The organism is Pseudoalteromonas sp. CuT4-3 (assembly GCF_035666335.1).
Classification (GTDB): domain Bacteria; phylum Pseudomonadota; class Gammaproteobacteria; order Enterobacterales; family Alteromonadaceae; genus Pseudoalteromonas; species Pseudoalteromonas atlantica.
In genome coordinates, this window is sequence record NZ_CP142030.1 from 1,130,214 (window position 1) to 1,187,884 (window position 57,671).

The window sequence follows — 57,671 nt, forward strand, 5'->3', positions numbered from 1 at the left end:
GGCGTACACGTTATTGTGATTGATGGCTCGCCTGTAGGTTTAGATTTGCCATCAAGCGTAGAGCTGGTTGTTGAAGAAACAGACCCTTCAATCAAAGGCGCTTCTGCCAGTGCACGCTCTAAGCCTGCACGCCTGAGCACGGGTTTAACCATTTCGGTGCCTGAGCATATATCTACGGGCGACCGTATCCGTATTAATACGGTTGAGCACAAATTTATGGGCCGCGCTGAAAAGTAACCCAAGCTATACAATAAAGCTGGCGCTATGCCGGCTTTTTTTATGGCTAAATTTTTAAACTAGGGAATAGTAATCTGCATCAATACTTAATTTATATGCGCTGATAGCTAAAATGGCGACTCATTGGCTTATCAAGCCTGCTGCTTTAAAAGTGTGTTATTTGCCGTTAAAATGCCACGGCTAGCGCATTTTAATCCCAGATTCTAACAGGGTTGAGCGATAATCATCGTCTAGCCCTGCCATTTTCTTTTTTCTCGCCATACTGGCTGTTTTAGTTGTATCTTGTTTAAATAACGCCATGGCTATTTTTCTCATTACGTTAAAAACAAGGGGTCCTTGCTTCTTACGGATTCTTGATTCATCTTCCCTAAAGTTCATATCCAACATCCAATGCATACTTTCAACCTGCCAGTGGCTTCGTACCGCATTAAGAGCTTGCTCCGCACCTAACGCTAACGAACTAATATACCAACGCGTTTCTATCGTGTCTGTACCTGATGATTTATCGTGAACCTCAGCGGTTACTTGAATAACACTCTTTAAGCCAGACCATTGGTAGATTTTATCTAACCAGCTTTTATCAATAAGCAATTGCTGACAAACCCTTGTTTCAATGCGCCCATGCCCTGAGCTTATTTCGGTATGTTTATCATAGTTGCTATTGGTCAATCCTTCGCGCTCACTCTTGTGCCACCAAGCTTCTAATTCACTCTGCATACCTGAATGGTTACCTTTGAGCGCTAGGATATAATCAGCTTTTTGTTTAATTATTTGTTTCGCTATTTCTTGCTGGCAGCCCATAGCATCAAGTGTAATGATGCTATTTTCAATATCTAGCATGGTGAGTAACTCAGGTATGGCTGTGATTTCATTTGTTTTGCTATCAACGGCTGTTTGCCCTAAAACTAACTGGTGTTGGCAGCTCCATGCACTGACGGTATGTAAAGCACTTTTTCTATCTTTGGTTGTAAATGAACGACGTGCAGTTTTTCCATCCATAGCAATAATATCAGCACCCGTGGTTTCAATAAGTGAAGATATCCAAGATTGAAATGCATGCTCTATTTCATCTGATTTTAACCGACAAATGACACGGGCTATGGTGTCGTGTCTTGGAATACCCGCGTTGAAAGCGCCATATCTTTTTAACCAATCAAGTTTTAGATGCCCAAAGTCTTCAATATCCTCCCATCCTTGTGCACCGGAGATTACTGCACTAATGGCTAAAAGGAGAATATCGATAAGCTCATGCTTTTTACAGCGTTCAATGCGAGGATCGGTAATTGAATTAAAGTGTTTCAGAAAAGTAGCGCTCATATTTTACGTGACCAAGGTGATTATTATGCCTTGATCTGATCACTACATATTCTATAAGTTCAATTTATAATGATCTTGCCGTGGTTAAAATGCGCAGCGTTGTTTTGAGCTCAGTTGGGGTGATGTTTGCTTTTCGTTTTTATTAATGCTCTATGTGCTTTGGCCATTTACATTCAAGCGCTTAAAAAAGGTATGCCAATTAAACGGTGGATTTTATTAGGGGCACTAATCGGCCCTGGCGCATGGTGCTTATTTGGTTTGCATTACAGGCGTGCTTTTATACGCAACGTAGGAGCTGGTGCGTGTATATGGCGCCCGTAACATTACCTTATTTGCGCTAAATGTTTATTAGCACTAATAAGGCTTGGCGTAGAGTTGCTTTGTTGCTGTTTTAAAAAGGCCGTAAATTCATCTTTTGAAAGCGGTTTTGAATAGAAGTAGCCCTGTACGGTTTCACAATTTAGCGTTTTAAGTATGTCAATTTGGCTTGCTTGCTCCACACCTTCAGCAACCACATGTAAGTCGAGGTTTTGCGCAATCGTCACGATAGAGTCAACCATGTTGCGGCCACGTTCGGTTTTCATGTCATCAATAAATGCTTTATCTACTTTTAAGGTATTCAGCGGAAATTGTTTTAAGTACGCTAAAGATGAATAACCTGTACCAAAATCGTCCATGGCTAAATGAATACCACGCGCACTTAGCGATCGCATAATTGCAATGGCTTCTTGTGGGTCGTCCATTACCGTGCCTTCGGTAATTTCCAGCTCTAAAAAGTAAGAAGGTAGCTCGTTTTTTTGTAATATCACGTCAATACGGGTCGTTAAATCTGGCAAGCTAAACTGCTTAGCCGATAAGTTAACTGCAACGCGGCCGCTAAATAGCCCATCGTCTAGCCATTGTTTTACATCGCAACACGCTTTGTTTAAAACCACTTCACCAATTTCTATTATTTGCCCGGTTTCCTCTGCAATAGGAATAAAAACACCGGGGCTAATAACGCCTTTTTTAGGGGTTATAAAGCGCACTAATGCTTCCATTCCGGTAAGTTTACCAGTGCGAATATTCATTTTTGGTTGGTAATACACTTCAAAATGGTTTTCTTTTAGACCAAAGCGCATTAGGTTTTCTATTTGTAAGCGTTTAACCGCTTGGCGGTTCATGGTGTCGTTAAAAAACAGGTAACTATTACCTTTCTTTTTAGCATGATACATTGCGGTATCAGCGTTTTTTAATAGTAGCTCTGGCGTACTGCCATCTTCAGGGAATAACACTATGCCTACGCTTGAGGTAATAGCGAGCTCGTGGCCTGCCATTTTAAATGGGGTCGCAATTGCAGCTAAAAATTGCTTTGCCATGCGAGTAATAACATGAATATCATTAGTATCTGCCATAACTAAGGCAAATTCATCACCCCCTAGGCGGTAAAAAACATCATTCTCTCGAGTTAATTTATTTAATCGCATAGCCAGTTTTGCTAATAGGCTGTCGCCTAGCTGGTGGCCTAATGAATCATTAATCTTTTTAAAGTTATCTAAATCAAATACCAAAAGGGCATGGTGGGTATTTTGTTTTACTAGCTTTTGTAGGTCGGTAAAAAATAAATTTCTGTTAGGTAAGCTGGTCGTACGGTCTCTATTTGATAAATTATGCAGTTGCGATTGTGCATTTTTACGTTCGGTTAAATCTGAATAAACCACTACATAGTTTGTTATTTGGTGTTGTTCGTTTTTTATCTCATCAATAGAAATCTCTATTGGCAGTAACACTCGCTCACTATTGCGCAGTTTTACCTCTTGTTGAATTCGCTCCCGCTCTCGCACTATATTTTTAATGTTTTCTGTGTAGCTTTTATCGTAACCAGGTAAATTAAAAGGCTTTTTGAGATATTGCTCTCTAACGCCACCAAAAAGCGTTAAAAAGCTGGGGTTAATATCAACTAAGTTAAAGTTTTTATCATATATAGCAAGTGCATCAGTGAGTGATTCTACACACTTAGCAAATAAATTGAGACGCTCTTGTGTTGATTTTAACACTGAAATATCGCGCACTGTGCCGGTCATTCTCAGTGGCGCTAAGTTGGCATCTTTTTCTATTATTTTTCCGCGGTCTAATACCCAGTGCCAGTGGCCAAAGGTGTCTTTAATACGGTAAGTGGTTTCAAAAAAAGCAGACTTTTGAGCAAAGTGTTTTTTTAATAAATGCTCTACTGAGGCAATATCGTGTGGGTGGATCAAGCTTTTGTTTGGCGGAAAACCCATTAACGTTGTTGAATCCATCATGTATTTATCGTTAATACGAATAACTTCGCCAGTTTTTATATTCCAATCCCAAAGCGTATCGCCACTGCCTTCAACCGTGCTTTTTAAGCGCTTTTCCGAGAGGCTGTGCTGTAACCGAGAGCGCTTTAATTTATAAATTACAAATAATAGGTATGGCAAAGCCAGCGCAAGTAGGGCACTGGCAATAATTAAAACGGTGTTGGTATTTATATTAAAGGCGTGTTCAAAGGCAACCGCTGCGGGTGCTAGGCTTAGCAGCAACCAGTAAAAACCACATTTTATTGTTGTTATTTTTATCATTTGTTTTATTACTACTAATTAACAAATGATAATTTAAATCATGCCACTTGCAGAGTCAAAGAGATTGCGAGCAAAGCGGCATTTTTTGCGATTTATTTACTTTTGCGCTACTTAATAACTCATACCTTGGCCTATCTTTTGAAAAAGTAGCTATGGCATAGCTTTTCATTTCTTCTAGGCTGAGGGCGTGCAGTGCCTCTAGCAGGCGTTTTTGCATATGAAAGTCATGATCTTTATTGCCTATTGCAAGCCAAAAGCGCTGTGAACGTAACCGTAAGTTTTTATCTTTTTCAGCAATATGAGTTGTCAAACCTTGTTTATGCTGCTGCCATGTTGTTTCATCTAGGGAGTCTAGGTTAGCAATAAACTGGCTTACAAAATGATTATGCCTGTGCAGCAGGGTCTGAGCTTCAAATTTTGGTGATTGAATATAAAAAGCAATACCGGCGCGGGTGTTAAATGGTGCATAGCCAGAGCCAACTAAGTAACCTAGCTGTTGTGTGGTTCTCAGCTCGTTAAAATAGTCTTGGTTAATTATATGATTAAGTGCCATTAATTTAACTTTTTCATCCACTTCTGCACTTTGTGCTTGGTAGTAAATGACCATAGCGTTATCACTGCATGGCAGTTCAAGTTCGCAGCGAGTCACTTGGTCTATCTCGTACAGCGGGCGTGTTAAATCTTCAATAGCCGTGGCATTTTTTAAATGCTCAGCCACTTTTTTATGAAATACTTTCGCGTCTGTTTGTTGCCAATTACCGTGTAAAAACGACTCAACATGTAAGGCTTTAAAAAAATCGGCTCTAAATTCGTTAAATTGCTGAAAACATGTATTTTTAAGTGCAGTGGCTAACTCGTCGGGTTGTGGGTTCCATGGCATTATTTTGGCACCTAACACGCTAAATAATTCACTCACCGGTTTATTTTGGTTGCTGTTACGCCAGTGCCTTACCAGTTGCTTTTTGTATTCGGCAAAGCGGCGTGCGCAAATATCAACATTAAACAGCGCATCAAGTAATTGTTCCACCAACTCTAGCTGACTAGTCGATAGCCCAGCTGTGTGCAACGTAAGCCCGCCTTGGTGAGAGGTTAAATGATAACTTAAACCTGCCAATTCTGCGGGGTAAAATTGCTCGCCAACACTGTCCATAAATAAGTCACTAAAAAGGCGCGTTAATGCCATGTGCTTTACATCTTTTACTGCAAAGTGCGAGTCCATTGCTAAATAAAAATGACCTTTGGCCACTCTAAAGGTGTTGTCTTGTTTAAACCAAAAGTCAAACCCTGGCTCTTTAACTAACAGTAAAGGCTTGGTTTGTGGTTTTTCGACTTCGTATAACACCACTTCTTTTGTTAAATAGGGGTTTGCTGTGGGCAGCAGCATAGTGCTCAGCGGTTTATTTATATGCGCAAGTGACTCCAGCCAATGCGGCGAAATTGGCTCAACTTTGTAAGGGGTGTTGTACCACGCGGTGGTGTGCTCTGCCTCTACGCCTGGATGAATAAGTACTAAGCGCATATTATGCGGGGTAAGCCATTGCATCGCCATTTCGTGAGTGGCTTTATTAAAGCCCTCCATTAAGTAATCGCCTTGCACATAGTTAGCTTCGTCGTAGTGTTGCATATTAATGCTTAGGTTACTTACCCAATCAATTAAGCGCGATTTTTCTTGGTTATCAAACGCAATTTGTAACAGGTTTTTTTTATCTTGATACAGGCGCGGTAGTTTGTCGGTGTTATCGTTGATTAGACAAATATACTCAAACACAATTTCTATTATGTCTTCAAAGTATTCAATGCCTTCATCGGTAAGCGCCATGCTAATGTTAAAATCTTTAAAGTTACTGCCATTTATACCGCCGCCGGCAGAAAGTGCGTTAATCCACCCTTGTTCTTTTAAAATAGAGTACAACGAGCCTGCGCCTTCGTAGCCTAGTAAGTGGGCTATAAAGCTGACGGTTTTGTGGCGATAAAAGTCATCGATATTTGGCATAGCAAAACTAATAATGAGTTTTTGCATGTGCTTGTGTGGTTCAATGTGCAGTACTTTGCCAATATCTTGCGCGCGATATAATGGCTCCTCAATAGGGGCTTTAAGCGCACCTTTATGGCCATTAATGCCACTAAAATAACGATGTGTCCACTGCGCGAGTGTATCAAGCGGTTCGTTGGCACAAATTACCAGTGTCATCCACTGCGCTTGATAGTGCTTATTAAAAAAATTTCTTAACTCGTCACTTATGCAGCGCTCTCTATCGGCGAGGGTATGTAAATTACCCACCGAAAATTTAGCAAAGGGGTGAGCTGGGTTTACGGTTTCTTTATGAGCTTGATAAATACGACGCCCATCATCTTTTATTTTTAATTTAAACTCAGCCTCTATGGCATTACGTTCTTTTTCGGTTTCCGCTGGGTTTAATAATGGGGCAATAAAAAAACGGCTAAATTGCGCAAGGGCTTTTTCAATGGCTTGGTTATTAATATCAAAGTAATAGCACGTGTGCTCAGTGCCGGTCCAGGCGTTGGTGTTCCCGCCCGATTGAGACACAAAATTATTAAAGCTTCCAGAATCAGGGTATTGGTCGGTACCTAAAAAAAGCATATGCTCTAAAAAGTGTGCAAGGCCTTGCCTGTCAAGGGGGTCATCAAAATGGCCAGCGTTAACCGCCATAGAAGCAGCGGCTTTAGTTGAATCTTTATCTTGCACTAATAATACTTTTAGCCCATTGTCGAGTGTAATGGCGCGGTATGCTCTGTTATCATTGCGGCTGATATTCAAATGATGCTCCTGAAACTAGACGTTTACTTGTTAACAACAGATGATAGCTTCAGGACAGCGAAAAAATAGCGAAAAGATTTACCTGAATATCATGAGAGAATTATTCTTTGGAATAATAGTTAATATAGCGGACAAATGGGCAAACTGGCTACTGTTTTATATTCATTAATCGGTTGATTTTTTATGAAAACAATCTTAATTATGCGCCACGGCGAAGCGACACCGATGCAAGCTAACGACGCAGCAAGAAACCTAACACCGAAAGGCCATGCAGAAGCAGAAAAAATGGGCTTATGGCTACACAAACACTTTTCTGTTGATGCGTTATTGGTAAGTCCTTACTCGCGCGCGCAGCAAACGGCTAAAGAAGTTGAAAAAAACAATGTATTTAAATTTAGTGAAACCTGTAGCGACATAATCCCCGAGGGAAAGCCACAAATAGCAGCTGATTATTTAGAAACACTTATTGCTATGCATCCTCAGTGTAATACTTGGTTAGTGGTCGCCCATATGCCTATTGTGAGCTATATAGTTGATCAGCTCAGCCCGGGTAATATGCCTATTTTTAACACCGCAGCAGTTGCTGTAATTCAGTATGACGAAACATCACAGCGCAGTGAATATGTAAATATTAACGCGCCTGCCAACATATAGAGAAAAGAGATAACAATGAGTATAGAACGCCTTGAAACGGGTGCGCGCATGAGCCGTATAGTTAAACATAATGGAACCGTTTATTTATGCGGACAAGTATGCAGCGATGCAGAGCAAAACATTACAGAGCAAACGCAAACTATGCTCGACAAAGTAGAGGCCTTACTTGAGCAGGCGGGGAGTTCTAAAAAGCATATGCTAAGCGCAACTATTTACGTTAAGAGCATGGAATATTTTGCCGATATGAATGCTGTATGGGATGCATGGGTGCCAGAAGGTTATGCACCAGCACGCGCCTGTGTTGAAGCTAAAATGGCGCGCGATGCGCTATTAGTAGAAATTTCGGTAGTGGCCGCACTTAAATAAGCGATTTTATAAAAGCACTGCAAGCCAAAATGAAAAGCTTACAACACTAAGCACCGTTGAAAGCACCACTGCACCGGCGAGCGTAACTTGATGCGTATTTAATTGGCTTGCAATTAAATACGCATTAACGCCAACAGGCGAGGCGCTTAGCAATACCAGTACGTTACGAATTTGCGTATCTAGTACAAACACCCACGTAGCTGCTACACACACAGCAGCAGGCAAAATCAGTATTTTTAACAGTGAAGAAATAAGGGCCGGCTGCCAATTTGCTGCCACCTTATAAAACACCAAATTAGCGCCTAACACAAATAAAGCACATGCAATAGCAGGGCTGGCGAGTAGCTCTAAGGCATTGGCTAAATTCGCAAATAATGTAATTCCCGACACATTTAAAAGTAATCCACAGCCAATACTTAACACAATAGGGTTAAGGACCATGTTTTTAGCAAATTTTGCCCACGAGAAGTCAGCTGTGTTTCCTTTCGCGCCTATTAAATAAGTTAACGCAAAAAGCAGCGTGCTATGAAATGTGATGATCATAAAGGCGATAGCAATCATGTCTTTGCCAAGTGAAGCAATAACAATGGGTATACCCACTAACACCATATTTGAATAACTACCGGCAAGACCAAACACACTATGCTGTTGATAATTTCCAGCATTGGCTTGTTTAGTTAAATAGTACCTATCAATAAGTATGCCCAAAGAAAATACCGCTAATACAGGAATATAAAAGCTTAAAAATGCTTCAAAGCTAATACTTTGATGCAAATTTATTTGCGACATATTGAGCATTAAAAAGGCGGGTAAGCTCACATAAAAAGTAAATTTACTTAAGCCGTCAATATGTTGCTGATTAAAAAACTTAAAATAACAACAGGTGTAGCCCAGTGCGACAATAAAAATTAAGGGAAAAATAATCGAAAAAATTTGCACGTATTCTTCCTTTAATTAGCGTCTAAACTCATCGCTTTGTGGTAAATCAATTAAAATCAGCACGGCACCGCGCCCGCCGTATTCTAGCGGTGCTTGATGCATGGCAATTACATCGGGGTGCTGTACCAAATACTGCGGTACTTTGTGTTTTAAAACACGCTCGCCAATGCCATGCACTATGCACGCGCAGTAATAATGCTGTTTTTTGCACTCGTGGATGAGTCCCGCGAGTTCATCTTTTGCACGTTCTTTATTAAGCCCGTGCAGGTCGAGTGTTAAATCGGGCGCAAAGTCGCCGCGTCGTAACTGTTTTGCTAAAAAAGAGTCGTGGCCATTTTGCACGTAATTAATGGTGCTATTTGTGTCTATATCGGGAATATATTCGTCAGAGAAGAAAAATTCAGACTCAACCTGCTTTTTTTGCTGGGCAAATTGCTTCGCTTGTGACACCTTAGGTTTTGTATCAAACCTATGGGTATCTTGTTTAAACACCTCAGCGCCTGTAATTGTTTGGCGAAAAAGGTCAATGTCGTCATTGCTTAGGGACGATTGTGATGAGATGTCTTTTTTCATAAATTTTACCTAAACAAAAAAACGTAAAAACGCAGCGCAAAAGGCGGTACAATATAAAGGTGAGGGGCAATTGTAATTTGCTCAGCACAGTTAGGCAATGCAATCGTCGCAAAGACTCAAAACAGTCAGTTAGCTAAAACAGGTAAAAAATATGAGTGATTTACAAATAGAAGAAGCAACACTTGATGAAGCTGTTGCAGAACTGTCAACGTTACATGACTGGTTACGCTGGACTACAAGCCAATTTGCAAGTAGTGGAATATTTTTTGGACATGGCACAGATAACGCGTGGGATGAAGCTGTTAGCTTATTACTTCCTGCACTAAGTTTACCTATTGATGCCCCCAAAGAGTTAATGCATGCGCGGTTAACAAGCACAGAAAAAAACCGCCTAGCAGGGTTAATCGCAGAGCGTATAAACGACTGCACGCCGGTTCCTTATTTAACAAACATTGCTTGGTTTGCGGGCATGCCATTTTATGTTGATGAGCGTGTGCTTATTCCGCGCTCGCCGTTTGCAGAACTTATTGCTAATAAGTTTTCACCGTGGCTTGAGCAGCCGCAAAGCGTTAACCGTATTTTAGATTTATGCACAGGCTCTGCTTGTATTGCTATTGCGCTTGCGCAGGCGTTTGAAACGGCACAAGTAGATGCGGTTGATATTTCGTATGAAGCGCTTGAAGTAGCAGATATAAACATAAACGACTATATGCTAAGTGACCGCGTACTGCCTATTCAGTCAGATGTATTTAGTGGAGTGCCAGGGCAAAAGTATGACCTAATAGTAGCCAATCCTCCGTATGTTGATGCTGAGGACATGGCTGATTTACCACGAGAATTTCATCATGAGCCTGAGCTTGGTTTAGCATCTGGGCATGATGGCTTAGACGTTACCCGTACTATTTTAGAGCATGCTAGCAATCATCTAACTGATAACGGTTTGTTATTTGTAGAAGTTGGTAACTCTATGGTACATATGGATGCTTTATATCCGGGCGCACCATTTGAGTGGGTTGAGTTTGAGCAAGGCGGCTTAGGTGTATTTGTTATAAGCAAAGCGCAGCTTGATACGTATTTTGCAAAATAAATTTTAGGCCGAGCGTATGCTCGGCAACTTTTGTAGTCATTAGGAATGAGGAAAGTTAATGGCAGGTAATAGCATAGGGCAGTTGTTTAAAGTGTCCACCTTTGGTGAGAGCCACGGCGTTGCCCTAGGCGGTGTTGTAGATGGTACTCCCGCAGGCCTTGAGATCACAGACGCTGACTTACAAATTGATTTAGACCGTCGTAAACCTGGGCAAAGCCGCTATACAACGCAGCGCCGAGAAGACGATCAGATAAAAATTCTTTCAGGCGTTTTTGAAGGTAAAACCACAGGCACAAGCATTGGTTTACTTATCGAAAATACCGATCAACGCTCAAAAGACTACGGTAAAATTAAAGATGTGTTTCGCCCAGGTCATGGCGATTACACTTACTGGCACAAATACGGCCTGCGCGATTATCGCGGCGGTGGTCGCTCTTCTGCGCGTGAAACCGCAATTCGTGTAGCGGCAGGCGCAATTGCTAAAAAATACTTAAAGCAGTTTCATGGTATTGAAGTAAAAGCATGTTTAAGCCAACTTGGGCCAATAAAAGCCGAAAGCTACGACTGGGATGAAGTTGAAAACAACTTATTCTTTTTCCCTGATGCAAGTAAGCTAGAAGCGCTTGATGAGTACATGCGAGACCTTAAAAAGCAAGGTGACTCAGTGGGCGCTAAAGTAAAAGTAGTGGCTAGCAACGTACCGGTAGGATTAGGCGAGCCTGTATTTGATAGGCTAGATGCTGAAATTGCGCATTCACTAATGAGCATTAATGCCGTTAAAGGTGTAGAAATTGGCGATGGCTTTGATGTGGTAGAGCAAAAAGGCTCCGAGCATCGTGATGAATTAACCCCAGAAGGCTTTACCTCAAACCACGCGGGTGGCGTACTTGCTGGTATTTCTACAGGGCAAGATATTATTGCCTCTATTGCGCTTAAGCCTACATCAAGTATCACTATTCCAGGTAAAAGCATTAATACTGAAAACGAAGCAGTAGAGATGATCACCAAAGGGCGCCACGATCCGTGCGTTGGTATTCGTGCAATTCCTATTGCTGAGGCAATGATGGCTATTACATTAATGGACCATTTACTGCGCCAGCGCGGGCAAAACCCACATGTTAACCACGAACATGGACCAATTAACGGCTCTGTTTAACCGTTAATATTTAAAAAAGCGCGGAGTACCGCGTTTTTTTGTGCCTGTAATTTGCTTTTAAGCCTTTCAGGGGTTGTTCAAGTTTGCGCTATATACTGTTTTAAGGAGGAGAGTAATTATGAGCGATAATAAGCACGATAACACACACCTTGAAACTCAAGCTGCTATAGCAAGGCTAGAGCGCTTTAGTAAGCTTACAGACAGCAGCATTGGCATCCCTTTTACTAAATTTAACATAGGGCTAGAGGCTGTGATTGGTTTAATACCCGTTATAGGTGATGCCGCAGGGCTTATTTTATCAAGCTATGTACTGGTAGAGGCGCAGCGTTTGGGCGTAAGTAAACGCATAAAAACGAAGATGATCATTAATATGCTGATTGATTTTGTAGGCGGCTTAGTGCCATTTTTTGGCGATATATTTGATGCTTTTTTTAAAGCCAACACCCGCAACACCCGTTTATTAAAAAAACATTTAAATGCGCAGTTAGCTAATTGATAGTAATACTGTTTTTTTAGGGGTTTTAAATTTAGCATTAAGAATAAAAAACAAAGTGTTGTTGGTTGTTTAATCACCTAGTAAGGTAGGGAAGCCTATTCACTTTGGTATATACAAAATGCAATTATTTATCGGTAATAAAAACTATTCTAGCTGGTCATTACGCGCATGGTATTTAATGAGTACATTTGATGTCCCGTTTGACGAAACCCAGCTTGTGCTCGACACCAGTGACTTTTACGACGAACTAAAACAACACTTCCACGTTCAAAAAGTGCCGGCGTTAATTGATGGTGATTTGCAAGTGTGGGACTCGCTCGCAATTTGTGAATATATTAACGATGCCCATTTATCGGGAGCAGGGTGGCCTAAATATATTACTCAGCGAGCTACAGCGCGCGCATTAAGCGCTGAAATGCATGCCGGCTTTATGGCACTGAGAAACGAAATGCCGATGAATATAAGAGCCACACGTAAAGTAACGCTTTCAAGTGCTGCACTAAAAGATATTCAACGTATTGATGAGATATTTTCCCAGCAGCAAGATGTGTTTCCTAATGAATGGTTTTTTGGCGACTTTAGTATAGCCGATGCGATGTACGCCCCCATTGTACTTCGTTTAAAAACGTACCAGATTACCTTATCCCCAGCGGCGCAGCAGTATTGTGATTTTGTGATGCGTTGCCCTGTTTTGCAAAAGTGGATAACCCAAGCACTTACAGAAACCGATATAGTGCAGTGCGATGAGGCGGGAGTAGAGGTATAACTCGCTCATCACTTTTACTTTAAAGGTAAAAGCCCGTACAATTCGTCTCGTTTTTAGTGCGCTAATTTTGCGCTGTAACCGAGACGAATTAATCAGTTTTTATGCATCATATAGCCGATCTTATATCTATTTTCGATAGTGTTTTTTATCAAAGCCATAACACTCGCTTAGTAAAAGGCGATGATGAGCCTGTTTATCTACCTGCCAATAATACCCATGGTTTTAATCAAATTGTATTTGCACACGGCTTTTACGCCAGTGCCCTACATGAAATAGCGCATTGGTTAGTGGCTGGCAATAAACGCAGAGAGCTTGAAGATTATGGGTATTGGTACTGCCCAGATGGGCGAGATAAACACCAGCAAGCTGAATTTGAAAACGTAGAAATAAAGCCACAAGCCATAGAGTGGCTGCTCAGCACCGCTGCTGGCTTTGATTTTAATGTGTCGGTAGATAACTTGAACGGCGAGCAAACTTGCCGGTTTGACTTTCAGGCGCGAGTACACCAGCAAGTATTAATGTTATTAGAGCAGGGAGTTAACGCACGAACTTATGCATTATTAAAAGCGTTAAGTGATTTTTATAAAACACCGTGGCCGTTAACCGCTCAGCAATTTAATTGGCATCACCCTCAGGAGTTACAAAATGCAGTTTAAGTTAGGCTTAATTATTAACCCTGTTGCAGGACTTGGTGGCAGCGTTGCTTTAAAAGGCAGTGATGGCGAAAACACTGCTGCAAAAGCAATTGAGCTGGGTGCGCAAGCCAAAGCTAACAGCCGCACACAGGCAGCCCTAGAAGTGCTTGTACCCTATAAAGAGCAGTTAACAATTTATACTGTAAATGGCGATATGGGCGAAAAAGCAGCACGCGCACTAGGCTTTAATGTTGAGGTAATTTATACCGCCAATACCGTAACAAGCGCCGATGATACAGAGGCTAGCGCAAAGCTACTTAAAAATTTAGGCGTAGATTTAGTCCTTTTTGCTGGTGGCGATGGTACTGCGCGCAATATTTGTCATGCCATAGAAGATACCGTACCAGTGCTGGGTATACCTGCTGGCTGTAAAATTCACTCTGGCGTATATGCAATTACACCTAAAGCAGCAGGGCGCGTAGTAGAAATGCTAGTAAAAGGCGAGCTAGTTACACTTGCAGATGCCGATGTAATGGATATTGATGAAGAGGCGTTTAGGCAAGGCACCGTAAAAGCTAAGCGCTACGGTGAAATGCAAATACCAAGCGAAGTACGTTATGTACAAGCGGTTAAAAATGGTGGTAAAGAAACAGATGAATTAGTACTTGCCGACATTGCAGCGCATGTGGTGAGCGAAATGGATGAAAACACCTATTACATCATGGGTAGTGGCTCAACTGTTGAAGCAATAATGCAAGAAATGGGGCTAGATAATACTTTATTAGGTGTAGATTTAATTAAAGATCAAACCCTAGTTGCGCAAGACTTAACTGCTAAACAGCTACTTGAGTACACGCATGGGCAAGCTACTCAATTAGTTATTACATTAATAGGCGGGCAAGGCCATATTTTTGGTCGAGGGAATCAGCAGCTAAGCCCTGAGCTTATTCGCACTATTGGCAAAGAAAACATTATTGTGGTGGCAACTAAAACCAAATTACACGCGTTGAACGGGCGTCCACTTATTTGTGACACCGGCGACAGCGCTTTAGATGATGAATTAACAGGTTACACTAAAGTAACCACCGGCTATAACGACCATATTATGTATGCTGTCGGTTATGAAAACCAGGAGAAGTAACACAATGAGTTTAGTGAATTATATTGATGCTGCGCAGCAATACTTTGATGATTTAGTAATTAAAGCAACAGATGATGAGCTGTTCGCTGGTGGTTACTTGCGCGGACATTACGACCTTGCAGTAGGCTATGCAGAAGTAGAAGAGCTGACAATTTCTATTGATGAGCTCAACGAAACCGTGGAGCAAAGCTTAGTTAAAGCATACCGCAATGGCGAGCTAAACGAAGAAGATAAAACCTTGGTTGTTAGGCTTTGGGAAGAAGTGAAAGCCCTCGCTTAACCAATGTTTAGTTCACAATTATAAAAACGCGGCGACGATAACGAAGCCGCGTTTTTTTATGCTCTATTTGTGCCCATAATAGATTTATTAGTTAATTTACTGTTACAAATTAATAGTATATTGTTACTTAAACCTATTTTGGGAGCTTTAAATGAACAATAATAATCAAGCTGCGGTACCTACTGGGTTAATCGCGCGTTTTTTAAACTTTGTGGAGCGAGTTGGTAACAAACTTCCCGATCCAGCGATTATTTTCTTATTCGCTATGTTACTTATTTGGTTGTGCTCGTGGTTACTGTCGGGGGTGAGCTTTGACGCGTTAGACCCACGGACAGGCCAAGCCATTGTTGTAAATAACCTATTAGAGGGCGACTCACTCGCCTCATTTTTATCTTCTATGGTAAAAACCTTTACAGGCTTTGCACCGCTAGGGGTGGTACTGGTTGCCATGTTAGGTGTGGGAGTGGCTGAGCACTCAGGTTATATCAATACAGGCCTTAAGCTAATGCTTAAAGTTACCCCAAGGCAACTGCTAACCCCTTCAGTCATTTTGGTAGCTATTGTAAGCCATACAGCAACCGATGCTGGCTACGTATTAGTGATCCCATTAGCGGGTGTTATTTTCTTTGCCGCAGGGCGACACCCATTAGCGGGTATTGCAGCCGCATTTGCTGGTGTGAGTGGTGGATTTGGCGCTAACTTTATTCCATCAGGAATAGACCCATTACTGCAAAGCTTTACCCAAAGTGCGGCGCAAATTATTAACCCCGATATGTCGATTAACCCCCTTAATAACTGGGCGTTCACTTCTGCCTCGAGTTTATTTATTGTGTTATTAGGCTGGTATATCACTGACAAAATAATAGAGCCTCGGTTAAAAAACACAGCACTTAATGAAGACACCCAAAACTTACCCGCGTTTGATGAAGCTAAAAGTGATGAAAAACGCGCTTTTTTTATAGCCAGTAGCGTAATGATTGCAGGACTTGCTTTACTTGCGTTTGTATCCGCTCCTGCCGATTCAGCAATGCGCAGTGCCGATGGCTCACTGACTAATTTTAGATCGCCCCTGATGCAATCTATCGTGCCTTTAATCTTTTTATTATTTTGGATACCCGGTGCCGTGTATGGTTTTACCGTTGGTACCTTTAAAACCTCAAAAGATATGATAGATGCGATGAGTACCGCGATGAGTGGCATGGCCTATTACATTGTAATGGCGTTCTTTTGTGCGTTGTTTATTGCTGCGTTTTCTAAGTCTAACTTAGGGGCATTAATGGCCATTGAAGGGGCGCAGCTTTTAAAAGCAATGGAGTTACCCAGCGCCGTAACGGTTGTGGGTATTATATTTTTAACCGGCTTTGTAAACTTGTTCGTTGGCTCAAGCTCAGCAAAATGGGCATTACTGGGACCTATTTTTGTACCAATGTTAATGCAGCTAGGTATATCACCCGATTTAACCCAAGCGGCTTACAGAATCGGAGACTCTAGCTCAAACATTATTACCCCACTTATGCCGTATTTCCCATTGGTTGTGGTGTACTGCCAAAAGTACGTAAAAGATACTGGTATAGGCACGCTCATCGCGCTTATGATCCCTTACTCAATCGCGTTTATGATTGGCTGGAGTATTTTCTTGCTAGGGTATTGGGCACTCGGTATTCCGTTAGGGTTAGATGCTAGTTACGTTTATCCGGCAGTTGCACCGTAATAGAGTATAAATGAGAAGTGCTCATATCAGCCTTACCGCGGAAGTGGTAGGGCTTTTTTGAATATTAAATTAAGAATAATTTATTAAATCGGATTAAATAATGGCTTTTGACTTGAATGTGTACTGAAGGACTTAAAGTATATGAATAACAATAAACAGATTACTAGTGTGTTCACATATTCATATTTTTGGATAGCCATAACTATACCGCTTAGCTTATCTTTTTTACTGATGGGTTTTATTTTTATAAACGATGGATTATCAATTGAATGGCCGAGTAAAGAAACATTATCTGTTTTCTTAGAGTATATGAATGTTCCTTTATGGATTTTAGGTTCAGCTTTACCTCTTGCTACTTTAGCAACCGCTAACTTTCGAGCATTACAGTTTCAATCTAATTTGAATTACCAGGAAAGAACAATAGAAAGGCAAGAATTTGAGCATAAAATAGATCTCTATCATAAAGAGTTAACTCTATTTAAAGAAAAATTTTCTGCAGTTATATTCAATGGTAACTTTAAATGCATTCGACCTGAAGATGCCACACTAATTTTTACTCGTTTTTATCCAAAACCAGCAAAAAAGAAGATCCATATTTCGAGATAGATATTAAAAAAATAGAGTATATATATGAATTTATGAAACTATTCGAAGCTAAGGTTTTTGAATTAGGGAAAATAGCAAACACCAAACGAAATAAGCAGGAGTTTATAAACTTATTGTTTCCAGAGTTTTCGGAAGAGCAAAAAATAGAACAAGAAAATTCTATAAATATATACACCTTAAAAATTATATATCTTTTAGGGATTATGGACGCGACTATATTACAAGTATGTAGTGCTATAGGTACTCGCCACTTTTCAATTCAAAAAGAACCTATTACTTTAATTATAAAATTAATTATAGATATTTACGCATTACAAACTAGCTTTCTTGACGATGGAGAATCTAAATATAGTTTTTATTTCTCTCAAAAAAGACAAAATGCCTTAGTCGATATTTTAAATTTATGGATAAAATATAGTTCAATTTCTAATGTTAATAAAGATGAATATACCGCTGAAGATTTTCGACATGAATGCTTTATAACTGAAATATTGAGAAGCCAGCGCGAATGAAGTTAATAATAATTACAACATATAAAATTTGAGTGGCTTTCCATAGAGGGTTACTTGTAGTGGAGGTAAAATTATACTGACTTTTATTCGAGTCCAAGATGCAATTAAAAGCTTAGGTACATACTGAAAACTGATAGCTAAATACTAAACACAAAAAAACCTTGGCACTTTCGTGGCAAGGTTTTTTATAACGTAAGCTATAAAGCTTAGTTAGATGTGAAGCTCACAGGGCGACGTTCTTTACGAGGACCGCCACGCTTATCACCGCGTTGGTTGTCTTTGTTAAAGCTACGCTTTTTATCACCACTTGGGCGCTCAGCGCGTTCACCACGAGGCTCAGCTGGGCCTTGATCTTGTGTTAGTGTCATACCCATTGGGCGTTTACAAATAAACACTTTTTGGAAGTGATCAAGTACATCTTTAGGCATGTTTTGCGGTAATTGTACCGTACTGTGACTGTCGTGTAGACGAATGTCACCAATAAACTTGCTTGAGATATCAGCTTCGTTAGCAATCGCGCCAACAATGTTTTTAACCTGTACACCGTGCTCACGACCCACTTCGATACGGTAAGTATCCATAGGGCCTGCATCGCGGCTGTTACGCTCGCGAGGTTTACGCTCAGGGCGGTCACCACGTTCGTTACGACGACGGTCATTACGATCGCCACGCTCGTTACGTGTATTACGCTCGTTGCGAGGTTGAATTTTAACTTCTTCAACTTTAATTGGCGACTGTTGCTGTGCTAAACACAGTAATGCACCCGCTAGGTCTTCTAAAGATAAGTCTAGTTTTTGTGCCATGCTAGCAGCAACTTCATTGAAGAACGTAATGTCTTTGTTTTCAAGAGCAAGCGTAAGCTTTTCTTTTAAAGCATTAATACGTTTTTCTTCAACTACTTTAGCTGTAGGTAGCTCAACCTGTGCAATTTCAGACTTAGTATGACGAATGATATTTTTAAGTAAATAACGTTCGTTATGCTTAACAAATAAAATTGCTTTACCAGTACGACCAGCACGACCTGTTCGGCCGATACGGTGAACGTAGGCTTCTGAGTCTTGTGGAATATCGTAGTTGATAACTAAGCTTAAACGGTCTACATCAAGACCACGTGCTGCTACGTCTGTTGCAATAACAACGTTTAGCATACCGCTTTTTAAGCGATCTACCGTGCGTTCACGTGCTTGCTGGTTCATGTCACCATTAAGTGGCGCAGCAGAGAAACCTTCGCGCTCTAGTAACTCAGCAAGTTGCACAGTGTCGTTACGTGTACGTACGAAAACAATAGCACCTTCGTATTGCTCTGCTTCTAAGAAACGAACAATGGCTTTGTTTTTGTGTACGTGTGCATTCCAAAACACTTGCTCAACAGATGATACAGTTGAGTTACGCGCAGATATATGAACCTGTTCAGGGTTATTCATATATTTGCTGCTGATGTTTTGAATTTGCTTAGGCATGGTCGCAGAGAAAAGACATGTTTGCTTTTCGCGCGGTGTTTTTTCCATGATGTTTTCAACATCATCGATAAAGCCCATACGTAACATTTCATCGGCTTCATCAAGTACAAGTGCTTGTAAAGCATCAAACTTGATAGTGCCACGGTTTATGTGATCGATTAATCGACCCGGAGTAGCAACAATAATTTGTGCGCCACGACGAAGTGCGCTTAATTGAATGCTGTAGCTTTGGCCACCGTACAGTGCTAATACTTCAACACCACGAGTACCTTTTGCATATTGTTCAAATGCCTCAGCAACTTGGATCGCAAGCTCACGTGTTGGTGTGAGTACAAGGATCTGTGGCTGTTTCACAGACGGGTCAATATTGTTTAGTAACGGCAGTGCAAATGCTGCAGTTTTACCTGTACCCGTTTGTGCTAGTCCCAGTACGTCCTTTCTTTCTAGCAATAACGGTATACATTGAGCTTGGATTTCAGATGGTGTCTTGTAACCCAACTCTTCAACTGCCTTTAAAATTGCAGGAGAAAGATTTAGAGATTCAAACGTGACTGGTTCTGACATTAATACGCCTCAACGAATTTAAAGAGGCGCGCATTGTATAGGAAATACGAGGCAATTGCTTGTATAAATTACAACTAATTTGTATGTGGTTGATGTTGGTCGAAATTTAACCAGTTTAAATATTTGATTTTTTAAACTGGTTAACAAGCTATATACAAAGCGTTATTTATATAGGCCTAGATTTTCTTTTGCGTAAGCTTCAAATTCAGTAAATCCACCAATGTGAGTTTGATCTACAAAAATTTGTGGCACAGTTGGGCATGGTTTTCCTGCAGACTTTTCTAAATCCGCTTTGCTAATGCCTTCTTTGATAATATCGATGTAACGAAACTTAAAATCATCACGCTCATTTGATAGTTGCTCGGCAACATCTTTAGCACGTACACAAAATGGGCAGCCTTCGCGGCCAAAAATTACTGTAAGCATAATACTCTCCTCAATTTAGTTGGGTTCATATTAAACGATTAATTAATAATTTAAAGCGCAAAAAATCGATTGGTTAATTCTGTTTTACTGTTAACTCACTTAATTACTCATTTGCCATGCATTTTGAATTGCAATTTGCAAAAGCGCATTTATGCAAAGGATGTGTAATTTTTAAATCTAATGAATTCATCGTATTAGTAAAGACGCTGCAAGTGGCATGTAAATTGATATTTAACTACAGAGCCATTCTTATTAGGAACGATGATGAGTAATAACAGCCATGTTTTAGAAATTATTCAAGGGGTAATTGCGCGCTTTTGCAAAGCAGACAACACAAATGTGGCAATTACACTCATCAACAAATTACAGTGTAATTATATTTGTTTACAGGTGTCTCCTGAGCAAATGATTATCCAGTGTGAAGCGTTTATTTTACCTTCGCTAAAAGCCATTTTGTGCTAACAGTAGAGGCCAATTTACAGGGTATTAATTTAAATTACTGGGTAGATTCGAATCCTGAAATGCACACCATTGATATACACGGTTTACTTGCAACCCGTGAGCCAATTTCATCGGTAGATACAAACAAAGAGCTTATTAGCGCAGCTAATAGTAAAGTCGACTTAGAGCAAAGTATTCATTACCTAGTTAATTTAAGTGCGCAAAACTATGGTTTAAAACTCGCCGACAGCAACCATACCAACGCTTTAAAAATTGAAGATTCGCGTCACCTATCTGCAGAGCAACTTGCGAGTAACGTTTTAAATAATGGGGCGTCTCAGAGTATAAAAATTTGCGCATTTAATGCGCTCAGTGAGCTGCAAAGCCATCACGCTATTTCTCAACCTGTATTGGCGTGGCCGTTTTTTGATACTGACTTAGTAAATGCGGTTAATAATTTAAATACCCACAGCAAATTATCTGTATTGGTTGCTGATGACAGCTTGCCAAGCCAAGTTGCGACCAAAGTCATGCTTGAAATGCTTGGCTGCGCAGTAACCTGTGCAGAAAATGGCTCAAGTGCCTTACTTATTGCCCAGCAAGAACCTTTCGATTTACTGCTGTTAGATGAGCGTATGCCAGGTATGTTTGGCAGTGATGTAGCTCAGCAGCTTATTAAACAAAACACCCCAAACGACAACACGCCAAAAGTTATTTTAACGGGCATTACTGAGGAGCAACAAATTGCTCAGTTGTTCGAAAAAGGGGTGACGCACTATCTTCAAAAACCGGTAACAAAAGCTGTATTAGAAGAGTTTATTAAGCCTTGGCAAGCTGCCTAAAGGCCCGTTTAGGAGGACGTTATGAACGATTTATCAAAAACAGCTTTGCTGCTCATTGGTTTTCAAAATGATTACTTTTCGCCTGATGGCATTTTATACCAAGTGGTTGAAGAGTCATCAAGAGTAACCGGTGTGGTAAATAACACGTTAGCGCTGCTTGACAAATACATAGATAAATTTGCATTAGTGCTCAGTACGCCTATTCACTTTACACAAGATTATAGCGAGCTTAAAAACCCAATTGGTATATTAAAAGTGATTGCCGAAGTAGGGGCTTTTAAAGCCGACTCTTATGGTGCTCAAGGCATTAAAGAGTTTGATAAATATGGCAAACGTATTATGCAAATACCCGGTAAACGCGGGTTAAATGCGTTTACTCATACAGAGCTTGCAAATGTGCTTAATAAAAATGGCATCACTAACATTGTTTTAGCAGGCACGGTGACCTCTATTTGCATTGACTCTACGGCGCGCTCTGCGGTAGAGCTTGGCTTTAATGTGACGGTACTTAATGACTGTACATCAAGCAGAACGCCGTTTGAGCAATCATTTTACTGTGAAGAGGTTTTTCCGCTTTATGCCAAGGTGTGCAGCCATACAGAATTAGTAAATGAATGAGGCGCATATGGAAGAAAAAGACGAGCTACAAGTACAAGTTCATTACGCGCTAATAGAGCAGCTTTCTGCAAATACCCGCAGGCAAACTAAGTTACTTGCCTTACTTGATGAATGTGTATTTGAATGTGATAAACATTTAGTGTTTAGCTACGTGAACGAAGCATGGCTTAATAAGTTGGGTTTTACGCCGGCCATGCTCATAGGTAAAAAAATCACATCGCTGTTAGAGACCAAAGACTCGTTAAAGCTGTCAGCGTATATTGAGTCTATTTTTGAAGGCGTTTTTAGTGCCAGTATAGAGCTGCAAGTAAAAAATAATGACGGCCTTACTAACTGGTTTGAAATGCGCTTGGCCTGCGACGATAGCGGCGGGTTTATTGGCTCGTTACACGACATTCAACGACATAAAGACTACCAATACTTACTCACCCAGCAACAAGAGTACGCTAAGCGACTTTCTTTAGTGGCAAGCCACACCAATAATTTAGTTATAATTACCGACCGATTTGGCAAAATAGAATGGGTTAATAAAAGCTTTGAAACGCTTACTAGTTATAAATGTGAAGAAGTCATCGGGCTTAGCCCTGGCAAACTGTTGCAAGGGCCTAAAACAAGCCTAGAGTCGCGCCAGTTAATGGCTAAAGCGATTAAAAATGCCGAGCCTTTTCAAATAGAAACCGTTAATTATGATAAAAATAAAAACGAATACTGGGTTGCTATTGATGCCACCCCCGTAAAAGATGATGACGGTAATGTTAAGCATTTTATAGCCATAGAAACCAACATTACCCAGCGTGTAAAAGCTGAACAAGCCATGGCTGAAATAGAATATAACTACCACTCTGTGGTCGATAACATCCCTGATATTGTATTGAGGTTAGATGCGCAGGGCGGTTTATTGTTTATGAACAAAGCATGGCAAAATTTTTTCCAAATAGACATAAATAAACACCTTGGCTTACCCATTGCTAATTTTGTAATGGGTGAGGATGTGGAAAAGCTAAACACAGCTCTTACAGGCTACAGTAGTGGCAACCGAGAAGTTAAACGTTTGGATATTAGGTTAACCAACGCGCTTAATGAGCCAAATTGGGTTGAAATGACCCTCACACCAATTACCTCATTTAATGGCACACACTTAACGTCTATAGCGGCGACCGTGGTTGATATTCAAGAACGTGTGATAGCTGAACAAATACTCTTAGATGCTAAGCACCAGGCTGAATCGTTGGCTGAGTCTAAAAGTCGCTTTATGGCCAATATAAGCCATGAAATACGCACACCTTTAAATGCAGTGATTGGCTGTGCAGATATCTTACACGACACGGGTCTCACAACAGATCAAAAACGTTACACCCAAATGATTAAAACAAGTTCAGATGCATTATTGAGTATTTTAGATGACGTGCTGACCTACTCACGCTTTGAAGCGCAAGCAATCTCAATAGATAATCAGCCATTTAGCCTCGATATTTGCTTAGAAGAGGCTATTGATATTGTAAGTGAAAGCGCCGTGCAAAAAGGCCTCGAACTTATTTTTGATCTGCACCCTGATGTTCCTGCGCAGGTGGTGGGCGATCATGGTCGTATAAGGCAAATTGCAATAAATTTACTCTCAAATGCCATTAAGTTTACTCAAAAGGGTTCACTTATAGTGACAGCACAGTGTGTTGAGTTTGAAAATAATAAATTTACGTTGCAGCTTAGCTTTAAAGATACAGGAATAGGGATTGCGCAAAACAAGCTCGAGAGTATGTTTAAGCCGTTTATACAATCGGATAACTCTATCACTCGGGAATATGGCGGCAGTGGCTTAGGTTTAGCCATATGTAAGCAAATATGTGATGCTGCAGGGGGCAGCATTACTGTTAACTCGCAGTTTGGTAAAGGGAGTGAGTTTATTGTGAATTACCCTTTATTAATAGATACAAGCGAGCAGGTGCAAAGAGAAGGCTTTTCTGCCAGAGCCAAAAAGCCCTATGTGTGTGTGATAAGTAAAAACTTGTCACTAAACAAGGCGGTAGAGCATATGCTTACTCGCCATTCGATAGATTTTTCACGCCTTGAAAACATCGAAAAGCTAGACAGTATCAATACGCCCGACGCTATTGTTACCACTAATAAAGCCGATTTAGACGCAGCGCAACAATTTTTAAAAAGTTACAAGAGCCTAAATAAACCGTGTTTATTACTCATAGACCTACTGGGTAAAAACCAAAAAACAGAGGCGCCGAGCTCTGGTATGTTGATGTTTAATGGGCCTTTTAAGCCTTCGCATTTGCCCAGAGCGATTGCTGCGCTTGAGGAAGAGCTTTTTCATCTTGATATTATTTTTACTAATAAAAAAGAAACCACACTAAACACAGCCACTATTAATGCTCAGCCATTTAAAGGTACGCACGTACTCGTGGTTGAAGACAATAAAAATAACCAAATTGTGATTCAGCAATTTTTAGAGCAGCAAGGGTGCTTAGTTAAAATAGCCAGTAATGGGCAAGAGGCGATTGAAAAAGTTAAAACGCAAACAATAGATTTAATATTTATGGATATTCAAATGCCAATTTTAGACGGTATTTCTGCCACTAAAAAAATCAGAGAGTTAGCTATTGTCACCCCTATTATAGCGTTAACAGCGAATGCGATTCATGGCGATAAAGAGCGTTTTATTAAAGCAGGAATGAATGACTATTTAGCTAAACCAATTATTAGCGAAAAACTCAATTTGCTCTTAAATCAATACTTACCAAAACTTAATGACGCTAAACACTCTAAGTTAGAGCGCATTAACGAAATTTGGTCGTTATTAAAGTAACAAGCAATGCAACCGTGCTTTTAGGTTAATAGTTACTGGTGGCCTTAAGGTATTTATGATTAAAGTTTTTAGTTGTTAAGTAAACAAACATAAATAGTGGGTTTAGCAAAAATTTAACCTCAAAAGGTTAAAATTGACTGTTTTCTCAAAAAAAGCGATGGCATTGAGTAATGCATAGTCAATTACTTTTACTGCCTAAAAAGCCTTAATGTATTAAGCAAAACTGTAAATAATGCTGAAATACTAATCCTTTTTAATTGATTGGGTTGTGTAGGTTGGTTCTTAATAATTATTTTTAAATTGGTTTGCATTTTGCAAATCAAAATGAAATTGAATCTCATAATGCAAATATCCGCTCAGCTATTTTTTATTATCCCTATCAAAGTAATTAATTTACCCATTGATTTATAAATACTTAAATTTTTTATCATCATTAAATTTATTATGGCATGGCTTTCGCAATATAAACACCAAGTAGAGCGAAGTTATCATTGATATAAATTTGCTAAGTAGTGTAGTGGTCAACTAATTTTGACCACAGTTTTAGAATCTTGATATCTAACCTCAGATTCATTCGGCGCTAAACCGGCATTATAATGATGCGGCCTAACGTTGTTGTAATATCCGTTGATATAATCACTCACGCTATATTTAGCATCTATAAAATTTCCATATCCAACCTTTGGCATCCATTCCTTCTTAAAGCTTCTAAAAAATCGCTCCATTGGTGCATTATCCCAACAGTTTCCACGCCTACTCATACTTTGTTTGATTTTATAGCGCCATAAACGTTGACGATATTTTAAACTTGTATAATGACTACCTTGGTCTGAATGAAACATCAGTCCTGTCGGTTTTCCTCTGCTTTCATACGCGAGTTCAAGTGCTTTTAGCGTTAAATTAGTATCTGGCGACAACGACATGGCCCAGCCAACTACTTTACGTGCAAATAAATCAATAACAACGGCTAAATAAGCCCAGCGATTACCTACCCAAATATACGTCACATCACCGCACCATACGGTATCTGGCTCAACAACATCAAATTGTCTATCAAGCAGGTTTGGAATTTCAAGGTGTTCATTACCGCCGCGTTTATATGAATGTTGAGGTACTTGGCAGCTTTCAAGCTTTAATTTAACCATTAGCTTAGCAGCACGATAACGACTCAATTCAAAATCATTGTTCGTTGCTATTGCCGCGATTGTCCGCGCCCCAGCTGAGCCGCCGCTCATTGCATGTATTGCTCTAACTTCAGCTTCTAGCCTTATTTGCTCTGGTGTAGGCGTTGTATCCCGTATAGCCCAATATTTGTAGCTGCTACGATGCACATTGAATACGTTACACAGCACACTAATTGGGTAACGCTCTCGTTGGTTTAGTTTCTCAATTAACGAGAATTGTTCAGGGAGTCGGACATCAAGAGAGCGGTAGCCTTTTTTAATATATCCTTTTCTAATTCGATGCGTTGAATTTGCTTTTTAAGTTCGCGGATTTCAATTTGTTCGGGCGTCATTGGCGAAGCAGATGGTGTCTGGCCACTCCGCTCTTGCTTTAATTGAGTAACCCACTTACTAACGGTTGATTTACCCACCCCCATCGCTTTGGCTGCTTCTTCTTGAGTATAACTTTGGTCAACTACAAGCTGAGCTGTTTCTAATTTTATTGCTGAAGAATACGTTGCGCGTTTTAATTTCGTCATTTTTTCACCCAAATTTGTATGCTTATCAGCATAACATTTCTTTCTTAATGGGTGGCCAAATTAACTATGCCACTACAGTTATTTGAGTCAGAGTTTTTTGGCCATGTAAAAGGGGCCTTTAGCGGAGCGCTAAGTGACAGGAAAGGGGCTGTAGAAGTTGCAAACGGTGGTACTTTATTTTTAGATGAGCTGTGTGAAATGGAGCTCAACCTACAGGCTAAGTTATTGCGTTTTTTACAAACGGGTGCGTTTAATCGGGTAGGTAGTAGCGAGATTTTACACAGTAATGTAAGGCTAGTGTGTGCAACAAATAGAAGCCCTGTAGTCGAAGTTGCCGAAGGGCGTTTTAGAGAAGATTTATACTATAGGCTTAATGTTATTCCTGTAAAGTTACCTCCGCTACGCGAGCAAGCTGGCGATATAATGTTGCTTGCAAAGCATATTTTAAAGCAAAAAAGTGAAAGTAACGCTAAGTTATTCCATCGCTTTTCAAAAGAAGTTGAAAACCTTTTTTGTAACTACGATTGGCCAGGTAATATCCGTGAGCTGCAAAATGTTATCGAAAATATCGTTGTTATCAACGAGGGTGACGTAGTTGAGTTAGATATGTTGCCAAGCTCATTTGGTGTTAATTCTGCTATTCCAATCAAAAATACCAGCTCGTCTCAATCTGCGGAGCAAATACAAACTAACTCGCTTATGGGCGTACACGACATAGAGCCCCTTTGGCAGGTTGAAAAAAGGGCAATAGAGTCGGCAATAGCCGTATGCGATGATAACATTCCACTTGCTGCGGCCTATTTAGGCGTAAGCGCCTCGACTATTTACAGAAAAATAAAAGGTTGGAGTTAGCTTTACGTTTCTTGCTCACATCTTCTTGGTGTTTATACTGTGCTAATGCTACTTAAAAAGAGCAAGGTGCCTGTTTTATCTAATATTTTATTATTCTGCTTACAGCTTATAATTCTCCTAATCACATTAAAGAAGGCTACTTAATAAAAGCGAGTCGCCTGTCATTTCGTTCTCAGTTACATTTTCATGGTTGAAATAAACAAAGATACCCTAAGCTCTATTACTACACCCTAAGTTTAATAGTAAAAGGAGATCACAATGAGTAACGTTAATTTACAGCCAGCGAGTGTAATGCAGCCTTTAGTGGTAAGCGATTTAGATAACAATGACGTGAATTTAGTTGACCGCGTAAGCGACAAACCTTGGAAAATGATAGTGGTGTACAGAGGCCAGCATTGCCCTAAATGTACCGAGCAACTCAACGAGCTTGCAACAATGCATGACGATTTTGCCAGCGCAGGTGTAGAAGTTGTAGCAGTAAGTGGCGATAGCGAAGAGCAGCTTAAAAAGCATCTTGAAAAAATAGACGTAAATTTCCCTCTTTATTACAATTTAACCATTGAGCAAATGACTGATTTAGGCTTATACATTAGTGAACCGCGCAGTGATGCTGAAACAGATCACCCATTTTCTGAGCCTTGTATTATTGTTTTAAACGAAGACAACCAAGTACAGATGCTTGATAAATCAAATAGTCCATTTGTTCGCCCAAGCCTTAAGCAGGTGCTAGGCGGTATTAAATTTTCACGCGAAAACGACTACCCAATTCGCGGTACTTTTATTAAGTAAAGTGTATTGAGTAATTTGATGAATATACGAAAAGGGCACTTTTTTGTGCCCTTTTTTATTTTTTTCACTTTTTTTAATTTAATTACTTGAAAACTATTTTACTGCCCATAAATAGTTTAGTGAGGACGCCTGATGGGTCCCAAAAAAGACAGAAGTTATTGAAATTTATATTATTAATTTAATTGTGTTGTACTTGTTCAAAGGAAAAGTAACAACATTATATCGCTTAAATATGAGGATATTATTATGCGTACAGTAGACTTATCACCACTTTATCGTTCATTCATCGGCTTTGATCATTTAGCATCTTTAATGGATGCGGCAGCTCGCACAGACAAGCAGCCTAGCTTTCCTCCTTATAATATCGAAGCACTAGATAAAGACAAATACAGAATCACTATGGCCGTTGCTGGTTTTAGTGAAAATGAACTGACCATTGAGTCAGAGAACAACACTTTAAAAGTTGCAGGCACTAAACCAAACAAAGATGAAAATGAAGAGCGCAAGTTTATTCATCAAGGTATTGCGGAACGTAACTTTGAGCGTAAGTTTCAACTAGGGGATCATGTAAAAGTACTCGGTGCCGATTTGGCCAACGGTCTGCTTAGCATTGATCTGGAGCGCGAAATCCCAGAAGCACTTAAACCTCGTAAAATTGAAATTGGCGGTGGAAACCTAATCGAAGGTAAATAATCGCTAATAAACATTTTCCCTGATTGTAGCCGCCTCAACTGAGGCGGCTTTTTCGTTTTTATAACTCGTTTATATGCGTTAAATAATAATTTGCTTGGGCTAAGGTCTGCTGTTGAAGTTGAGGTGTTTGTTTATCCCAGTTTCTATAAACCATGCCAATGCGTGGGTTTTTTTCAAGTAATGCGCGGTGTTTATCCATAAATTGCCAATATAAGCTGTTGTAAGGACACGCCTTCTCACCTATTTTTTGCTTAACATCATAATGACAGTTTTTGCAGTAATCGCTCATTTTATTGATGTAATTACCACTGGCTGCATAGGGTTTAGTGGCGATAATAGCATCATCTGCAAATTGGCTCATGCCACGGGTGTTAGGCATTTCAACCCATTCAATGGCATCAATATAAACCCCTAAATACCACTGGTCGACTTCATTAGGGTCGATGCCTGTTAATAAGCAAAAATTACCAATGATCATTAATCTTTGAATATGATGAGCGTATGCGGTGTCTAAGCTCTGCGTTAATGCATGGCTTAAACAGTTCATTTTTACATTACCCTGCCAAAAGTACCCTGGTAACGACTGGTTGGCCTGTAATTGGTTTTTTTGTGCATAGTCGGGCATGTTTGTCCAATATATACAGCGAACATATTCACGCCAACCTAAAATTTGCCTAACAAAGCCCTCTACTTGGGAAATCGAAATTGTGTCGGGATGAGCATTAAATTCGTCAATTACACGCCTAATAACGTACAGCGGGTGGATTAACTTGGCGTTTAAAGCAAATGATAAACGGCTATGGTACAAGCTGGCGTTATTTGTAACTTGGTCGGTCATTGCATCTTGAAACTGGCCGAAATTTTTTAGCAGGTGGGTACAAAAATATTCTAAACACGTTTTAGCTTGTTTGCGAGTGAGCGGCCACGGCAGCTGCTGAGGATTTATTTCACCAAAGTAATTTACGTTATGTTTTTTAAGTCTGCGAATGATAGAGCTTACATCGTTATTAAATAATTTTGGCGGGGGGATAGCGTTTAAATCTGCTTTTTTAAATTTGTTTCTGTTATTACTATCAAAGTTCCATTGACCTCCTTGCGGGCTACTCCCATCCATAAGAATAGTGTATTGCTTACGCATAGCGCGATAAAAGTGCTCCATAGTCACATGTTTGTTTTTTTCAAACCGCTCGTTAATACGCTCGAATGGCAGCATAAAATGCTCGGTGTCATAGGCTTTAACAAGAAGATCAGACTCTTTTTTAAATTTACTTAGCTGTGCTTTGAGGCGAAATTCATCAGGGTATTGATAATGTATTTCACTGCAACGATACTGTTTGGCTATGCGCGTGAGTAAATCAGGCAAGGTTTTGTCTTGGTGGGTATCATCAAGGGTGAGGTGCAGTGTGCTGTAATCCGCGCTTTGTAAAGCTGTAGCAAAACGCTCCATCGCATAAAAAAAAGCACATAACTTTTGCACATGGTGCTTAACGTAATTGGTTTCTTGTTTTAACTCGGCAATTAAATAAAGCGTATCAGGCTCTTTTTCTTTAAACCACGAATGCGAAGCATTAAGTTGATCACCTAAAATTAGGCGCAACACTTTATAATGAGCCATAAACCACCTAAATTTAGTTGTACGTAAAAAGCGACAACGTGGATCTAGGTAGTTTGCTCATACGTGCATAAAAGCTAAAGCTTGTATTACTTAAAGCTTACTTGTGCGAAGTTGAGTGATTTTTTGCTCAAGCGAAATAACATTTGTTTTGTTAAACAAGGTTGTATTAGCAAAACTTTCAAAATAACGAAGCGCTTTTTGCCAAGCAAATTGTGTTTGTGCGGTGAATAAACGCCCTAAGTGCTCGTTTAAGGTATCGTAAAAGGCATCGCACAGTAGCGATATTTCTTTTGGCGTAACGCCCATCTTTTTTAAGTATTGCAAGTGAAAGGTTAAAAATGGGGCAACAGAAGATGGGTTATCTAAATGCCTAACTATACGTTCTAAAACACAATATAAAATATAACTTTTTTCGTTAAAATAAGCGGCACTTGGATACTGCATTGTTATATTTGACTCTTCAAGCTTTGCATGAAAGCGCGCGGTAAACGCATGAAAGTTTGGCTTAACTATATGCAAACTTTTAATTAACTGTGGCTGATAAGTATTCATTAGCAATCTCATTAAATTTTGTAATTTTTATTTTTATCCACATCGGTGAGCTTTTAGTATAGTGCGTTGCTCAAATATCGCACGTAATCTAAACGTAAAAAGCACAAAATTGTATCAGTTTTATAAATTTTAGATATTTTATTTATGAATATCCGGCTTTTTACGTACATATTAGTGGCGTTACGATTACCATTTTAACGTCTGCATAATCATAGTACATACTGGTGAAGCTTAAAATGGGGGTTCACTGATTTTATCAAACTTATTAGTTATTATGGTTGCTAATTACCCCGTATATCCTTATAATAGCCGCCATTGTTTAGCGGTTGATTAACCACTAACAGCGATATTGAATTTTAGGTTTAATATCTATTGGCGCGGGATGGAGCAGCCTGGTAGTTGGCGCGGGATGGAGCAGCCTGGTAGCTCGTCGGGCTCATAACCCGAAGGTCGTCGGTTCAAATCCGGCTCCCGCAACCAATTTTTATAGTAGGTATATCCTTACTAATTCTATATCGCGCATTCTAAGTAATGCGCGTTTTGCGTTTAAGCTAATGTAGTTTAATTTGGTCAGTGTAATGACCCGCAGCCAAGCTTGGCCTGAGGCCACACAGTTTTATGCTTTATTGGTGTGACGCCCCGCTTGGTTCGGGGCGTTGTTGTATCTGCACCATTGATTTATGGCTTTGTCATTAAATCAAAACTTAAACTCAGTATTTTAGGGCTATAAGCCCTTTTTTTGTTTGTATGGAGGATTTTCGTGACAAAACTTGAGCAAGATTTATTAACCATGCTTACGCCTGCAGTAGAAATGTTAGGCTTTGAATTACATGGTCTTGAGTTTGTACAAGCAGGCCGCCATTCTACCTTAAGGGTTTATATTGACCATGAGGATGGAATATCTGTTGATAATTGTGCGGATGCGAGTCGCCAAATTAGTGCGATTTTAGACGTCGAAGACCCAATTACAAACGAATATGATTTGGAAGTATCGTCTCCTGGTGTTGATCGTCCATTATTCAAACAAGATCACTACGAGAAGGCGCAAGGAGAGGAAGTACGCGTGCGTACTAAGCTTCCACAAGACGGTCGCCGTAATTTTAAAGGCGACTTAGTAGCAGTTAGCAGTGATATGATCACACTTAAAAGCGATGGCGAAGAGCACTTAATCATGCTTAGCAATATCGAACGTGCGAACATCATCGCAAAGTTTTAATTCGAGTGCGAAGGAATAGGGCAAGCGAGGCATTACCCATGGCAAAAGAGATATTATTGGTTGCTGAAGCCGTTTCCAATGAGAAAGCGGTTCCAAAAGAAAAGATTTTTGAAGCGTTAGAGTTCGCTCTAGCAACAGCGACAAAGAAAAAACACGATGGCGAAATTGAAGTACGTGTATCAATTGACCGTAAAACCGGTGATTACGACACGTTCCGTCGTTGGCAGATTGCAGAAGTTCAAGAAGATGGTTCTTTAGAAAACCCTTACAGCGAAATCACATTAGAAGCAGCTCAAGTTGAAGAACCTGACTTGCAACTGGGTGATTATGTTGAAGAACAGATTGAATCTATCAAATTCGACCGCATAACTACACAAATGGCAAAGCAAGTTATCGTACAAAAAGTACGTGAAGCTGAGCGTGCTTTAGTTGTAGAAGCTTATAAAGATCAAGAAGGCGAGCTAGTAACAGGTGTCGTTAAAAAAGCAACACGTGATGCAATCGTACTTGATTTAGGTAACAACGCAGAAGCGGTTATTTACCGTGACGATATGCTGCCACGTGAAAACTTCCGTCCAGGTGACCGTATCCGTGGTCTTCTTTACGAAGTTAAACCTGAAGCACGCGGCGCACAGTTATTTGTAACGCGTTCAAAACCAGAAATGCTGATGGAATTATTCCGCATTGAGGTGCCAGAGATTGGCGAAGAAATGATTGAGCTTCGTGCTGCAGCACGCGATCCGGGTTCACGCGCTAAAATCGCCGTTAAATCTAACGACAAGCGTATTGACCCAGTAGGTGCGTGTGTTGGTATGCGTGGTGCACGTGTTCAAGCTGTATCATCAGAACTTGGTGGCGAGCGTGTTGATATCGTACTTTACGATGACAACCCAGCGCAGTTTGTTATTAACGCAATGGCACCGGCTGAAGTAGCTTCAATCGTAATGGATGAAGACACTCATTCAATGGATATCGCTGTAGAAGCTGATAACCTAGCACAAGCAATTGGCCGCAATGGTCAAAATGTTCGTTTAGCAAGCCAATTAACTGGCTGGGAACTAAACGTAATGACTGTTGAAGACATGCGCGCTAAAAACGAAGCAGAGTCAGATAAGTTAATTAACTTATTTACTGAAAACTTAGATATTGATGATGAATTTGCATCATTACTTATCAACGAAGGTTTCTCAACACTTGAAGAAGTAGCGTATGTGCCGGCTTCTGAGTTTTTAGAAATCGACGGCCTAGATGAAGAAACGGTTGATTTACTGCGCTCACGTGCAAAAGATGCATTAACCACTAAAGCGCTTAAAACGGAAGAAAGCTTAGAAGGTGTAGAGCCTGCTGAAGACTTACTTGCGCTTGAAGGCTTAGAGCGTCATCTAGCATTTGTTATGGCAAGCAAGGGTGTAATTACACTTGAAGACTTAGCTGAGCAAGGTATTGATGAATTGGTAGATATTACAGAGCTAACACCTGAAAAAGCAGGTGAGCTAATTATGGCTGCACGTAATATTTGTTGGTTCGCAGACGAGTAATTTATTAACGGAGGTATTACACACTATGGCAGAAGTAAATGTTGAAAAACTAGCCGGCGATATAGGTACAACTGTTGATAAATTGCTTCAGCAATTTTCACAAGCGGGTATCACTAAAAAAGCAGGTGATAATGTAACTGAAGCTGAAAAAGCACAGTTACTTGATCACTTAAGCAAATCGCACGGTGGTACTGGTTCAGATGGCCCAGCACGTATGACTTTACAACGTAAGAGCAAAAGCACATTAAGTGTAACGGGCTCTACGGGTAAGGCAAAAGCTGTTCAAGTTGAAGTTCGCAAAACACGTACTTACGTGAAAAAGAGCGCAATGGAGCAAGAGCAAGAACAGCAACGTCTAGCCGCTGAAGAAAAAGCGCGTATCGAAGAGCAGCAAAAAGCTGCACAAGAAGCCGCTGAATTAAAAGCGAAACAAGAGGCAGAACGTAAAGCAAAAGAAGACGCTGATCGTAAAGCCAAAGAAGAAGCTAAACGCAAAGCAGATGCAGAGCGTAAAGCTAAACAACAGCAGATGACCCCAGAGCAAAGTGCTAAGTCTGAGAAAGATCGCATCGAAGCTGAGCGTCTGCAGAAAGAAGCAGAAGAGGCCGCATTGAAGAAAGCTGAAGAAGAAGCGAAACGTCAAGCAGAAGAGGCAAGAAAGCTAGCTGAAGAAAATGAAGCTCGCTGGAAAAAAGAAGAAGAAGAACGTAAGAAACGCGAAGAAACCGCGGATCACCATCTTACGACTTCTACTTATGCACGTGAGGCAGAAGATGTTGCCGATGCACGTGATGAGCAAGGTTCACGCCGCGCGAAGAAAAAGAAAAAAGCCCCAGCAAAAGATAAATTTGCAGGCGCTAAAGGCCGTAAAGGCAAGCTAAAAGCACCTACATCATTGCAACATGGTTTCCAAAAACCAACTGCAGATGTTAAAAATGAAGTGCGTATTAGCGAAACAATTACAGTAGCTGAGCTTGCATCACGCATGGCTGTTAAAGGCGCTGAAGTTGTTAAAACAATGATGAAAATGGGTGACATGGTTACCATTAACCAAGTGATTGACCAAGAAACAGCACAACTTGTTGCTGAAGAAATGGGTCACAAAGTTATCATCGTTAAAGAAAACGAATTAGAGCAAACAGTACTAAATGACCGTCATGAAGATGGTAAGTCTGAGCCGCGTGCGCCAGTAGTAACTGTAATGGGTCACGTTGACCATGGTAAAACATCAACGCTTGATTACATTCGTTCAGCTAAAGTTGCATCAGGCGAAGCCGGTGGTATTACACAGCACATTGGTGCATACCACGTTGAAACTAACGGCAACATGATCACTTTCTTAGATACACCAGGTCACGCCGCGTTTACATCAATGCGTGCACGTGGTGCTAAAGCGACAGATATCGTAATCCTAGTGGTTGCAGCTGACGATGGTGTAATGCCACAAACTAAAGAAGCGGTACAGCATGCTCGCGCAGCTGGCGTTCCTTTAATCATTGCTGTAAACAAAATGGATAAAGAAGGCGCAGATCCAGATCGCGTTAAAAACGAGCTAGCTCAGCTAGACGTTATTCCTGAAGATTGGGGCGGCGATACGCAGTACGTTCATATCTCAGCTAAAACAGGCTTAGGTATTGATGACTTACTTGAAGCTGTTCTTATGCAATCTGAGCTTTTAGAGCTTCGTGCTCCATCAGAAGGCATGGCAGCAGGTGTTGTAATTGAATCTCGTCTTGATAAAGGACGTGGTCCGGTTGCTTCTATCTTAGTTCAATCAGGTACCCTTAACCAAGGTGATATCGTACTGTGTGGTCTTGAATACGGCCGTGTTCGTGCAATGAAAGACGAAAACGGTAAAGACATTAAATCAGCGGGTCCTTCTATTCCTGTTGAGATTTTAGGTCTATCTGGTATTCCGGCTGCAGGTGATGAAGCGACTGTTGTTAAAGATGAGCGTAAAGCGCGTGAAGTTGCTTTATACCGTCAAGGTAAATTCCGCGACGTTAAATTGGCTCGTCAGCAAAAAGCGAAGCTTGAAAACATGTTTACTAACATGGCTGAAGGCGATGTATCAGAAGTTAACGTGGTACTTAAAGCAGACGTTCAAGGTTCAATCGAAGCAATTTCAGACTCACTAACTAAGCTTTCTACTGATGAAGTAAAAGTGAAGATTGTTGGTTCTGGCGTAGGTGGTATCACCGAAACTGATGCAACACTTGCTGCTGCATCTAACGCAATCGTAGTTGGCTTCAACGTTCGTGCTGATGCATCTGCACGTAAAGTGATTGATACTGAAAACTTAGACCTTCGCTACTACAGCGTAATCTACGCGCTAATCGAAGAAGTTAAGCAAGCCATGTCTGGTATGCTTGCTCCTGAGTTTAAGCAAGAGATTATTGGTCTTGCTGAAGTGCGTGACGTGTTTAAGTCTCCAAAAATTGGCGCAATTGCTGGTTGTATGGTTACTGAAGGTACTATTAAACGCAGCGCACCTATTCGTGTACTACGTGATAACGTGGTTATTTACGAAGGTGAGCTTGAGTCACTACGTCGCTTTAAAGATGACGTTCAAGATGTTCGTAACGGCATGGAATGTGGTATCGGCGTTAAGAACTACAACGATGTTCGCGTTGGTGACCAAATCGAAGTATTCGAAACAGTTGAAGTACAACGTACACTTTAATTGCTCGTAAACTAAGATTGTAAATGGGGGCTTTGCCCCCATTTCTGTATCCATTATTTAATTAACTTATTATTTTAATTCAGTAAGTTATGATTTTAGGAAAACAATCATGAGAGAATTTTCTCGCACTGATCGTGTTGCTCAGCAAATTCAAAAAGAAATTGCTGTAATTTTACAACGCGAAATTAAAGATCCGCGCTTAGGCATGGTGACAGTGTCTGCGGTAGAAGTATCGCGCGATTTATCTTACGCAAAAGTTTTTATTACGGTGTTTAATACCGAAGATGAAAACAAAGCAAAAGAAAGCGCAAAAATACTTAACGAAGCAACGGGCTATATCCGCTCGTTACTGGGTAAGCGTATTCGTGCTCGTATAATGCCTGAGCTTAAATTTGTAGTAGATAACTCACTAATGGAAGGGATGCGTATCTCTAACTTAGTGGACTCGGTTATTCGCGAAGATAACGCTAAACATGTTGATGATGAAACTGATAGCGAAGAAGGCACTAAAGACTAATGGCAAGACGCAGTAAAGGCCGTCCGATTGATGGTATTTTGTTGTTAAACAAACCTCAAGGCATTTCATCGAACAAAGCCCTACAGCAAGCTAAAGGTATTTATTTTGCCCAAAAAGCTGGCCATACCGGTGCGCTAGACCCACTGGCCACTGGCATGTTACCTATTTGCTTTGGTGAAGCGACCAAGTTTACCCAATTTTTGCTCGATACAGATAAAACCTATGTGGTAAGAGCAAAGCTAGGTGAGCGTACAACTACCTCTGATTCAGATGGCGAAGTGGTTGAAACCCGTGATGTAAACGTTACCACTGAACAGTTAGCTGCAGAAATTGAAAAGTTTTTAGGCGAGTCAGATCAGTATCCATCAATGTACTCAGCGCTTAAATATGAAGGTAAGCCTTTATATAAATACGCGCGTGAAGGCATTGAAGTACCGCGTAAATGCCGAAAAATAAACGTGTTTAGCTTAACGCTTGATGAGTTTGACGAAGCAAATAACGAAGTACAAATGACCGCCCATGTATCTAAAGGGACGTACATTCGTACCATTGTTGATGATTTAGGCGAAAACCTAGGCTGTGGCGCACATGTTATTATGCTGCATCGCTCAGCGGTTGGCCATTACCCTAAAGATAAAATGGTATCGCTTGGGCACCTTGAAACCTTATTAGCCAAGGCTAAAGAAGAAGAGGTGGCCCCTTCTACATACCTTGATGAATTACTATTGCCAATGGATAGTGCATTGGTTGATTTACCCGTTGTAGAAATTAGCAAAGAGCAGGGCGTTTCGTTTAGCCATGGCCAAGCAGTCGTACTAGGCACTGATTTACCCGAAGGGGCAATTAAAGTTCTTGCTGATGGTGTGTTTATTGGCACCGGTGAGCGCAACCCTGACGGGCATTTAAAATCAAAGCGTGGCTTGTCTAATCAGCAACCCGAGTAAACTTTAACTTGTAGTTATTCTCATAGTTGGTAGAATACGCCCGCTTAATCGTTTTGGCTGAATTAGTGATCGGCTAAAGCACCTATTAAATTTAACTTTTGGAGTTATTATGTCACTAAGCAATCAAGAAAAAATCGATATCATTGCTAAATTTGCACGTGCTGAAGGCGACACTGGTTCACCTGAAGTACAAGTAGCTTTACTTACTTTTGATATCAACAAGCTTCAAGGTCACTTTGCTGACCACAAGCATGACTTCCACTCACGTCGTGGTCTGCTTCGTAAAGTAAGTACTCGCCGTAAATTGCTTGATTACCTTAAAGGTAAAGATATCTCGCGTTATACTGCGTTAATCCAAGAGCTTGGCCTACGTCGCTAAGAACTTGATTACGAGAAAAGGAGCTTTATAGCTCCTTTTTTTGTGCCTAAATTTAACGCTTCACACTCCATCGTTAACTTAACCTCCCTTTAATATAAATAACACCAACCTTGTGCTAGCACTTAACAATTAAGGTTAGGCAACGCTTGCAACCACTGCGTTAAAATTATCTTTAAGAACAATTTAATAGCGAATTATTCACCTAGCTATCTAAAGGTTTTTCATAGCTAAAAATTACACGCTTAATTAAACGCTTTGCGATAAAACAATTAAAAAATAATGTGGCAAAAGCGATTACGTTTTATCTTTGGGTAGGCTCGCAATTTTACGTCGCTTTGGTATATACTATGCGCGTAGATAAATAGGTTATCTGCAGTCATTAAAAATTTTGCCAATTGTAGTACTTAATTGATTTCCAACTGAATACAATTATGTACTGTAATTGGCCCTTTTAATGACACTTATTAATGAAATATAAAAACATTTAAGGAATATTTTAAGTGCAAGCAATTATTAAAGAATTTCAACTAGGTCAACACACAGTTACCCTAGAAACAGGTGCAATCGCACGTCAAGCAGACGGCGCAGTATTAGCAAGCATCGGCGACACGTCAGTATTAGTTACTGTAGTTGGTAAGCGTGAAGCTCAACCTGGTCAAGACTTTTTCCCACTAACAGTTAACTACCAAGAGCGTATGTACGCTGCTGGTCGTATCCCTGGTGGTTTCTTAAAGCGTGAAGGTCGTCCTAACGATGGCGAAACACTTATTGCACGTCTTATTGACCGTCCAATTCGTCCACTTTTCCCAAATGGTTTCGTAAACGAAGTACAAGTTATTGCAACCGTTGTATCTGTAAACCCTGAAATCCAACCAGATATGGTTGCGATGATTGGTACATCAGCAGCACTTGCTATCTCTGGTATCCCATTTAGCGGCCCAATTGGTGCGTCACGCGTTGGTTACATCAACGGTGAGTATGTACTTAACCCAACACTAAAAGAGCTTGAAGAAAGCCAACTTGATTTAGTAGTTGCAGGTACTGATAACGCAGTACTAATGGTTGAATCAGAAGCTGACGTATTAGCTGAAGACGTAATGCTAGGTGCGGTTGTATACGGCCATGAGCAATCTCAAGCTATTATCAACGCAATTAACGAATTTAAAGCAGAAGCGGGCAAGCCTACATGGGATTGGTCTGCACCTGAGAAAAACGTATCGCTTGAAGAAAAAGTAGCTGAACTTGCTGCTGATAAAGTAGGTGAAGCTTACCGTATTACCGATAAAGTAGCGCGTAAAGAAGCATTAACTGCAGCAAAAGACGCTGTAATTGAAGCGCTTACAAGCGAGCTTGCTGAAGATGAAACACTTGATAAGCAAGAAGTAGGTAAAGTATTTGGTTCTTTAGAGAAGAAAATTGTACGTGGCCGCATCACTGCTGGTGAAAAACGTATCGATGGTCGCGAACCAGACATGATCCGTGCATTAGACGTAATGACAGGCGTATTACCACGTACTCACGGTTCTGCAATCTTTACTCGTGGTGAAACTCAAGCATTAGTTACAGCTACACTTGGTACAGAACGTGATTCACAGTTAATCGATGATTTAACGGGTACTCACAAAAACCACTTTATGCTTAACTACAACTTCCCTCCATTCTGTGTAGGTGAAACTGGTTTTGTAGGTTCTCCTAAGCGTCGTGAAATTGGTCACGGTAACCTAGCTAAGCGTGGTATTTCTGCTGTAATGCCTACACTTACTGAGTTCCCTTATTCAATTCGTGTTGTATCTGAAATCACTGAATCTAACGGTTCGTCTTCAATGGCATCTGTTTGTGGTACGTCACTAGCTCTTATGAACGCGGGTGTACCAATTAAAGCGTCTGTTGCGGGTATCGCGATGGGTCTTGTGAAAGAAGATGAGAAGTTTGTTGTTCTTTCAGATATCTTAGGTGATGAAGATCACTTAGGTGACATGGACTTTAAAGTAGCAGGTACTACTAACGGTATCACTGCACTACAAATGGATATCAAGATTGAAGGTATCACACAAGAAATCATGCAAATTGCGCTTAAACAAGCAAAAGCTGCACGTTTACACATTTTAGGTGTGATGGATGAAGCGATTTCTGCTCCTTCTGAAGAATTATCAATGTTTGCTCCTCGCATCTACACTATGCAAATTCCTGCTAAGAAGATTGCTGAAGTAATTGGTAAAGGTGGCGCTACAATCCGTCAACTTACTGAAGAGACAGGCACAACAATTGAAATTGAAGACGACGGTACAATTAAGATTGCTGCAACAGACGGTGAAAGCGCGCAAAACGCAATTACACGTATTGAGCAATTAACAGCAGAACTAGAAGTAGGTACTATCTACACTGGTAAAGTTGTACGTATTGTTGACTTTGGTGCGTTTGTAAACATTCTTCCTGGTAAAGATGGCCTAGTGCATATTTCTCAAATCAGCACAGAGCGTGTTAACAACGTAACTGACCACTTAAGTGAAGGTCAAGAAGTTAAAGTTAAAGTACTAGAAGTAGACCGCCAAGGCCGTGTACGTCTAAGCATTAAAGAAGCAATGGAATCAGCAGCACCTGCAGCTGATGAGTCGAAAGACGCATAATTGCTAAACTTTAACCCGTTAATATACGCGGGATAATAAAAAAGGGGCTGTTTAGCCCCTTTTTTTATGCTTTAATGAAACCTTATTAGACAAGGTCTGTCTTATTTTTATTGCGATATATCTTGGTATTAAGGATTTTAATGATACTCAAACATTTAGCTTTGGCATCTTTTGCTATTTTGTCTTTAAGCGCTTGCCAAACCACGACTGAATCAAAACCTACGCCGATTGTTAATGTGCCTTTTACTGCACCCCTTGCATCTGACTTTAGAAGTGAAATTGCGATTGCACGTTACTCTGAGCTATTAAATCGAGCCGATTTAAGTACCGAGCAACAAGCTAAGCTTTATTATGACCGTGGGGTATTATTTGATAGCTTAGGAATGACCACTTTATCGCGCATTGATTTTAACCGCGCTATAAAACTAAAGCCTGATTTAGCTGAGGTGTATAACTTTTTAGGTATTCAGCACACTTTAATGCAGCAATACGAAAAAGCGTATGAGTTTTTTGACTCAGCCCTTGAGCTTAATGAAGAGCATGAATACGCTTATTTAAACCGTGGCATTGCACTGTATTATGGTGAAAGAGCAAACCTAGCGCAAAGTGACTTTGATGAGTTTTTAGCACGTTCACCAAACGATCCTTATCGTGTGTTATGGCTTTACCTTGCACAATCACAAGAGGATAAACAACAAGCATTAGCGGCTCTTAAAACAAATGCTGCAGCCCTTGATGAATCGCAATGGGCGTATCAGTTAATTTCGCTTTATACCGGCGATATGAGTGAGCATACGTTTTTATCGGGTATTAGCGAGGGCGTTAAGACAGAGCAAGAATACGCACAGCGCTTGTGCGAGGCGTACTTTTATTTAGCCAAAATGCACCAAGCAGCCGGGGAGCAGTTTTTAGCTGCTGATTACTTTAGGTTGGCATTATCCACGAATGTGCATGAGTTTATTGAATACAAATATGCACGTTTAGAGCTTGAGCTTATGGCTGGTGCAGACGCTAGTTAAATACCCGTGTTATCTGATTGGTTTGCTATTTAGCCTGTTTATTGCAGGCTCTAGCAACCAGTTAAGCAGCATTAGCTTTTGGCATGTACTTCACGCTCAGGCTAATCCGCTGCAAAGTTATTGGCAATTTCCCCGTTACTTTTCAAATAATATTGCGCATCTTCCCGAGCTGACATTAGGCTTTTTAGCGCGTAAAAATATCCCATCAGCCCAGTACAATTATTCTTTAAAACTGATTAATGCAAGCAAAAACGAACAAGCAAAGTTATTTTGGCTACAAAGTATTGAGCATGTTGGGCATAACAAGCGCCAACAACTCGCGCATGCTCTTTTAAAGCAAGGTCGCTGGAATGACCTTCAACTATTGTTAACCCAAAACTTACTGCCTAAAGGCGCGGCATTTAACCATTTAGCGCTGCACAAAGGGAGTGACTATGAGCAAGTTTTGCCTTCCTTTTTACATCAACTTGGTTTTGCAGCGTTAAATACACGCCCGCCGATTAACAATAGCTGTAGTTACAATGTGCTGCTATTAGGTGTAAATAGAGAAGCCTTGTTTAAGTTATCAAGTTTTGCCGCGCAGTATAATAAAAAACCTGAGCCGCAAAGCGGGGCGTATTGTTTAAGTAAACCGGTTTACGCTGGGGGCGCAATTGACTGTGCTAACACCTCGGGCATGGCTAATTGCCTATGGCAAAACGCGCACTTAAAAGCGCAGTCTACTAACGGCTATGACTACACTGTAATTATGGGTACGAGCGGCAGCGCCAATGTAACAGGTAAAAAAATGCAGCTAAGTACCCAAGCAAACTATAATGTATTTTTGCATGAGCTAATGCACTTTAGTGGTTTTGAAGATGAATATACGCTGCCTATTTCTAAACAGCGCTGGTTGTGTAAACGCCAAGGATACGTAGCCCCAAATTTATATATTTCGCAAGGTGAGGCTGCGCCAAATGGATGGCACAAAAGCTTAAGTTGCCAGCAAGGCGGCGTGGCATATAAGCCAACTAAGCAATGGTCAATTATGCAGTATCAACAACTAGGTTTATCAAAGCGGTACAGGGCTTTGTGGGTTGATCAAATCAATGCTGCTAAAACCGCTCAGCTTGATTAAATTTAAATCGATTAGGCTTGCTATCTATAGACAAAATGGCCGTTTATAAGTATAACTGTACGTATTAATGTCGTTTAAAAACAGACAGTAAAAGCATCTTTTCGTGATGTATAAAACGTAAGGATAAACTTATGATTATAAAAGGCCCTACATTATGACTTTGCTCTGGATACCTTTGTTATCCTTAATTGGCAGTGTTATTTCTTCATGCACCGGCAAACTATCCCGTACGCAAGCTGCAGCTGTCACTGTACTTGCCCCTTTAGCAGCATTAGGTATTACGCTATACCACACCCCCGCTATTTTAGCAGGTGAAACGATTCGTTATGCTGTAACGTGGATCCCCGCTGTTGGACTGGACTTATCATTTCGTCTTGATGGCTTGAGCTTACTGTTTATGTTTATGATTTTAGGCATAGGCATACTGGTAATTACCTACGCACGTTATTATCTGAGTAAAAACGACTCCTTAGCTAAGCTGTATAGTTACTTATTGTTGTTTATGACCGCAATGCTGGGCATTGTTATGTCTAACAATGTTATTCAGCTTTGGCTGTTTTGGGAACTGACCAGCATTAGCTCGTTTTTATTAATTAGCTATTGGTGGCATAAAACAGAAGCACGAAAGGGCGCTCGCATGGCGCTAGCTGTTACTGGTGCCGGTGGCTTAGCATTGCTGGCAGGTTTAATGTTAGTGGCCGATATCGTTGGCAGTTACGACCTAGATGTAATTTTAGCTAGCAAGGCAATTGTTCAATCACATGATTTATACGAAACAGCACTGGTATTAGTTTTGCTAGGTGCATTTACTAAATCGGCACAGTTTCCATTTCATTTTTGGCTACCTCACGCTATGGCAGCCCCAACCCCTGTTAGCGCGTATTTACACTCTGCGACTATGGTAAAAGCAGGTATATTTTTATTAGCGCGTTTTCACCCAGTACTTTCTGGTACAGATACTTGGTTTTTACTGGTTGGTTTAACCGGTTTAACAACGCTTTTATTTGGCGCTTATATCGCCTTATTTAAACACGATTTAAAAGGCCTGTTAGCGTACTCAACCATTAGCCATTTAGGGTTAATTACCCTGTTATTGGGCCTAGATACTGAGCTCTCTACTGTGGCGGCAATATTCCATATTATTAATCATGCCACGTTTAAAGCCTCGCTATTTATGGCAGCAGGTATAATTGACCATGAAACCGGCACTCGTGATATGCGTAAGCTTAATGGTATGTGGCGGTATTTACCGTATACGGCCACACTTGCCATGGTTGCGGCTGCTTCAATGGCGGGTGTACCATTGCTTAACGGCTTTTTATCTAAAGAAATGTTTTTTGCCGAAACCTTACATCAGCAAGTGCTTGGCTCTATGTCGTGGTTAATCCCGGTGTTAGCCACTATTGCAGGAGCGTTATCGGTGGCTTATTCGTCGCGCTTTATTCACGATGTATTTTTTAATGGCGAACCAATTGATTTACCACGCCAGCCGCATGAGGCTCCGCGTTATATGCGACTCCCTATTGAAGTACTGGTTGTGCTGTGTGTACTGGTTGGTTTGTTCCCGCATTTTTCAGTCGATGGCATTTTATCTGCTGCGTCTTTGGCTGTACTTGGTCAAAACGTACCAGAGTACGAACTGGCTATATGGCATGGTTTTAACTTACCGCTATTAATGAGCGCCATGGCGGTAGTGGGTGGTTTGTTTATTTATATAAATCGTAAATACCTATTTCAATTTCAAGCATCATTACCGCCACTTAATGCTAAAAAAACCTTTGAGCTAATTGTGCTTAAGGTTATTAATTGGTGCCAAAGCAGGGTAAACACTATCGAAAACGGCTCATTACAACGCTACATTTTTGTAATGCTGGCGGTGGTATTGTTATGTGCCGGTTGGCCATTATTTGAAATGCAACAATTAGCGGGCAGTATGCCGCGTATTCCGGTTGATGTGCATAACGCAATAGGTGCAGGACTACTGATTATAGGTGCTTTTGCTACCGTTATTTGGCATCGCTCACGCGTAGTTGCGTTACTAATGATTTCTATTGTAGGACTTATGGTGTCGGTGGCGTTTACGCGTTTTTCTGCGCCCGACTTAGCGCTTACGCAATTAACGGTAGAAGTAGCAACCGTTATTTTATTAATGTTGGCGTTGTTTTTCTTACCACAACATACGCCTAAAGAGTCTAGTTCGTTACGAGTACTCAGAGATTTAGGGATAGCCTCAACATTAGGTGTTGTGGTGGCAAGTATATGTTATGCATTACTTACACGCCCACTCGAATCGATATCAGATTTTTTCATAGCCAATGCCAAAACAGGAGGTGGCGGTACCAATGTAGTAAACGTTATTTTGGTTGATTTTAGGGGCTTTGACACCCTAGGCGAAATAACCGTATTGGGTATTGCAGCGTTGGGTATATTTAAAGTGCTTTCTCGTATTCCATTGTTCATGCCAGCAAGTGATGGTGAAGGGCGCCCATGGGCACGCGAGCGACACCCTATACTACTTGCCAGTATTTCGCATAGCTTATTACCGCTTGCATTATTAGTATCGGCTTATATTTTCTTACGTGGTCATAACTTACCTGGCGGCGGCTTTATTGCAGGGTTAGTAACATCAATTGCCTTTATTTTGCAGTACATGGCTCATGGCTCAGCTTGGATAAGCGAGCGCTTTGCAGTCAACTACCGGAAAATTATTGCATCAGGTATCGGTATTGCCTTGTTTACTGGAGTCGGTAGCTGGTTCTTTGAACGGCCGTTTTTAACTACGTGGTTTGATTATTTCGATATCCCATTTATTGGCAAAACAGAACTTGCAAGCGCAATTGTGTTTGATTTAGGCGTTTATTTAACAGTGGTTGGAGCCACGTTAATGATATTAGCAAGCCTTGGCAACATGACAGCAGATACCCAGAAAAAAGAGGTAAATATTTAATGGAGCTATTGTACGCATCTTGCGTTGGTGTATTAGTTAGTTGTGGTGTGTTTTTACTACTAAGAGCCCGTACGTTTCCGGTAGTGCTTGGCCTTACTATGATTTCCTATGCCGTTAACTTATTTTTGTTTTCTGCGGGTCGCTTAACCATAAATAAAGCGGTTGTGCTTGGTACAGGGGCTGAATATGCCGACCCTTTACCTCAAGCACTAGTACTTACTGCAATAGTGATAGGATTTGCAATGACTGCGTTTGTGGTTATTTTAGCTATACGTGGTAGAGCCGATTTAGGGAGCGATCATGTTGATGGGCAAATCATCAAAAGTGCAGCCGATAGCAAGGAGCAAAAATGATTCAACATTTAACCTCTTTGCCTATTTTATTACCTATGTTGGCAGCGGTAATATTGCTTTTGCCACCCTGTGGTAAAAGTTTACGTATTCGCCGTATTGCCTCATCAATTATGGCGGTGATCACATTTGTTGTTAGTGCATTGCTGTTAATCCATGTATATAACAGTGGTATCAACGTATACGCTATTGGTAATTGGTCTGCTCCTTTTGGCATAGTGCTTGTTGCCGATATGCTTTCTACTTTATTGGTTGCACTCACATCCTTTTTAGGAATGGGAGTCATTTTATATGGCTGTGCCGGCGATGATGCAAAAGGAAACTTTTTTCATCCATTAGTTCATTTTTTAATATTAGGTGTTAATGGGGCATTTTTAACGGGTGACTTATTTAATGTATTTGTATTTTTTGAGGTCCTGTTGATTGCCTCATACTCACTACTTATGCATGCCGGAGATAAACAAAATACCCGTGCAGCGCTCCAATACGTCATATTAAATTTGGTTGGCTCGAGCGTATTTTTAATTGGTTTAGGTATTTTATACGGCGTACTGGGTACATTAAACATCGCTGATATGACGCAAAAAGTAGCCCTGTTAACGGGCGATGATGTCTATTTGGCGAAGGCCGGCGGCTTACTGCTGTTAGTTGTATTTGCTTTAAAAGCCGCATTGCTCCCTTTGCACTTGTGGCTACCTAATACATATGCCAGTGCAAAGCCTGTGGTTGCCGCTTTATTTGCTATTATGACCAAGGTGGGTGTATACGCCATGCTGCGCGTTTATACCGTTATTTTTGGTGAGCAAGCCGGTGAGCTTGAACATATGGCGCAATCGTGGTTATGGGGCTTAGCCATTGCTACTATAGTGGTTGGTGCAATTGGCGTAATGGCTGCGCAAGATTTACGTAAGTTAACGGCAAATTTAGTTGTTGTATCAGTAGGGACGTTAGTCGCTCTAATTGCACTGCAAAACGTCACTGCAACAGCTGCACTGCTTTATTATTTAGTGCACTCCACATTAGTCAGCGCTGCACTATTCTTATTAGCTGATTTAATTGCCACACAAAGGGGCAAAGTAGGGGATAGACTGGTTGCCGGACGAGCCGTAAACCAACCTTACTTATTAGGAGCATGCTTTGTAATTGCTGCATTAACCGTAGTAGGTATGCCGCCGCTATCTGGATTTGTTGGAAAAGTTTGGATCCTCAAAACAACCTTAAATAGCGAGCAAGCCTTACTATTTTGGCCTGTCTATTTAATTGCTAGTTTTGTTTTATTAGTTGCACTTTCTCGTGCTGGTACAAGTATGTTTTGGGAAAGAAAAGGCAATAAAACAGAAAGCGCCGAGGGCGAAAATGCTCACCCATTACAAGTGATGATAATTGTAGGGCTACTTACGTGCTCACCTTTGTTAGTTATTTTTGGCGGACCAATAAGTGAATACATGGTTAGTGCTGCTACGCAATTGCATGACATAAGTGGTGGCATTAATGCAGTTATGAAGGGAGGTGAGTAATGAGGTTACAAGCCCGTTATCGTTGGTTGCCAACGCCGTTTCGTAGTTTGTTTTTATTTTTAATTTGGTTGTTGCTTAATAATAGTGTATCCGCAGGGCATATAGTATTAGCTACGTTTTTTGCCATATTTATACCGCTATTAAGTGTTTCATTACGTGATCCGCAACCCTTAATACTAAAACCAGGTTTAGCACTAAAACAATTACTCATTGTACTTTACGATATAGTGGTTGCTAATTTGCAGGTAGCCTTATTAATCATTGGCCCAGCTAAAAAGTTACGTCCTGCTTTTGTTAAAGTGCCTATAGATTTAATACACGATATGCCCATTACTATTCTTGCCAGTTGTGTATCTCTTACACCTGGTACAGTAAGTGCCGAGGTATATCCTATTCCTGAGTCACTAGACGAAGGCGAAAAGCCTAAACAGCGCTATTTACTTATACATGTGCTTGATTTAAAAGATGAAAAGTCACTTATTAAACAAATTAAACAGCGCTACGAAGCTCCCCTAAAGGAGATATTTCAATGTTAGATACTGTATTACTTATTGTATTTGCCATGATTGGTTTATCGTTACTGTTAAACCTATGGCGATTAATTATTGGCCCCTCAGTGCCTGATAGAGTTTTAGCCCTAGATACTATGTACATTAATGTTATCGCGTTAATTATTTTATACAGTATTAGTATGGGCACTGGTTTGTACTTTGAAGCCGCGTTATTAATCGCGATGCTTGGCTTTATAAGTACTGTTGCAGTGTGTAAATATTTACTACGCGGCGACTTAATTGAATAGGATATTAAAATGATAAGCGAGTGGGTTGTATCAATATTACTACTTTTTGGTGGGCTATTTATTTTAATAGGATCGCTGGGCTTAATTAAATTACCTGATTTTTACATGCGCTTACACGGCCCAACTAAAGCAACAACACTGGGTATGGCCAGCATATTAATTGCTGCAATGGTGTTTTTTGCAACGTCGGTGCACACCATAAGTGTAAAAGAGATTCTAATTACCGTGTTTTTATTAATTACTGCCCCAATTAGTGGGTATATGTTAATAAAATCAGCGATTCATCATAAGCTTAAAGCAAAAGAAGGCACAAAAGGGCTCGATAACGTAGAAGACGATTAGCCCCTGTGCACTGATAAAAAGGCCAAATAAACATGTTTTATTTGGCTTTTTTAGTATGGGTTTACACATTTACAAACTATTTTATACCCGTTCGCTTAATTAAGTGATTTATTCTGAGGCTGGTAAAATGTGTTGATAATTTAGTAAAAAATTAGCTATTTAGTTGTTTTGAATGAGCATTTTTTAACGTAAGTAGCGACACGTTTAGCCCTGCAAAATGAGTAAGTATTATTGCGGATTGATATTAATCATGTGAGTATGGTCTTACTTTTTATATTTAAGGATATGACAATGGCTAAGGCACTATTACTTTCGTTACTTATATTTTCTGGCAGCGTATTGGCTGACGAGGGAACTAAGCAGCAAAAAATAGATGAGCTGATAAACGTGATGAACATGGATGCTATGGTTGACTCTATGTACGGGCAAGTTGAAGGCATGATGAAAAATATGTCTGCACAAATGGGTGTTAAGCCCTCTGAGCAAGCTATTTTTGATAAATACTACGCAGATATGACCAACGTACTTAAAACCGAAATGAGCTGGAAAAAAATGCAGCCGATGATGGTTAACGTTTACGACAAACATTTTAACGAGCAAGAAATTGCCGACATGCTGGCGTTTTATAAAACTGAAACAGGGCAAAAAATTCTCCAAAAAATGCCAGTAGTAATGCAAGAGTCTATGCAAATGTCGCAAAGCCTAGTGCAAGATGCAATGCCAAAAATTCAGCAAATAGCCGGTGAGCTAAGTGAAGAGCTAAAAGCCTCTCGCCAACAAGAAAATTAATCTCTCTGCCTCTTTTTAAGCGCGCTCATTAGCGCGCTTTTATTTTATCAGCTCCAGTAAATTTAAATTATGCTTTAATACTCCTCTCTATTGACCTGTGTGTCACACATAGGCTTACAATTGAGCTCTAAAATCTAAGGGGGCTAAATTATGTATGTTAAGCAATTAGCGACGTTAATGGGTGTAACGCCTGATACAGTTCGTCATTACACACGAATAGGCCTTTTAACGCCCATACGTAGCCAAAGTAATGGTTATCAACAATATACAAAAGCAGACCGCCAACGTTTACAGTTTATTATAAGCGCCCGAAAGCTCGGGTTTTCCCTAAAAGATATACAGCATATCATTGGCGAGTCAGAACAAGGGCATTGCCCATGCCCACTTACACGGCAAATTATTGCAAAACGTTTAGAAGAAACCGAAGCCTTGTTTCAAGAAACCCTTAAATTACGAGTGCGTATGCAAGCGGCGTTAAAACAGTGGGAAACATCGGCAGACGGCGCTGTTGCAAGTGATGTGTGTAGCTTAATAGAGACGTTTGTTGACCCACTTGTTGAGCCAAATAAAAGCGGAGATGTGCAATGAGTAGCAGTAAAACAACAGAGCAAAACTTTATTATTGAAGGTGCTAATTGTGGCAGTTGTGTAGCCAAAATAGAAAAAGCCCTCAATAGTGTGCAAGGCGCAAACAATGTCGAAATGAACTTTGCAGATCGCACGGTACGAGTAGAGGGCAGCGCGCAGCAAAGCACATTAATTAGCGCCGTTGAAAATATAGGTTACGGCGCAAAACCTATGGATAACACATCAGAGCAAGATGCGCTTGATGAAAAAGCCAAGTCAGACGAGGCACATTACAAAAAGCTAATGCGCAACATGATGCTGGCTTTAGGTGTGGGCGTACCGCTTATGATTTATGGGCTTATTTTTGATATGAGCGTGACAACCACTAACCAGCGAATTGCATGGGGTGTGGTCGGTATTATCACGTTTGTCGTTATGGCTATAGCAGGTAAGCAATTTTATAAAGGCGCATGGCAGTCATTTAAAAATCATGGTGCTAACATGGATACGCTTATTGCTTTGGGAACGGGCACTGCGTGGTTATATTCAATGTTTGTTGTACTTGCGCCTAGCTTACTACCTGAGGTTGCAAGGCACGTTTATTTTGAAGCTTCTTCAATGATAATTGGTTTAATTAGTTTAGGCTTGGCTTTTGAAGTGAAAGCGCGTGGACGTACTTCGCAGGCTATTAAGCGTTTAATTGGCTTACAAGCAAAAACAGCCCGTGTAATACGCGATGGCGCAGAGCAAGATATAGACATTAGTGATGTGCAAAAAGGCGACCATGTAAGGGTACGCCCAGGCGAAAAAATCCCGGTAGATGGTGATGTGCTCGAAGGTAGCAGCAGATTAGATGAATCTATGCTCACGGGTGAGCCTATGCCAGTGAGTAAACAAGCTGGCGATAAAGTGGTTGCTGGCAGCATTAATAAAAGTGGTACATTATTATTTGAAGCCAAACATATAGGCCAAGAAACAACCCTTGCCAATATCATTAATATGGTAAAACGCGCGCAAAACTCTAAGCCTTCAATAGGGCGATTAGCCGATGTTATATCGGGCATTTTTGTGCCTACAGTAATGATAATTGCGATACTAGCAGCCCTTGCATGGTTGAATTTTGGCCCAGCTCCTTCAATTGCTTATGCAGTGGTAGCGTTAACCACCGTGCTGATTATTGCATGCCCGTGTGCGCTGGGTTTAGCAACGCCTATGTCGGTAATGGTGGGAATAGGTAAAGCCGCCGAGTTTGGCATATTAATTCGCAATGGCGAGTCACTGCAAACGACCTCTAAAATTACTACCATGATTTTAGATAAAACCGGCACCATCACCCAAGGTGCACCACAAGTAACAGATGTTGTAACGTTTAATAACGCAGATGAAAATAACGTAATGCAATTAGTTGCAAGCCTAGAGAGTAGCTCTGAACACCCACTTGCGGAGGCGATTACACAGTACGCTAAAAAGCAAAACGTAACCGTGAGTAAAGTTACCGACTTTGATGCGATTACCGGTAAAGGTGTAAGTGGAACGGTGAATGGGCAAACACTGTTATTTGGCAATAAAGCGCTTATGGATAAATACGAGATTGCAGTCGATAACGCCACAGAGCAAGCACACACCTTTGCAAATGATGCAAAAACCCCGATGTACTTTGCCTGTAATAATCAACTAATGGCCTTAATTGCGGTAGCGGACCCGTTAAAAGATGACTCAGTACAGGCAATTAAGCGCCTGCAAAATGAAGGTATTCATCTAGTAATGCTCACTGGCGATAATAAAGCGACCGCACACGCTGTGGCTAAAAAAGTCGGTATTGATGATTTTATCGCAGAAGTGTTGCCAGAGGATAAAGTAAACGAAGTCACTAAACGCCAGCAGCAAGGCGAAATTGTAGGCATGACGGGTGATGGGATCAATGATGCCCCCGCGCTTGCTAAAGCAGATGTCGGTTTTGCAATTGGCACAGGTACAGATGTAGCCATAGAAAGCGCTGATATTACCTTAATGCGTGGCTCGCTGCATGGCCTTGCCGATGCTATTGCCATTAGCAGCGCAACAATTAAAAACATTAAACAAAACTTGTTTGGTGCCTTTATTTATAATGTTGCGGGCATTCCTATTGCAGCCGGTGTGCTGTATCCGTTTATTGGTGTACTACTAAACCCAGTAGTGGCGGGCGCAGCTATGGCGCTTTCATCACTGACAGTCGTCACCAATGCTAATCGCTTACGTTTTTATAAACCCAATAAGCGCTAAGGAGTCGATAATGTTAATGATAAATTTACTTGGTGCAGTATTAATAGTGGCCATTGTTTATTGGTTTTGGCTTTATAAGCCAAAGCAAATACACAGTAATGATAATACGCAAACTATAGTGGTAGATAACGGCGTTTATCAACCAAGTCATATAAAGGTGGCGGCCAATAAAAAAGTAACACTTACATTTGATAGAAAAGACAGTGCACCGTGCGCCGAAACTATGGTGTTCCCGCAGCTTGATGTAAGTGAAAGCCTTGCAATGGGAGATAATAAAATCACTTTGCCTGCACTAAAAGCAGGTGAGTACGACTTTCATTGTCAAATGAAAATGTATAAAGGTAAGTTAATCGCTGAGTAACCAGTGAGTTGATGAAGTAACATTAATACGGTCTAACTTTATGTTGAGCTAAACAACGGGTTATGTCGTATTAGTGTTAATTAAGCACACTAGATTATTTAATGAATAAGTTAAACCCTAAAAAATTACTAAACAGTAAGTGGACTGCCACTCCAGCTATCAACAAAGAAAAACACTTTATCATTGTAGAAGTAGAATACGATGAAGAGGGTAATGTAATTGAATGCATTACCGAGTCGGTATTTTCTAAAAATCAGTACCAAATACGCTGGCGAGATTTAAAAGACACACAAAAATGGCGTCAAGGCTGGAAGTAGTTAAATTGTTTTTATACTTTAAAAACGCCAATTTGTTATGCCCAACTAAATGCAATGCGCTCCCTTTTTAATTCCTGCCTTTTACTAAATTCGCCATTTGGCAACAAATGCCTGTTTTTTACAGGCTTGCCATGCTTTTAAAAATAAACGCTAAATATTTTTTAAATATCAATATATTTCAATTGGTTATGTTTTAGGTTTTATGACGTTTAATTGTTTTAATTAAGCTGTTCAGCTTTAGTTTATTCTAAAACTTTCCCACATTACGTTTTTAGTTAGCTTTTAGCTCATGTGTGTCTTTTTTATAAATAATAAGCTGTTGATTTTAATGGTTTATTTTAATTGGCTCATCTAGCTGTTGCTAAAAAGCAACAAAAATACCCCTCGAAACTTAATTTTTTCATATACTTATCGTATAACTAATTGTTTATTAAGTAAAAATAAAACATGGCACTGAAGTTGTAATAGCTAAGCTGTATTAAGCAAAACGTGGGTAACGCCAATTGGCTACTCCCCTAACCCTATGAAGGATTTCATTATGAAAAAGGCACAATCAACATTGGTATTAATGGCTTTAGCCTCTTCATCAGCGGCTTTTGCAGTAACAGATTTTGACACACTCGATAAAGATGGCAGTGGCACATTAAGCCCGTTAGAAGCATCTGCTGATGCTGAATTAATGAGTCAGTTTACAAAGCTTGATACTGACAAAAACAACGAGCTATCTAAGAGTGAGTTCGACAAAGCATAAGTGAGTGCTTTGAGTAGTTAACGCCCAGTGGCACGTTAATTCTGAGTTGCCAAAGACAACCTAAGTAGGCAAGGGAGCTTACCATAAAGAATAACAAGGACAGTGTAATACACAGGGCATTTTATTATAAACGCATAGCGAAGGAATCGTTATGTAAAAGCGATACCCAACTTTGCTTGCAATAGCGCTGGTATTTTCTGGCACATTTGCAAAGTTTGATACCAACACAAACGGTAAACTTTTTAAAGCAGAGGTTTTACAAGCGTAGACGATTAATGCGCTGTGGTGTAAGCATAATTCTGAGTTGCCAAAGACAACCTAAATAGGCAAGGGAGCCTATTAAAAAGAATAACAAGGAAGTGAATTGTAACCACCTCAGTGCAAATTTATACAGGTAATGCATATTATTGAAGGATTACATTATGACTAAGCTGAAAACAACACTTGTACTTATCACCTTGGTGTCATCATCGATGGTATTGGCAAATACAGAGTTTAAAACACCTATGCAAGGCGAAGGTGGTTTAACAAACCAAAGTGATCAATCAGCAGAACAGATAATGCAGCAATTAAATATGCAAAGCCGAAATGGCCTAACCGAAAACGATTTTTTTGAATACAAATAACCGATTCTCCCTTTATGGATCTCAGAAAAGGATTTCTTCCCCTTTGCCAAGCACTTAGCCTAAGGAAATGATTATGAAAAATTTATCGCACTTCTCGCCCTTGCCTCTTCATCAGCGGCGTTTGCCGCGGTCGACTTTAACAGTTTTGATGCCAATGGTGATGGCGTAATTAGTAAAACAGAAGCACAAGCCAACGCACAGTTAGCACGGTTGTTTGATAAGCTCGACACAGATAAAAATGAAGAGCTTTCACAGCAAGAGTTTTCTAAAGTACAATAATTTTATGGCGTAGTTTTACGCGTTTAAAATTTATCAGGTCATACTCACAAAGCAGTTAAGTAACATTTACTTAGCTGCTTTTTTTGTGCGTGGCGCAGGCATAACTGCTTTTTCACCAAATAGGTGCAAATGAGCGCAAGTTAAAATCTTAACCTTATGAATGTAAACACTTTTTACACTTGGTTTTAAACTTGCTTAGTTAACGCTATAGCAACTGAGTGAGTACACAATTATGGCGCGAATGAGTTATATAAGTAGTGTTGAGCGCTACCATGAATATGAGCAAGTAATACATAGCTTGCTTGACTCTATTTTAATGAGTATTGAAGATGGGCTTAACAAAAATCGAGATACGCGTTTTTTAGTAAAGCAATATCCCTTTTTAGAGCTGCAATACTGTTTAAACGAATCTGGGCTTCAGCAAGGCAATAATGTTTGCTTTAAGCGTGCCTATAAAAAATTAGCCGAGCAAGGCAATCAGCAAGATTTAAGTGAGCGCCCTTACTTTTTACAATCTAAACAAACCGATTCGGTGTGCTTTACCGATCCGTATATTTCTATCGCAACTAATCATTTATGTATTTCGGCTATTAAAGAGTTAAAAAAGCCAATCAACCAGCAGCATTATTTAGTGTTAGACGTATGCTTAACCCAGTTAATTGAGTTTGTAATGGGAGACAGCGCGCGTGCCGGTATTTCGCCTTATTTTAAAGCGGGTTATGGGGTGATTGTGGCGTGTTTATTTACTTTGGTACTCTTTTTACTGAGCATAGTATTTAACGATATATATGCATTATTAACCCACTTTGACTCAGCGTCTGATCCCCTCGAGCCCTTTAGCATTATTATATATATTACTTTAGTGTTGGCCGTGTTTGATTTAGGAAAGACCATTCTCGAAGAAGAGATTTTAATGCATAAGGATATATTTAGGCACTCTTCTACACGGCGTACAATTACCCGGTTTATATCTACCGTGCTAATTGCAATATCCATTGAGGCGCTATTAACCATGTTTAAGGCAGCGTTGGGGCAGGCTGAATACTTATTACCGGCCATTGCGATGATGCTTGCGGTGGTAGGGCTTTTAATAGCCTTGGCTATTTATGTGTATTTAGGGGCCAAAGCCGAAACCTTACTAATGCGGGCGCGCTCAAAATTAAAATCCTCCAAGTAGGAGGATTTTAATGCGATTGGTATGATTATTTAGCTTTAAACTTTACCTGCTAATGCGGCTTATCTTGCTCGCGCTTTGCTTTAAAGTCTGAGTCACTCGTCCATGTAGGCCAATCGCCATTGTTAGCAAGCTTTGTGGCTATATCAACAATAAGCTCTATGTCTTGCTTTACGCCACCTAATGACCACTGCGGCGAGTAATCGTCGGCTTCTTTATGGTATTTATGCGCAATGTAATCAGGGTCGGTATCGCCAAGGCTCATAAATAATAAACTAGGCACACCTTGCTTAGCTAAAGAAAAATGATCTGATCTAAAAAACAAACCGTTTTGCGGGCGAGGGTCCCTTTTAACAACGCGACCTTGCGCTTTTGCCGCGTTTGCTAGGTAGTTTTCTAGGGTGGATAAATCGTTACCGTATTGCAAAATGTAATCGGTGCCATCTAGCACGTTCATTCCGTCAATATTCAATAGCCCGACCATTTGTTTAGTGGGCACAACGCCACCGGTTGCAAATTCTTGCGAGCCAATGAGGCCAGTCTCTTCTGCGGTAAAATTAGCAAATAAAATAGAGCGTTTAAACGGTGTTTGCTGGTGGATTTGATTCATAATGCGGGCAATTTCAAGTGTGGCCGCTGTGCCAGAGGCATTATCCACTGCACCGTTATAAATTTTAGGGCCGCTGTCGGTTTGCTTGGTACCAAAATGATCCCAATGAGCACCTATTACCACGTACTCATTAGGGGCGTCGCTTCCTGTAATTTGCGCAACTACGTTATGTGATTTGGCATGCGATACTTCGTTTTTAAATGAAAGGTTGGCTGTTAAATTAAGCGCTGTGGCTTTAAAGTCATCACTTAAAGCCTTTTGTTTTAAATTTTGATAGTTAAGCTGTGCGGCATTAAAAATTTGCTCAGTAGTATTAAGTGTTAGCCAGCCCATAACTGGGAGCTTAGAAGCGTTTAGGTTATTGTCCATCAGGGTGTATTTAGTCCCTGTGTTTGAGCTTTCAACCACGCCCCAAGGGTAAGCCGCAGGGGCAGTTTCGTGCACAATAAATACCGCTTTGGCACCTTGGCGTGCGGCTTCTTCGTATTTGTAAGTCCAGCGGCCGTAGTAGGTCATAGCGTTACCTGTAAATAACGCATCGTTTTGTGTAGCAAAGCCAGGGTCGTTTACCAATACAATAACGGTTTTACCTTCAACATTAATGTTTTCGTAATCGTTCCAGTTGTATTCGGGGGCATTAATACCGTAGCCCACAAATACAATGTCAGAGTTTCGTACATCTATTACTGGCTGTAATTGCTCTGTACGGGCGGTAAAATCGTTACCTGCTTTAAACTT

At 40.5% G+C, this 57,671-nt stretch carries 55 protein-coding genes and 1 tRNA gene (2 of these 56 cut by a window edge); 45 read left to right on the forward strand and 11 right to left on the reverse strand.

Annotation, left to right across the window (positions count from 1 at the left end; all coding sequences use genetic code 11):
- Positions 1 to 237 carry the final stretch of an elongation factor P-like protein YeiP gene (yeiP, locus tag VOI46_RS05075; RefSeq protein WP_004587302.1) on the forward strand. It extends 336 nt beyond the left edge of the window, so the window shows 237 of its 573 coding nt (coding positions 337–573); its start codon lies off the left edge, out of view; its stop codon occupies positions 235 to 237.
- A gap of 180 nt (positions 238 to 417) precedes the next feature.
- Here yeiP and VOI46_RS05080 read toward each other — a convergent pair whose 3' ends face one another.
- From VOI46_RS05080 to VOI46_RS05090, 3 genes are all read right to left on the reverse strand, one after another.
- Entirely contained in the window at positions 418 to 1,554 is a 1,137-nt protein-coding gene (locus VOI46_RS05080) for an ISAs1 family transposase (RefSeq protein ID WP_024602346.1), read from the reverse strand.
- Positions 1,555 to 1,877: 323 nt separating this feature from the next.
- Positions 1,878 to 4,136 carry an EAL domain-containing protein gene (locus VOI46_RS05085; RefSeq protein WP_004587300.1) on the reverse strand — a complete coding sequence of 753 codons (2,259 nt, stop codon included), beginning with the start codon at positions 4,134 to 4,136 and terminating at the stop codon, positions 1,878 to 1,880.
- 55 nt (positions 4,137 to 4,191) lie between these two features.
- Positions 4,192 to 6,915, reverse strand: coding sequence for an insulinase family protein (locus VOI46_RS05090; protein ID WP_004587299.1), 2,724 nt, complete (start codon positions 6,913 to 6,915; stop codon positions 4,192 to 4,194).
- Between the two features lie 183 nt (positions 6,916 to 7,098).
- Between VOI46_RS05090 and sixA the strand changes: the two genes are divergently transcribed.
- Together sixA and VOI46_RS05100 are read left to right on the forward strand one after the other, a co-directional pair.
- Entirely contained in the window at positions 7,099 to 7,569 is a 471-nt protein-coding gene (gene sixA / locus VOI46_RS05095; RefSeq protein WP_004587298.1) for a phosphohistidine phosphatase SixA, read from the forward strand.
- Between the two features lie 15 nt (positions 7,570 to 7,584).
- Positions 7,585 to 7,935 carry a RidA family protein gene (locus VOI46_RS05100; protein WP_004587297.1) on the forward strand — a complete coding sequence of 117 codons (351 nt, stop codon included), beginning with the start codon at positions 7,585 to 7,587 and terminating at the stop codon, positions 7,933 to 7,935.
- Between the two features lie 6 nt (positions 7,936 to 7,941).
- Here the strand turns inward: VOI46_RS05100 and VOI46_RS05105 are convergent, their stop codons facing one another.
- The gene (locus VOI46_RS05105; RefSeq protein WP_004587296.1) at positions 7,942 to 8,874 is read right to left on the reverse strand and encodes an AEC family transporter; all 933 of its coding nucleotides are present in this window, start codon (positions 8,872 to 8,874) and stop codon (positions 7,942 to 7,944) included.
- A gap of 15 nt (positions 8,875 to 8,889) precedes the next feature.
- Positions 8,890 to 9,447: an endonuclease SmrB gene (gene smrB, locus VOI46_RS05110; protein ID WP_004587295.1), complete on the reverse strand. Its 558-nt coding sequence runs from the start codon at positions 9,445 to 9,447 to the stop codon at positions 8,890 to 8,892.
- A 151-nt stretch (positions 9,448 to 9,598) separates the two neighbouring features.
- On the opposite strand from smrB, the gene prmB reads away from it, so the two are divergent.
- The 10 genes from prmB (at position 9,599) to VOI46_RS05160 (ending at position 17,837) form a co-directional block, all read left to right on the forward strand.
- Complete coding sequence (prmB, locus tag VOI46_RS05115) at positions 9,599 to 10,534, forward strand: 50S ribosomal protein L3 N(5)-glutamine methyltransferase (protein WP_004587294.1); 936 nt, start codon at positions 9,599 to 9,601, stop codon at positions 10,532 to 10,534.
- 58 nt (positions 10,535 to 10,592) lie between these two features.
- Complete coding sequence (gene aroC, locus VOI46_RS05120; RefSeq protein WP_004587293.1) at positions 10,593 to 11,690, forward strand: chorismate synthase; 1,098 nt, start codon at positions 10,593 to 10,595, stop codon at positions 11,688 to 11,690.
- Between the two features lie 118 nt (positions 11,691 to 11,808).
- Complete coding sequence (locus VOI46_RS05125) at positions 11,809 to 12,186, forward strand: DUF4112 domain-containing protein (RefSeq protein ID WP_004587292.1); 378 nt, start codon at positions 11,809 to 11,811, stop codon at positions 12,184 to 12,186.
- A 118-nt stretch (positions 12,187 to 12,304) separates the two neighbouring features.
- Positions 12,305 to 12,952 (forward strand): glutathione S-transferase family protein, encoded by a 648-nt coding sequence (locus VOI46_RS05130; RefSeq protein ID WP_004587291.1) that lies wholly within the window; start codon positions 12,305 to 12,307, stop codon positions 12,950 to 12,952.
- A 101-nt stretch (positions 12,953 to 13,053) separates the two neighbouring features.
- Positions 13,054 to 13,608 carry an elongation factor P hydroxylase gene (locus VOI46_RS05135; protein WP_004587290.1) on the forward strand — a complete coding sequence of 185 codons (555 nt, stop codon included), beginning with the start codon at positions 13,054 to 13,056 and terminating at the stop codon, positions 13,606 to 13,608.
- Positions 13,598 to 14,728, forward strand: a complete 1,131-nt coding sequence (locus VOI46_RS05140; protein WP_004587289.1) for an ATP-NAD kinase family protein — start codon at positions 13,598 to 13,600, stop codon at positions 14,726 to 14,728. Before VOI46_RS05135 ends, VOI46_RS05140 begins: the two co-directional genes overlap by 11 nt.
- Positions 14,729 to 14,732: 4 nt before the next feature.
- Positions 14,733 to 15,008: a YfcL family protein gene (locus tag VOI46_RS05145; protein ID WP_004587288.1), complete on the forward strand. Its 276-nt coding sequence runs from the start codon at positions 14,733 to 14,735 to the stop codon at positions 15,006 to 15,008.
- A gap of 151 nt (positions 15,009 to 15,159) precedes the next feature.
- Positions 15,160 to 16,719 carry an AbgT family transporter gene (locus VOI46_RS05150; protein WP_324738178.1) on the forward strand — a complete coding sequence of 520 codons (1,560 nt, stop codon included), beginning with the start codon at positions 15,160 to 15,162 and terminating at the stop codon, positions 16,717 to 16,719.
- 141 nt (positions 16,720 to 16,860) lie between these two features.
- Entirely contained in the window at positions 16,861 to 17,325 is a 465-nt protein-coding gene (locus tag VOI46_RS05155) for a hypothetical protein (RefSeq protein ID WP_004587286.1), read from the forward strand.
- A 32-nt stretch (positions 17,326 to 17,357) separates the two neighbouring features.
- Entirely contained in the window at positions 17,358 to 17,837 is a 480-nt protein-coding gene (locus tag VOI46_RS05160) for a hypothetical protein (RefSeq protein ID WP_004587285.1), read from the forward strand.
- Positions 17,838 to 18,043: 206 nt separating this feature from the next.
- Here VOI46_RS05160 and VOI46_RS05165 read toward each other — a convergent pair whose 3' ends face one another.
- Together VOI46_RS05165 and VOI46_RS05170 are read right to left on the reverse strand one after the other, a co-directional pair.
- Complete coding sequence (locus VOI46_RS05165) at positions 18,044 to 19,861, reverse strand: DEAD/DEAH box helicase (RefSeq protein WP_004587284.1); 1,818 nt, start codon at positions 19,859 to 19,861, stop codon at positions 18,044 to 18,046.
- Positions 19,862 to 20,023: 162 nt separating this feature from the next.
- On the reverse strand, positions 20,024 to 20,287 hold the full coding sequence (locus VOI46_RS05170; protein WP_004587283.1) for a GrxA family glutaredoxin: 264 nt from the start codon (positions 20,285 to 20,287) through the stop codon (positions 20,024 to 20,026).
- 261 nt (positions 20,288 to 20,548) lie between these two features.
- Between VOI46_RS05170 and VOI46_RS05175 the strand changes: the two genes are divergently transcribed.
- The 4 genes from VOI46_RS05175 to VOI46_RS05190 are packed head-to-tail and all read left to right on the forward strand — an operon-like array spanning position 20,549 to position 25,000.
- Positions 20,549 to 20,749: a hypothetical protein gene (locus tag VOI46_RS05175; protein ID WP_138726280.1), complete on the forward strand. Its 201-nt coding sequence runs from the start codon at positions 20,549 to 20,551 to the stop codon at positions 20,747 to 20,749.
- Complete coding sequence (locus VOI46_RS05180) at positions 20,743 to 21,570, forward strand: response regulator (RefSeq protein ID WP_282337658.1); 828 nt, start codon at positions 20,743 to 20,745, stop codon at positions 21,568 to 21,570. The genes VOI46_RS05175 and VOI46_RS05180 overlap by 7 nt, the downstream gene beginning before the upstream one ends.
- Positions 21,571 to 21,591: 21 nt before the next feature.
- Positions 21,592 to 22,188, forward strand: coding sequence for an isochorismatase family cysteine hydrolase (locus VOI46_RS05185; RefSeq protein WP_004585874.1), 597 nt, complete (start codon positions 21,592 to 21,594; stop codon positions 22,186 to 22,188).
- Entirely contained in the window at positions 22,181 to 25,000 is a 2,820-nt protein-coding gene (locus VOI46_RS05190; protein ID WP_004585875.1) for a PAS domain-containing hybrid sensor histidine kinase/response regulator, read from the forward strand. Before VOI46_RS05185 ends, VOI46_RS05190 begins: the two co-directional genes overlap by 8 nt.
- Positions 25,001 to 25,521: 521 nt before the next feature.
- On the opposite strand, the gene VOI46_RS05195 is transcribed toward VOI46_RS05190, so the two are convergent.
- Positions 25,522 to 26,702, reverse strand: a protein-coding gene (locus VOI46_RS05195; protein WP_086004320.1) for an IS3 family transposase whose coding sequence is annotated in 2 segments (ribosomal slippage) — positions 25,522 to 26,444 and positions 26,444 to 26,702 — 1,182 coding nt in all. Because the reading frame shifts where the segments join, the coding sequence is not laid out codon by codon here.
- Between the two features lie 66 nt (positions 26,703 to 26,768).
- On the opposite strand from VOI46_RS05195, the gene VOI46_RS05200 reads away from it, so the two are divergent.
- The 3 genes from VOI46_RS05200 (at position 26,769) to VOI46_RS05210 (ending at position 29,036) form a co-directional block, all read left to right on the forward strand.
- Positions 26,769 to 27,554: a sigma 54-interacting transcriptional regulator gene (locus VOI46_RS05200; protein ID WP_004585878.1), complete on the forward strand. Its 786-nt coding sequence runs from the start codon at positions 26,769 to 26,771 to the stop codon at positions 27,552 to 27,554.
- Between the two features lie 258 nt (positions 27,555 to 27,812).
- Positions 27,813 to 28,343, forward strand: coding sequence for a peroxiredoxin-like family protein (locus VOI46_RS05205; RefSeq protein ID WP_004585879.1), 531 nt, complete (start codon positions 27,813 to 27,815; stop codon positions 28,341 to 28,343).
- Between the two features lie 246 nt (positions 28,344 to 28,589).
- Complete coding sequence (locus VOI46_RS05210; RefSeq protein WP_004585880.1) at positions 28,590 to 29,036, forward strand: Hsp20 family protein; 447 nt, start codon at positions 28,590 to 28,592, stop codon at positions 29,034 to 29,036.
- 58 nt (positions 29,037 to 29,094) lie between these two features.
- Here the strand turns inward: VOI46_RS05210 and VOI46_RS05215 are convergent, their stop codons facing one another.
- Both VOI46_RS05215 and VOI46_RS05220 read right to left on the reverse strand, forming a co-directional pair.
- Positions 29,095 to 30,651 carry a cryptochrome/photolyase family protein gene (locus tag VOI46_RS05215; protein ID WP_004585881.1) on the reverse strand — a complete coding sequence of 519 codons (1,557 nt, stop codon included), beginning with the start codon at positions 30,649 to 30,651 and terminating at the stop codon, positions 29,095 to 29,097.
- A gap of 90 nt (positions 30,652 to 30,741) precedes the next feature.
- Positions 30,742 to 31,203 carry a globin gene (locus VOI46_RS05220; protein WP_004585882.1) on the reverse strand — a complete coding sequence of 154 codons (462 nt, stop codon included), beginning with the start codon at positions 31,201 to 31,203 and terminating at the stop codon, positions 30,742 to 30,744.
- A gap of 403 nt (positions 31,204 to 31,606) precedes the next feature.
- Here VOI46_RS05220 and VOI46_RS05225 point away from each other — a divergent pair.
- The 25 genes from VOI46_RS05225 to VOI46_RS05345 all read left to right on the forward strand — a co-directional run bounded on the left by VOI46_RS05225 (position 31,607) and on the right by VOI46_RS05345 (position 56,326).
- Positions 31,607 to 31,683, forward strand: a tRNA-Met gene (locus VOI46_RS05225).
- 280 nt (positions 31,684 to 31,963) lie between these two features.
- Positions 31,964 to 32,419 carry a ribosome maturation factor RimP gene (gene rimP / locus VOI46_RS05230; RefSeq protein ID WP_004585883.1) on the forward strand — a complete coding sequence of 152 codons (456 nt, stop codon included), beginning with the start codon at positions 31,964 to 31,966 and terminating at the stop codon, positions 32,417 to 32,419.
- 38 nt (positions 32,420 to 32,457) lie between these two features.
- Positions 32,458 to 33,957 carry a transcription termination factor NusA gene (gene nusA, locus VOI46_RS05235; protein WP_004585884.1) on the forward strand — a complete coding sequence of 500 codons (1,500 nt, stop codon included), beginning with the start codon at positions 32,458 to 32,460 and terminating at the stop codon, positions 33,955 to 33,957.
- Between the two features lie 25 nt (positions 33,958 to 33,982).
- Entirely contained in the window at positions 33,983 to 36,640 is a 2,658-nt protein-coding gene (infB, locus tag VOI46_RS05240; RefSeq protein ID WP_004585885.1) for a translation initiation factor IF-2, read from the forward strand.
- Between the two features lie 109 nt (positions 36,641 to 36,749).
- Positions 36,750 to 37,157 (forward strand): 30S ribosome-binding factor RbfA, encoded by a 408-nt coding sequence (rbfA, locus tag VOI46_RS05245; protein WP_004585886.1) that lies wholly within the window; start codon positions 36,750 to 36,752, stop codon positions 37,155 to 37,157.
- On the forward strand, positions 37,157 to 38,101 hold the full coding sequence (gene truB / locus VOI46_RS05250) for a tRNA pseudouridine(55) synthase TruB (protein WP_004585887.1): 945 nt from the start codon (positions 37,157 to 37,159) through the stop codon (positions 38,099 to 38,101). Before rbfA ends, truB begins: the two co-directional genes overlap by 1 nt.
- Before the next feature lie 109 nt (positions 38,102 to 38,210).
- Complete coding sequence (gene rpsO, locus VOI46_RS05255) at positions 38,211 to 38,480, forward strand: 30S ribosomal protein S15 (RefSeq protein WP_004585888.1); 270 nt, start codon at positions 38,211 to 38,213, stop codon at positions 38,478 to 38,480.
- 500 nt (positions 38,481 to 38,980) lie between these two features.
- Positions 38,981 to 41,107 carry a polyribonucleotide nucleotidyltransferase gene (gene pnp / locus VOI46_RS05260; RefSeq protein ID WP_004585889.1) on the forward strand — a complete coding sequence of 709 codons (2,127 nt, stop codon included), beginning with the start codon at positions 38,981 to 38,983 and terminating at the stop codon, positions 41,105 to 41,107.
- Positions 41,108 to 41,247: 140 nt separating this feature from the next.
- Positions 41,248 to 42,126 carry a lipoprotein NlpI gene (gene nlpI, locus VOI46_RS05265; RefSeq protein WP_004585890.1) on the forward strand — a complete coding sequence of 293 codons (879 nt, stop codon included), beginning with the start codon at positions 41,248 to 41,250 and terminating at the stop codon, positions 42,124 to 42,126.
- The gene (locus VOI46_RS05270) at positions 42,110 to 43,243 is read left to right on the forward strand and encodes a hypothetical protein (protein WP_004585891.1); all 1,134 of its coding nucleotides are present in this window, start codon (positions 42,110 to 42,112) and stop codon (positions 43,241 to 43,243) included. The genes nlpI and VOI46_RS05270 overlap by 17 nt, the downstream gene beginning before the upstream one ends.
- Positions 43,244 to 43,397: 154 nt before the next feature.
- Positions 43,398 to 46,190 (forward strand): monovalent cation/H+ antiporter subunit A, encoded by a 2,793-nt coding sequence (locus VOI46_RS05275; protein ID WP_004585892.1) that lies wholly within the window; start codon positions 43,398 to 43,400, stop codon positions 46,188 to 46,190.
- A complete protein-coding gene (locus tag VOI46_RS05280) occupies positions 46,190 to 46,543 on the forward strand; it encodes a Na+/H+ antiporter subunit C (RefSeq protein WP_004585893.1) in 354 nt (117 codons plus the stop codon). The genes VOI46_RS05275 and VOI46_RS05280 overlap by 1 nt, the downstream gene beginning before the upstream one ends.
- Positions 46,540 to 48,057 (forward strand): monovalent cation/H+ antiporter subunit D, encoded by a 1,518-nt coding sequence (locus VOI46_RS05285; RefSeq protein ID WP_004585894.1) that lies wholly within the window; start codon positions 46,540 to 46,542, stop codon positions 48,055 to 48,057. Before VOI46_RS05280 ends, VOI46_RS05285 begins: the two co-directional genes overlap by 4 nt.
- A complete protein-coding gene (locus VOI46_RS05290; RefSeq protein WP_004585895.1) occupies positions 48,057 to 48,593 on the forward strand; it encodes a Na+/H+ antiporter subunit E in 537 nt (178 codons plus the stop codon). Before VOI46_RS05285 ends, VOI46_RS05290 begins: the two co-directional genes overlap by 1 nt.
- Positions 48,587 to 48,856 carry a K+/H+ antiporter subunit F gene (locus VOI46_RS05295; protein ID WP_004585896.1) on the forward strand — a complete coding sequence of 90 codons (270 nt, stop codon included), beginning with the start codon at positions 48,587 to 48,589 and terminating at the stop codon, positions 48,854 to 48,856. The genes VOI46_RS05290 and VOI46_RS05295 overlap by 7 nt, the downstream gene beginning before the upstream one ends.
- A 9-nt stretch (positions 48,857 to 48,865) precedes the next feature.
- Positions 48,866 to 49,198 carry a Na+/H+ antiporter subunit G gene (locus VOI46_RS05300; RefSeq protein ID WP_004585897.1) on the forward strand — a complete coding sequence of 111 codons (333 nt, stop codon included), beginning with the start codon at positions 48,866 to 48,868 and terminating at the stop codon, positions 49,196 to 49,198.
- Positions 49,199 to 49,489: 291 nt separating this feature from the next.
- Complete coding sequence (locus tag VOI46_RS05305; RefSeq protein ID WP_004585898.1) at positions 49,490 to 49,987, forward strand: DUF2059 domain-containing protein; 498 nt, start codon at positions 49,490 to 49,492, stop codon at positions 49,985 to 49,987.
- A 150-nt stretch (positions 49,988 to 50,137) separates the two neighbouring features.
- Positions 50,138 to 50,575: a MerR family transcriptional regulator gene (locus VOI46_RS05310; RefSeq protein WP_004585899.1), complete on the forward strand. Its 438-nt coding sequence runs from the start codon at positions 50,138 to 50,140 to the stop codon at positions 50,573 to 50,575.
- On the forward strand, positions 50,572 to 52,815 hold the full coding sequence (locus VOI46_RS05315) for a heavy metal translocating P-type ATPase (protein WP_004585900.1): 2,244 nt from the start codon (positions 50,572 to 50,574) through the stop codon (positions 52,813 to 52,815). Before VOI46_RS05310 ends, VOI46_RS05315 begins: the two co-directional genes overlap by 4 nt.
- Before the next feature lie 10 nt (positions 52,816 to 52,825).
- The gene (locus VOI46_RS05320) at positions 52,826 to 53,176 is read left to right on the forward strand and encodes a cupredoxin domain-containing protein (protein ID WP_004585901.1); all 351 of its coding nucleotides are present in this window, start codon (positions 52,826 to 52,828) and stop codon (positions 53,174 to 53,176) included.
- A 101-nt stretch (positions 53,177 to 53,277) separates the two neighbouring features.
- Entirely contained in the window at positions 53,278 to 53,493 is a 216-nt protein-coding gene (locus VOI46_RS05325; protein ID WP_004585902.1) for a TIGR02450 family Trp-rich protein, read from the forward strand.
- Positions 53,494 to 54,031: 538 nt separating this feature from the next.
- On the forward strand, positions 54,032 to 54,244 hold the full coding sequence (locus VOI46_RS05330; protein ID WP_004585903.1) for a calmodulin-like protein: 213 nt from the start codon (positions 54,032 to 54,034) through the stop codon (positions 54,242 to 54,244).
- A gap of 422 nt (positions 54,245 to 54,666) precedes the next feature.
- Positions 54,667 to 54,870, forward strand: a complete 204-nt coding sequence (locus VOI46_RS05335; RefSeq protein ID WP_004585904.1) for a hypothetical protein — start codon at positions 54,667 to 54,669, stop codon at positions 54,868 to 54,870.
- 84 nt (positions 54,871 to 54,954) lie between these two features.
- Positions 54,955 to 55,149: a calmodulin gene (locus tag VOI46_RS05340; RefSeq protein ID WP_083901787.1), complete on the forward strand. Its 195-nt coding sequence runs from the start codon at positions 54,955 to 54,957 to the stop codon at positions 55,147 to 55,149.
- Between the two features lie 232 nt (positions 55,150 to 55,381).
- Complete coding sequence (locus VOI46_RS05345; protein ID WP_004585905.1) at positions 55,382 to 56,326, forward strand: EAL-associated domain-containing protein; 945 nt, start codon at positions 55,382 to 55,384, stop codon at positions 56,324 to 56,326.
- 49 nt (positions 56,327 to 56,375) lie between these two features.
- Here the strand turns inward: VOI46_RS05345 and VOI46_RS05350 are convergent, their stop codons facing one another.
- Positions 56,376 to 57,671: the 3' portion of a M28 family metallopeptidase gene (locus VOI46_RS05350; protein ID WP_004585906.1), read on the reverse strand. Its footprint extends 327 nt past the window's final position; only the last 1,296 of its 1,623 coding nucleotides appear in the window; its start codon lies off the right edge, out of view; it ends in the stop codon at positions 56,376 to 56,378.

Excerpts from the sequence above, each read along its gene's own strand:
- VOI46_RS05080 (WP_024602346.1), bottom strand. The coding sequence starts at position 1,554 with ATGAGCGCTACTTTTCTGAAACACTTTAATTCAATTACCGATCCTCGC.
- VOI46_RS05085 (WP_004587300.1), bottom strand. The coding sequence starts at position 4,136 with ATGATAAAAATAACAACAATAAAATGTGGTTTTTACTGGTTGCTGCTA.
- sixA (WP_004587298.1), top strand. The coding sequence starts at position 7,099 with ATGAAAACAATCTTAATTATGCGCCACGGCGAAGCGACACCGATGCAA.
- VOI46_RS05100 (WP_004587297.1), top strand. The coding sequence starts at position 7,585 with ATGAGTATAGAACGCCTTGAAACGGGTGCGCGCATGAGCCGTATAGTT.
- smrB (WP_004587295.1), bottom strand. The coding sequence starts at position 9,447 with ATGAAAAAAGACATCTCATCACAATCGTCCCTAAGCAATGACGACATT.
- prmB (WP_004587294.1), top strand. The coding sequence starts at position 9,599 with ATGAGTGATTTACAAATAGAAGAAGCAACACTTGATGAAGCTGTTGCA.
- aroC (WP_004587293.1), top strand. The coding sequence starts at position 10,593 with ATGGCAGGTAATAGCATAGGGCAGTTGTTTAAAGTGTCCACCTTTGGT.
- VOI46_RS05125 (WP_004587292.1), top strand. The coding sequence starts at position 11,809 with ATGAGCGATAATAAGCACGATAACACACACCTTGAAACTCAAGCTGCT.
- VOI46_RS05130 (WP_004587291.1), top strand. The coding sequence starts at position 12,305 with ATGCAATTATTTATCGGTAATAAAAACTATTCTAGCTGGTCATTACGC.
- VOI46_RS05135 (WP_004587290.1), top strand. The coding sequence starts at position 13,054 with ATGCATCATATAGCCGATCTTATATCTATTTTCGATAGTGTTTTTTAT.
- VOI46_RS05140 (WP_004587289.1), top strand. The coding sequence starts at position 13,598 with ATGCAGTTTAAGTTAGGCTTAATTATTAACCCTGTTGCAGGACTTGGT.
- VOI46_RS05145 (WP_004587288.1), top strand. The coding sequence starts at position 14,733 with ATGAGTTTAGTGAATTATATTGATGCTGCGCAGCAATACTTTGATGAT.
- VOI46_RS05150 (WP_324738178.1), top strand. The coding sequence starts at position 15,160 with ATGAACAATAATAATCAAGCTGCGGTACCTACTGGGTTAATCGCGCGT.
- VOI46_RS05155 (WP_004587286.1), top strand. The coding sequence starts at position 16,861 with ATGAATAACAATAAACAGATTACTAGTGTGTTCACATATTCATATTTT.
- VOI46_RS05160 (WP_004587285.1), top strand. The coding sequence starts at position 17,358 with ATGAAACTATTCGAAGCTAAGGTTTTTGAATTAGGGAAAATAGCAAAC.
- VOI46_RS05165 (WP_004587284.1), bottom strand. The coding sequence starts at position 19,861 with ATGTCAGAACCAGTCACGTTTGAATCTCTAAATCTTTCTCCTGCAATT.
- VOI46_RS05170 (WP_004587283.1), bottom strand. The coding sequence starts at position 20,287 with ATGCTTACAGTAATTTTTGGCCGCGAAGGCTGCCCATTTTGTGTACGT.
- VOI46_RS05175 (WP_138726280.1), top strand. The coding sequence starts at position 20,549 with ATGATGAGTAATAACAGCCATGTTTTAGAAATTATTCAAGGGGTAATT.
- VOI46_RS05185 (WP_004585874.1), top strand. The coding sequence starts at position 21,592 with ATGAACGATTTATCAAAAACAGCTTTGCTGCTCATTGGTTTTCAAAAT.
- VOI46_RS05190 (WP_004585875.1), top strand. The coding sequence starts at position 22,181 with ATGAATGAGGCGCATATGGAAGAAAAAGACGAGCTACAAGTACAAGTT.
- VOI46_RS05200 (WP_004585878.1), top strand. The coding sequence starts at position 26,769 with ATGCCACTACAGTTATTTGAGTCAGAGTTTTTTGGCCATGTAAAAGGG.
- VOI46_RS05205 (WP_004585879.1), top strand. The coding sequence starts at position 27,813 with ATGAGTAACGTTAATTTACAGCCAGCGAGTGTAATGCAGCCTTTAGTG.
- VOI46_RS05210 (WP_004585880.1), top strand. The coding sequence starts at position 28,590 with ATGCGTACAGTAGACTTATCACCACTTTATCGTTCATTCATCGGCTTT.
- VOI46_RS05215 (WP_004585881.1), bottom strand. The coding sequence starts at position 30,651 with ATGGCTCATTATAAAGTGTTGCGCCTAATTTTAGGTGATCAACTTAAT.
- VOI46_RS05220 (WP_004585882.1), bottom strand. The coding sequence starts at position 31,203 with ATGAATACTTATCAGCCACAGTTAATTAAAAGTTTGCATATAGTTAAG.
- nusA (WP_004585884.1), top strand. The coding sequence starts at position 32,458 with ATGGCAAAAGAGATATTATTGGTTGCTGAAGCCGTTTCCAATGAGAAA.
- infB (WP_004585885.1), top strand. The coding sequence starts at position 33,983 with ATGGCAGAAGTAAATGTTGAAAAACTAGCCGGCGATATAGGTACAACT.
- rbfA (WP_004585886.1), top strand. The coding sequence starts at position 36,750 with ATGAGAGAATTTTCTCGCACTGATCGTGTTGCTCAGCAAATTCAAAAA.
- truB (WP_004585887.1), top strand. The coding sequence starts at position 37,157 with ATGGCAAGACGCAGTAAAGGCCGTCCGATTGATGGTATTTTGTTGTTA.
- rpsO (WP_004585888.1), top strand. The coding sequence starts at position 38,211 with ATGTCACTAAGCAATCAAGAAAAAATCGATATCATTGCTAAATTTGCA.
- nlpI (WP_004585890.1), top strand. The coding sequence starts at position 41,248 with ATGATACTCAAACATTTAGCTTTGGCATCTTTTGCTATTTTGTCTTTA.
- VOI46_RS05275 (WP_004585892.1), top strand. The coding sequence starts at position 43,398 with ATGACTTTGCTCTGGATACCTTTGTTATCCTTAATTGGCAGTGTTATT.
- VOI46_RS05280 (WP_004585893.1), top strand. The coding sequence starts at position 46,190 with ATGGAGCTATTGTACGCATCTTGCGTTGGTGTATTAGTTAGTTGTGGT.
- VOI46_RS05285 (WP_004585894.1), top strand. The coding sequence starts at position 46,540 with ATGATTCAACATTTAACCTCTTTGCCTATTTTATTACCTATGTTGGCA.
- VOI46_RS05290 (WP_004585895.1), top strand. The coding sequence starts at position 48,057 with ATGAGGTTACAAGCCCGTTATCGTTGGTTGCCAACGCCGTTTCGTAGT.
- VOI46_RS05295 (WP_004585896.1), top strand. The coding sequence starts at position 48,587 with ATGTTAGATACTGTATTACTTATTGTATTTGCCATGATTGGTTTATCG.
- VOI46_RS05300 (WP_004585897.1), top strand. The coding sequence starts at position 48,866 with ATGATAAGCGAGTGGGTTGTATCAATATTACTACTTTTTGGTGGGCTA.
- VOI46_RS05305 (WP_004585898.1), top strand. The coding sequence starts at position 49,490 with ATGGCTAAGGCACTATTACTTTCGTTACTTATATTTTCTGGCAGCGTA.
- VOI46_RS05310 (WP_004585899.1), top strand. The coding sequence starts at position 50,138 with ATGTATGTTAAGCAATTAGCGACGTTAATGGGTGTAACGCCTGATACA.
- VOI46_RS05315 (WP_004585900.1), top strand. The coding sequence starts at position 50,572 with ATGAGTAGCAGTAAAACAACAGAGCAAAACTTTATTATTGAAGGTGCT.
- VOI46_RS05320 (WP_004585901.1), top strand. The coding sequence starts at position 52,826 with ATGTTAATGATAAATTTACTTGGTGCAGTATTAATAGTGGCCATTGTT.
- VOI46_RS05325 (WP_004585902.1), top strand. The coding sequence starts at position 53,278 with ATGAATAAGTTAAACCCTAAAAAATTACTAAACAGTAAGTGGACTGCC.
- VOI46_RS05330 (WP_004585903.1), top strand. The coding sequence starts at position 54,032 with ATGAAAAAGGCACAATCAACATTGGTATTAATGGCTTTAGCCTCTTCA.
- VOI46_RS05335 (WP_004585904.1), top strand. The coding sequence starts at position 54,667 with ATGACTAAGCTGAAAACAACACTTGTACTTATCACCTTGGTGTCATCA.
- VOI46_RS05345 (WP_004585905.1), top strand. The coding sequence starts at position 55,382 with ATGGCGCGAATGAGTTATATAAGTAGTGTTGAGCGCTACCATGAATAT.